Raw genomic sequence first — 54,945 nt, forward strand, 5'->3', positions numbered from 1 at the left:
CCCCTATCACACGGCCACATATAGCAAAAACCGCTCGTAACCGCTTATTAACATGCCAAACGGCCCCGTGATTGCCCCCTAACGCCCCCCGCCGCGGCGGGGGGGGGCCTTTTTATGACTGGAAAGTTGGCAGGCCTGCGACGTGGCCAGCAACGCCATCGTCGGTCAGTTCGGCAAGCGCCAGCGACTGATCGAGATGTTCGGCCCGCCAGGCAAGCAGCCTTTCGGCAAGCTCCAGCCGGACCGGCAGATAGGCCGGATCGGCGGCGACATTGGTTAGTTCGTCTCGATCCTGCTCCAGGTCGAACAGCAGCGGCGGCAGGCCGCCGCCGAAATGTACATATTTGAATTGTTTCGTGCGGATGACGGCCAAATTGCACTGGCGCGGACCGATGCCGAAATGGCGCTCGGCATCACCTTCGGCAATCGAGCGGAAATCGAATTCCCAATGCGCGGCCTCGCGCCAGTCCCCCGGCTCCCCGGCGTCCAGGAAGGGCTTCAGCGATCGTCCGTCGAGATGCGGCGGGGTTTCCTCGCCAAGCAGGGCAAGCAATGTCGGCGCTATGTCCACCGCCTCAGTGAAGTGATCGACGCTGGCGCCGGCCGCTTTGCGGCGACGCGGGTCGCGGATGATCAGCGGAATATGATAACTGCCGTCGAAGAAGCCGCCCTTGCCCAGCATGTAATGGTCGCCCATCATCTCGGCATGATCGGAGGTCAGCACGACGATGGTGTCATCCCATGCACCCGCCGCCTTGACCGCCTGCCAGATGCGGCCAAGCTGTGCGTCAACCTCCGAGATCATGCCGTAATAGAGCGCGCGGATGCGGCCAAAATTGTCGTCGCCCCAGTCGCGCACCTTGCCCTCGGCGCCGGGGCGGAAATTCGAACGCTCCTGCAGGTCAAGGTTATAGACAAGGTAGGGGTGGCTCCGCGCCTCGGCCTGCCAGCTCGCGGCGCGGCGGAAGGCCGGACCCTCGGCGGGATCGTACATCCTGTTGTAAGGCTCCGGCACGATGAAGGGCGGATGCGGGCTGAGGAAGGAAAGATGCGCGAACCACGGTGTATCGCGCTCCTGTTCGTCAAGCCAGCGGGCGAACTCGCCGGTCAGGAAAGCGGTTGGGGTTTCGTCCTTCGAGTAGGCGGGCGGTGCGCTTGTCACCACGCCGTCGGTCCTGGCTCCAATCTCGTCCGCTGGGCGATGGATGTCGGGAAAGCCGGCGCCGCTATCGACGCCGCGCGCCTTGAGCCAAGACAGCCACGGTTTCTGATGCTCCGGCAGGAGTTGGCGCACGGTGAAGCCGGGCAGCACGCCTTCATAGCTTTTCAGCCGCGGGTCGCCCGGCGCCAGCGTGCGCGGATCGGGCGATACGTCGGTATAGCCGAACAGCGTCGGATCATAGCCGAGGCTGCGCGCCGAGAGCGCGATGTTGCCGTGGCGGGCGTCGAGCGGGGTGCCGTTGCGGCAAACGCGGTTGTTCATCTGGTATAGGCCGGTGTAGAGGCAGGCGCGTGCCGGCGAGCAGGGCGCCGCCCCGCCATAATGCTGTCGAAACAGCACACTCTCGGCGGCGAGCGCGTCGGCATTCGGCGTCCGCACCACCTTGTGGCCTGCCGCCGACAGGCAGTCGCCGCGCCACTGATCGCAGGTGATCAGGAGAACATTCGGGCGTCTGTCTTTTCTGACCAATGCTGTATCCTTCATTGAAACCGTGCCGCTCATGGAGCCGAATTTCTGTGGCGACGCAAGCCTGAGGTGTTCGCCAAATGGTGAACAAAAGTCGTTCTATTGTTCATTCATGGAGCACAGTCCATTCTGTGTTTGCGGCCTTGGCCGCCAGCTGGCGGGTCCTCATATTGGCGTGGACCGCGGAATGGGCCGCACAGGACAAGGGAAGGAGCAGGAAAATGCTCGACCAGATCAAGGGCCTGCATCACGTCACCTCGATGGCCAGGGATGCGCGCCAGAACAATGAGTTCTTCACAAAAAAGCTCGGCCTGCGCCGGGTCAAGAAAACCGTCAATTTCGACGCGCCGGATGTCTACCATCTCTACTATGCCGACGAGCTCGGCACGCCCGGTTCGGTGATGACCTATTTTCCGTTTCCCAATATCGGCAAGGGCCGCCACGGCGTTGGCGAGGTCGGCACCACGATCTATTCGGTGCCCGAAGGCACGCTTGCCTATTGGGAAAAGCGTTTTGCCGATGAGGGCGTCGCCAGGCTGTCGCACAAAGAGAGCTTCGGCGAGAAGCGCCTTGGCTTCGCCGGTCCCGATGATGACGGGTTTGCGCTGGTCGAGAATAAGGCCGACACCCGTACGCCGTGGGCGAAGGGCGATGTTTCCTCCGACGAGGCGATCCGCGGCTTTCACTCGGTGTCGCTCAGGCTGAAGGATGGCGGCGCCACAGAAGAGCTGCTGAAATTCATGGGCTATGAAGAAGTCGACACGTCCGGCACTGTAAAAAGGCTGGCGGTGAAGAACGGCAACGGCGCCAATATCGTCGATATCGAGTCGCTGCCGGGCGCCGCTTTTGCCGATCTCGGCGCCGGCTCCGTCCACCACGTCGCCTTCGCTGTCGAAAACCGCACCAAGCAGCTCGAAGTGCGCAAGGCGCTGATGGACACCGGCTATCAGGTGACGCCGGTGATCGATCGTGACTATTTCTGGGCGATCTATTTTCGCACGCCGGGCGGCGTGCTGTTCGAAGTCGCCACCAGCGAGCCGGGCTTCGACCGCGACGAGGACACCGCCCATCTCGGCGAGGCGCTGAAGCTGCCGTCGCAGCATCAGCATCTGCGGCCCTATCTCGAGCAACATCTGCAGAAGCTGGAAGACTGAGGACAGGCCATGAGCAAGGACGCTTACATCTCCAAGACACTGCCCGGTTCGCCGGGCAGCTCGCTGCTCTTCGTCTTCCACGGCACCGGGGCCGACGAGAGCCAGCTTCTGTCGCTCGGGCGCGATCTCGCGCCGCAGGCGACCATCGTCTCGCCGCGCGGCGATGTCTCGGAACACGGTGCCGCGCGATTTTTCCGCCGCACCGGCGAGGGCGTCTACGACATGGACGATCTGGCGCGGGCGACGGACAAGATGGTTGGCTTCGTCAAGGCGCATGTCGAGGCGGCAAAGCCGTCGTCGGTGCTTGGCCTCGGCTATTCCAACGGCGCCAACATCCTGGCCTCGGTGGTGTTCGCGGCGCCCTCTCTGTTCGATGCGGCGGTGCTGATGCATCCCCTGATCCCGTTCGAGCCGGAGGTGAAGGGCAGCCTTGCCGGCCGCCGCATCCTGGTCACCGCAGGCAGGCGCGATCCGATCTGTCCGCCCAACCTGACGTCGCGGCTGGAGGCCTATTTGCGCGCCGATGGCGCCGATGTCACAGTGGAGTGGCACGACGGCGGCCATGAGGTGCAGTCGAACGAGATCGAGGCGGCGCGGCGGTTCCTGTCCGCTACGCCGGCAGAAGGAGCGTAAGCAATGCTTGACCAATTGCCGCAGATCGAACTGGAGGATCGCGGTTCCAAGGGCCGTTATCTCTTGCGCGGGCCTGATGGCGCCGAGGCGGAGGTGACCTTCACCAAGATCGGCGAGCACCAGATCATCATCGACCACACCGAGGTGCCGGATGCGTTTCGCGGCCAGGGCGCCGGGCTTCGCCTCGTTACCCGAGCCGTCGAGGACGCGCGCGCGGCGGGCAAGAAAATCATCCCGCTTTGTCCGTTCGCCAACGCCCAGTTCCATCGTCACAAGGAATGGGCCGACGTTCTGAAGCAATAGCGCTGGTCCTACCCACAGGCTTTGGCGCGCGATGACGGTCATGGGCGGGCAGCCACAAGAGCATGCATCGCTGTGGCATTTGCGCAGATCGCCTGTCCTACCCAGTGGGTTGTCTTGCCTAGTGGGTATAGCCTTGCCTAAGTAGGTATATTGCCCAATCGAACCGAATGATCCGTTGATGACCGAAACCGACCTCGTTCCCGTCTTCGATGGCCACAACGATACGCTGCTCAGGCTCTATCAGTCGAAGGACGCGGATGTTGAGAAACTGTTCATCGCGGGGACGCCGGGCGGCCACATCGACCTGCCGCGCGCGAAAAAGGGCGGCTTTGCCGGCGGCATGTTCGCGATCTTTCCGCCGCCGGTCGAGAAATCCAAGCGCAGTGCGGTTCCACCTGCGCCGAGCGATACCGAGCCCTTGCCGCCCGAAATTCCGCATGCCGACGCGCTCGCTTCCACCATCGCCATGGCCTCGATCCTGTTCAGGCTGGAACGAGCGTCGGCGCTCACAGTCTGCCGCAGCGCCGGTGACGTGCGCGACGCGATGGCGAAAGGGTCGATCGCGGCGGTGTTCCACATCGAAGGCGTCGAGGCGATCGACCCCGAACTGACGATGCTCGACGTGCTGCATGCGGCCGGCTTGCGCTCGCTCGGCATCGTCTGGAGCCGCCCGAACGCTTTCGGCCACGGCGTGCCGTTCCGTTTCCCGTCGACGCCGGACACCGGACCTGGCCTGACCGATGCCGGCAAAGCGCTGGTCAAGGCCTGCAACCAGCTCAAGATCATGATCGATCTGTCGCACCTCAACGAAAAGGGGTTTCGCGATGTCGTCGAGATCAGCGACGCACCGCTGGTGGCGACGCACTCGAATGTCCATGCGATCTGCGGCCATTCCCGCAACCTCACCGACTGGCAGCTCGGCGCGATCCGCGAGTCGGGTGGCATGGTCGGGCTGAATTTCGCGACCGGGTTTTTGCGCGAAGACGGCCGGATGAATGCCGATACCAGTGTCGACATCATGGTGCGCCATGTCGATTCGCTGCTGCAGGCGCTGGGTGAAGACGGCGTCGGCCTCGGGTCCGATTTCGACGGCGCCATGATCCCGGCTGTTATCGGCGACGTTACCGGCCTGCCGAAGCTACTCGATGCGTTCGCGGCGCGCGGCTTCGGTCGCGCGCTGATCGAGAAGATCGCCTGTCGCAACTGGATCAACATGCTGGAAAAGACCATCGGGTAGGGTATGTTGATATTCAGGTGGTGCCGGCCTGCGAACGGCGGTTTCCTGCGCTTCCGGTACTCACGGACCCAATGTCCGCTCCGTTCCGGTTCTCGGAACCCACCATTCTCGACTCGCCCTGACCCGAATCTCAACACACCCTAGCTCCAGCTATTTGAAACCCATGCGCTTCAGCCAATCCTGGCCGACGCCACGGTTGCGGATGATCGGCAGCGGATCCGTCGAATCCAGCCTTGCGCAGGTGCGGTAGACTTCCAGCGTCTCGGCATTCATCTCGCCGCGCCTGTAGAAGAACATGGCGGCTGCGTAGCGGGTGCGGCCTGACCATTTTTCGCCGAGCGGCGTGTTGACCAGTTCCCACTGCTCGCTGGCTTCTGCATCGACGTCGTGCTTGTCTGCCTCATCCGTCATGGTCAGAAATCCGCCGGCGGATTGGCGGTGCGGCGGTCGAGCTTGATGAAGGGTCGCTGCACCACCTTGGCCCGCTTCATCAGCTTCTGGTACTGCAATTCGCGCATGGCGTAGATCTCGACCCAGAGGTCGTCGACGATGGTATCGCCGAACGGCCGCGCCAGCGAGGCGATGGCGATGTTGCGCTTGGCCATCGGCGACCACATCGCGGCGCTGACCAGCCCGACCTCCTGATTTTTCCTGTAGTAGACGATGGCATGCTCGGCCGGAATGTTGCCCTCGATCTCCAGCCCGACCAGCACATGGCGAAGACGCTTCCTCGCCCGTGCGTCGACGATGGCGCGGCGGCCATTGAAGTGACCCTTTTCCAAGTCGATCATGAAGCCGAGACCGATCTCGTCCGGCATGCGTAAGCGGTCGGCGCGGATGGCGTGCTCGGATGTTGTGAAATCCGCATTGGCGACGATCAGCCCGGCTTCGAGGCGGGCGCGGTTGAGCGCCGTATAGCCGATGGCGCGGATGCCGCGCAGTTCGCCGGCCTGCATCAGCCGATCCCAGAGGCTGAGCGCCTTATCGGCCGACGCGAACAGTTCGTAGCCGAGATCGCCGGTGAAACCGGTGCGCGAAATAGTGACCGTGTCACCATCATGCGGGAACTCGGCAAGGTCGAAGACCCTGAGTCTTTCGACGCCTGCGAAACCGGCATCGCGCAGCACGGCGAAGGCGGTCGGTCCTTGCAGCGCCAGACCGGCGACGGCTTCGGTCTCTTCATCGACGGCCACGTCGAAACCAATCGCGCTGTCGAGCAGCCAAGGCAGATGCCGCTCTTGCGAGCACAGCCGGAACCGTGCCGGCGACAGGCGGAACAGCGTGCCGTCGTCAAGGACGAAGCCTTCGTCGTCGCACCAGGCGGTGTAGTGGACGCGGCCAGGTTTCAGCTTGCTCACGTCCCGCAAGGTGACTCGATTGAGGAAGGCCTCGGCGTCCGGGCCGGCGATGCGGTACTTCGTCATCGGCGAGATGTCGAACAGCGCAGCCTGGCTGCGGATGGCGAAATATTCGAGCTCCTCGTCCCACAGCGAATGTGGAGCGCGGTAGCCAGCCCAATTGTACCAGTCGTTGGTCCTGGCCAGCGCATCGATGCGCGGCTGAAACGGCGTTCCGAGCCGCAAGGTGCGAAAATGGGATTGTGCAAGGGTCCGAGCCGAGACGATGGAGCTCGTCTTTGCCGCACTGGGCTTCTCTTTGGCCGCCTGTATCATGGGCCTACCCTTTCATCGCGATGATGCGTTTCGCGGCATTCAAGCCGGGCGCGCCGGACACGCCGCCGCCCGGATGCGAGCCGGCGCCGGCGAGGAACAGCCCGTCGATCGGCGTGTCGTAGCCCGACCAGCCGGAGACGGGGCGCGACATCAGCATCTGGTCGGCCTGCAGTTCACCGTGATGCCAGTGACCGCCCGGCATCCGGTAGCGCGCCTCGATGTCGGCCGGTGTCAGCAGCTCTGCATGAAGCACAGTCTTGCTGATTCCCGGCGCATAGACCTCCAATTGAGCCATGACCGCCTTGAGGAATTTCGCCCTACCGGCGCTCCAGCCCTCTTTCAGCGCATAGGGTGCATATTGCACCACCGCAGACAGCACGCAGGCGCCATCCGGCGCCAGCGACGGGTCGGTAAGGCTGGGCAGCGTGATCTCCATCACCGGCTCGGGCGAGAACTCGCCGTACTTCGATGGGTTGAAGGCGCGCTCGACATGGTCGGGCGAGGGCGCGATCACCAGACGGCCCTTGTGGCCGGCGGCATCGACGCCGGCGAATTCAGGCTGCCGGTCGAGCGCCAGATGCAGCTTCGCCGCATCGCCCTTCATGCGGATATTCCTGACCTTGCGGACAAAGCCGGTGTCGATCTGGCGCGGCCCGACAAGATCGAGGACCGTGGTCGCCGGGTTGATGGCGCAGACGGTCGTTTTCGCTCGGATATGCTCGCCGCTGGTCAGCACAACGCCAACGGCGCAGCCTTTCTCAACGATTATCTTCACCACTGGTGCTGCCGTACGAGTGGTCACCCCGGCCTTTTCCGCCGCTGCGCGGATGGCTGCAATGACAGCACCCATGCCGCCCTTTGGCACCACCTGCGCGCCGACAGTGCCGCCTGCCTCGCCCGCCAGCCGATAGTAGAGACCAAGCAGCGAGGTCGGCGAGCGTGGACCGAGATGGCTGCCGAGCGTGGCATCGAAGGCGAGCAGGCCCTTCAGCCGATCGTCGACAAGCTGCTCGTCGAGCAGGTCAGCAACGTTCATCAACAGCACGCGCAGGAAGTCGCGCATGTCCTCCTTGCCGAGCTTCCTCAACGCCAGCCCGGTCTGGCCAAGCGATACCGTCTCAAGCAACGACATGCCGCTGAGATCGGGCGGACGGCGCGCAAGGAACGGCTTCAGGATGCCGGCATAGCGCAGCAGTTGCGCGCGCAGTTGCTTCCAGGAGGTCTGCTCGGTGGAGCCGGCGCCGGTCAGCACCTCGCCATAGGCGCCATGCAGGACAAGCGGCAGGCCGTCTTGCGACAGCGCCACGGATGGCGCGAAGTCGCCGCGCGCAATGTCCAGCCCATGCCTTTCCAGCTCCAGCGTCTTCACCACATCGGGATGCAGACGGTTCAGCAGATGGGCAACCGACGAGACGCGAAAGGCCGGTGCGAACTCCTCGGTTCGCGCCGCACCGCCGACATCCGTGGCAGCTTCCAGGACCAGCACCTTGCGGCCGCTCTTGGCCAGGACGGCGGCCGAGATAAGGCCGTTGTGGCCACCGCCAATAACGATTGCGTCAAATGACGTCATGGGCCGGGCTCATATGCTTAGTCGGCTTGGCAAGATCGCGCAGGATTTCGGCCGCCGCATTGCGGCCAGGCGCGCCCATGACGCCGCCGCCGGGATGGGTCGAAGAGCCGCACATATAGAGCCCAGCGACCGGCGAGCGGTATTGCGCGTAGCCCGGCACGGGGCGGTTGAACAGAAGTTGATCGAAGGTCAGTTCGCCCTGGAAGATATTGCCTTCGGTCAGGCCAACCTCAGCCTCGATCTCGCGCGGCGTGCGCACCTCCATATGGACGATGCGGTCGCGAAAACCCGGCGAATAGTCTGAAATCTGGGCGATCACGCTTTCGGCGAAACCATCGCGGTCGGCGTCGGTCCAATCGCGGCCGTTCACCTTCGGTGGCGCGTACTGCACGAAGCAGCTCATGAAGTGCTTGCCAGGCGGCGCCATGGTCGGGTCGAGCGTCGTCGGGATCACCATGTCGAGGAAAGGGTCGGCCGACCAGCGTCCGGCCTTCCAGTCGTCATAGGCGCGCTCCATGCGCTCCATCGAGTCGGTGAAGTGCATATCGCCGCGATGGACCGGCGAATCCTTTGGCAGCGCCGGGAATTCGGGCAGCGAATCCAGCGCGATATTGACCTTGCCCGACGAGCCGCGGATCTTGAAATTCCTGACCCGGCGCAGGAAGATGTCGGGCAGTTCCTTCTCCTCGACCAGCTTGAGAAAAGTGCGTTTCACATCGGCATTGGAGACGACGAGCTTGCCGTGGATTTCTGCGCCGCCGGCCAGCACCACGCCCCTGGCCTTGCCGCGCCGGACCAAAACATGATCGACTTCGGCGCCGGTGCGGATGGTGCCGCCGGAGGACTGGAAGGAGGCGGCGAGTGCCTTGGTGACCGCGCCCATGCCGCCGCGCGCATAGCCCCAAGCCCCGACCGAGCCGTCGACCTCGCCCATATAGTGGTGCAGCAGCACGTAGGCGGTGCCCGGCGACATCGGGCCGAGCGCAGTGCCGATAATGCCGGACAGCGCGAAATTCGCCTTGATGACGTCGGTCTCGAAATACTCGTCGAGGAAGTCCGAGATCGACATGGTCCAGAAGCGCAGCGTCAGCGCCATTTCCCCGCGCGTAAGTCCGGCGAACTTTTTTCCCAGATACAGAAGTTCGCCAAGATCGCGCGGCCGGAAACTGGCCGGGTCCGGTGCTGTGCGCATCAGCAGCGGCTGGATGAAGCGGCATTGCCGCGTCACGTCGCGGGCGTAGCGGTTATAGGTTTCGGCGTCGCGCTTGGAAAAGCGGGCGAATTCGCGCCGGTGAGCATCGTGGTCGCGGTAGTTTGCGAGATAGTCGCCATCCCTGGTGAACACCGCGCCGCCCTCGTAGGAGATCACCTGCAGGCCGAAGCGCGGCAGGTCAAGGTCGCGCATGATCTCGGGACGGAACAGGGAGCAGACATAGGAGCAATTGGAATAGAGGAAGCCGGGCGTCAATTCCCTGCTGGTGGCGGCGCCGCCGACCCAGCCGTTCTTCTCGACGACCAACACGTCGAGCCCGGCGCGCTGCAGGTAGCACGCATTGACCAGCCCATTGTGCCCACCGCCGATGACGATCGCATCCCAGGATTTCATTTTGGCCCAGTCTTCATTTCTGCTCGACACGCCTCGTGTGATCGGCCCCGAATACGCGAAATCTGGCATGGCTGTTGCCGTATTGTCCAGCCATTTTGAATGAATGTTCAACAAATGATGTTGCGTTTTCGCGCTAATCCGCTAGGCTTTGCCAACATTCGATATGGGCTTTGGACTGAGGTCTGATGATCGAAACGGTAGATGCCGAGCCGGAATATGACGACACCGCCATCCGCTTCCTCGAGGCGCTGTGGGGCGACGGCTATCTGTCGCCTGGCGGGCCGGAGATGGAGGCCTATGTCGCCGCGGAAGGCCTGTCCTTCGCCATGGCATCGCCTGTGCGCTATACGCAAGCGATGCGCCGGGCAGGCTTGGCCGATGTCACTGTGCGCGACCGCAATGCCTGGTATCGCGAGGTCGCACGGGAGGAACTGAAACGCCTCAAAGGTCCGCTCTATCCGGCGGTTGCGGCTGCGGCCGGGGCCGCCTATGTCGACAAGAACATACGAACCTGGGAAGCCATGCAGAAGGTTCTTGACAGCGGCGAGCACCGTCTCACTCATCTTCGCGGTCGAAAGCCGGTTGGATAGCCGGCGGTGCTGGAGACCATCACGCCCATGAAGACAGCAGAGGCCAGGGAGGCCCTCCTTGAATCAGCGCGGAAAACCGAATCTGAAAAGCGCGGTCGCAAGGCGTCGAAGGAAGTCAGGCAGCTGCAGCTGATCGAGGCGACAATCGATTCGCTGGCCAAGCGCGGCTATTCAGAGACGACGATGGCCGATGTCGCCGATGGCGCCGGCCTGTCGCGCGGGATCGTCAACTTCCACTTCGAGAGCAAGGAGAAGCTGCTCGTCGCCACGCTGCAATACATGGCCGACGAATATGCCGCGCATTGGCGCGCTGCCCTAACCAAGGCCGGCGACGATCCTGCCCGCCAGTTGCGGGGTCTGGTTGCCGCCGATTTCGATCGCTCGATCTGCAACAAGCGCAAGCTGGCCGCCTGGTGCGCCTTCTGGGGCGAGGCAAAATCGCGTCCGACCTATCAGGCGTTGTGCGGCGCGCGCGACGCGGCCTACCAGAAGATATTCATCGATCTTTGCGCGACGCTGAAGGAGAGCGGCGGCTATGCCTTCGAGCCGCAGGTCATGGCGCTGGCGCTCAGTGCAATGCTGGAGGGGCTGTGGCTGCGGCTGATGATGGGCACCGAGGACGTCACCCGCGAAACCGCGCTGCAGGCGGCGAACGAATTCCTGTCGGCTGCATTTCCAAAGCATTATCCGTGGCCAGCAGCCGGCGGCGACAAGACGGCATGAAACAATCAAAAAAAGAGGATGGAACAGCAATGAAGCACATGACCCGACGCCTGACACTGACATTGGCACTGACCGGGACGCTGGCGGCCTCGGTCGCGACGCTTGCAGTGGCCGCGGACAAGGACCTGATCGTGTTCGACTGGTCCGGCTACGAGGATCCCGGGTTCCACCAGAAATATGTCGAGAAGAATGGCGATTCGCCGACCTTCACCTTCTTCGGCGACGAGGACGAGGCGTTCGAAAAAGCCCGTTCCGGCTTCAAGGCCGATCTCGGCCATCCCTGTTCGCAGAGCGTGGTGAAATGGCGCGAGGCGGGGCTGCTGCAGCCGCTCGACACCTCGAAAATATCAGGCTGGAAAGACCTCAATCCCGGCATCATGGCGATGAAGGATCTCGCCACCACCGCCGACGGCAAGGCCTGGTTCATGCCCTGGGACTGGGGCAACACGCAGCTCACCTACAATTCCGACAAAGTCGACGAGAAGGATGTCCAATCGCTGAAGGCCCTGGCCGACCCCAAGTTCAAGGGCAGGGTTTCCATCGGCGACAATGTCGACGATGCCTATGCGCTGGCCTCGCTGGCGATCGGGCTCAAAGACTGGACGAAGATGACCGACGACCAGTTTAAGCAGGCGTCGGACTTCTTGCGCGAGGTACATAAGAATGTTCGCTCCTACTGGACCGATTCCACCGATATCGTTCAGCTGTTGAGCGGCGGCGAGGTTGACCTTGCCTGGGCGTGGAACGACGCGACGGTGCAGTCGGTTGCCGCCGGCGTGCCGATCAAGGCTAAGAAGGACACCGACGAGGGGATCTCGACCTGGGTCTGCGGCTATGTGCTGTTCAAGGATGCGCCGGGGAATACCGACAAGGCCTATGACTATCTGAACGCGGTCAACGATCCGGCAGTTGCCAACATCCTGGTCAAGGACTGGGGCTATGGCCAAGCCAATGCCAAGGGCATGGCCGGTGTCGATCAGGCCGTACTGAAGGAAAAGGGCTACGACGACGTGCAGAAATTCGTCGACAAGACGCTGTTCCAGGCGCCGGTTCCCTCGGATCTCAAGCTCAAGATGATCGCCGAGTTCGAGAAGATCAAAGCCGGCTATTGAAGAGCGGGATCGAAACAACCGGCGTCGTCATCGTCGGCGCCGGCTTCACCGGCCTGTCGGCCGCGCATGAGCTGAAGAAAGCCGGCATCGATTTCCTATTGCTCGAAGCGGGCGATCGTGCCGGCGGGCGCGTGGAGTCCAAACGCAACGGGCTCCGCGAGCGGATCGACAGCGGCGGCCAATTCCTGTGCGAGGACATGCCGGAACTGATGGCGCTATTGCAGGCGCACGGCAAGACGCTGGTCGAGACTTATGCAAAGGGGGAATTCATCACGCAGCCGCGGATGAGCGCGCAGCAAGCCGACCGAGCTTACTTGAGTTCGATGGCGATACGCGATCGCATGAACGCGATCGCGCCGGACGAGCCTGATATTGCCGGATTGACCGTCGCGATATGGCTCGATCGCCAGCCTGATGCCGACCAGGCCAAGGCGGCCTTCCGTTCGATGGTCGAGGGCTTGTGGTGCCAGGCGCTCGAAAAGCTGCCGCTGTGGCACCTGATCGACAACGACCGCCGCATCACCAACGAGGTTTCGGAGCTGCAATATTTCGTGCGCGAAACCATGCAGTCGCTGGCGGACGATCTGGCCGGCGATCTCGGTGATCGTGTGCGGCTGAACACGCCGGTCGGGACCATTGAGCACCGGCCGGAAGGGGTTCATCTGGCCTCGGCGAGGGGTGCGGTCGAAGCACGGGCGGCCCTTGTCGCCGTGCCGCCGATGATGGCCTCGAAGCTGGATTTTGCACCGCCGCTGCCGTCTGACCTGAGAAGGGCGCTGGGCGTCTGGCAAAGCGGAGCGGTGATCAAAGTGCTGGTGCGCTATCCCCGCGCCTTCTGGCGTACAAGGGGCTTGAGCGGCATGGTGATGTGGCGCGACCTGCCAGGGCTGTTTGCCTGCGACGCCAGCAAGGACAACGACCATGCCGCGCTGGTCGTCTTCGTCGGCGGGCCGCTGGCCCTGCGCTGGCGTGAGCTCGGCGACGCGGCATTGCGCGCCGAGGTAACGACGAGGCTGGAGGCCGCACTCGGCACGGAGGCCACCGACATGCTCGCTTTCAGCTATCGCGACTGGACGCATGATCGCTGGAGCGGCGGCGGCTACAGCGACCTCATTGTCGACGCGATGGCGACCGACGCCGAACGCATCATCCTGGCCGGCGCGCCGCCACTGCATTTCGCCGCGTCCGAACTGTCGCCGTCATTCCCGGGCTATATCGAAGGCGCTGTTGTGGCGGGGCGCATTGCTGCACGAAAGATCATCTCGGGACTTCAATTCGCCATCGCCACCAGCGCTTCGGGGTCGTAGGCGAGGCGGATCGAGGTGCCGACCGGTATGTCGTCGGCGCCGAAATCGTTGGTTTCGATGACCGAAAGCGGTTTTTCCAATCCTGGTATCTCGACGATCAGATGCGTGATCTCGCCAAAATAATGGCGCTCCACCACCTTGCCGGCGACCTCGAATTTCGCAGTGGCGTTGTCCCACAACACGCGCAGACGCTCCGGACGGATGCCGAGCGTGGCAGCGCCGCCATTGCGGACGAAAGCCTTCGGCTTGTCGGTCTTGACGCGGCCGAAGCCCAGCGTGTCGACGACCAGCGAGGCGCCGTTCTCCTCGACGATCTCGGCCTTGACGAAATTCATGCCGCCGAGGAAGTCGGCAACCTGACGGTTGACCGGCCGCTGGTAGATCTCCTTGGGTGAAGCGACCTGCGCGATCCTGCCGCCGAACATCACGGCGATGCGGTCCGACATCGCCAGCGCCTCATACTGGTCGTGCGTAACCAGGACGAAGGTGATGCCGACCGCTTGCTGCAGGCGACGCAGTTCGACCTGCATCTGCTCGCGCAGCTTCTTGTCCAGCGCCGACAGCGGCTCGTCGAGCAGCAGCACCTTGGGCCGCATCACCAGCGCGCGGGCCAGCGCTACGCGCTGGCGCTGGCCGCCGGACAGCTCGGTGGCGAGGCGCTTGCCGAGGCCGGTCAGCGACACCTGGGCCAGCGCCTCTTCGACGCGGCGCTTTTCTTCCGACCGTTCGAGCCTCAACCGCTTCAGCCCATAGGCGACGTTCTGCTCGACATTGAGATGCGGGAAAATCGCATAGCTCTGAAACACCATGTTGGTTGGCCGGCGATTGGCCGGGATGCCCTCCATCGACTGGCCGTCGACCGAGATCAAACCGCTGGTCGGGTTGTCGAAGCCGGCGATCATGCGCAACAACGTGGTCTTGCCGCAGCCTGACGGGCCGAGCAGCGAAAAGAATTCGCCCTCCTTGATGGTCAGCGAGGCGTCGTCCAGCGCCTTGAACGAGCCATAGCTGCGGGTGACGTTGCGGATCTCGATCATTGGTCGTTCGGTTTGGTGGGGTCGTTCGGCTTGAGGCGGCTTAGACATGGAGGCCTCCCTCGTTCTGAGTGCGTCTTGCCGCGCGGCGACGCAGGATTTCAGCGATGGTCATCAACAGGAAGGAAGCAGCCAGCAAGAGCGTGCCCAGCGCCAGCACGCCGGGCAGCTTCGCGGCGAAGCGCAACTGGCCCCAGATATAGATCGGCAGCGTCGCCTCGGTGCCGGTCAGGAAGAAGGCGATGATGAACTCGTCGAGCGAGATGGTGAAGCAGACGAGCAGGCTGGAAATGATGGCCGGTGCCACCATCGGCAGCGTCACCCGTCTAAAGGTGCCAAAGGCGCTCTCGCCGAGATCGGCGGAGGCTTCCTCCAGGCTGCGGTCGAAGCCTTCAAAGCCAGCGGTCAGCACGGTCATCGAATAGGGAATGCAGATCAGGACATGGCCGAGCACGATGGTGAACAGCGACAGGTTCAAACCCAATTGCAGTATCACCAGGAGCATGGAGATGGCGACGATGATTTCGGGCAGCACCAGCGGCGCCATGATCAGGCCGTTGATGGCGCGGCGGCCGGGATAGCGGTAGCGGGTGATCGAGCGGGCGGCGAGAATGCCAAGAATGGTCGCCAGCATGGAGGCCGACACGCCGACGACCAGACTGTTCCAGGCCGCGTCAAGCAGCGCCGGGGTGCGCGGCAGATCCTGGTACCATTTGAGGGTGAAGCCGGAGAGCGGGAATTTCGGCGTTGCGGCCGGGTTGATTGAAAAGATCGGCAGGAAGATGACCGGCAGATAGAGGAAAACGACATAGAGGAAGGCATAGGCCGACAGCCAACCGCTGGCCAGGAAGCGTCGCATCGCCATCATCGCGCCAGCCTCATCGTGCCAGCCTCTGGGCGGCGCGGATGATCAGCACGGTGGCGCATGCCATCAGTGTCACGATCAGCATCGTGGTGACCGAAAGCGCGGCGCCCAGCGGCCAGTTGGAGGCCTTGCCGAATTGCGCCTGGATGGCGTTGGCGATCATGACGCCGTCCTTGCCGCCGACAAGCTTCGGCGTGACATAATCGCCGACCGTCGGGATCATGACGATCAGCGCCGCCGAGATGATGCCAGGCGCCGACAGCGGCAGCGTCACGCGCAGAAAGGACCGAATAGGCCCATCACCGAGATCTTTGGCCGCCTCGACCAGCGTGCGGTCGATTTTTTCCAGCGAGACGAAGATCGGCAGGATGGCGAAGGCGGCCCAAGCATGGGTGAGCGTGATGATGACGGCGCTCGAATTGTAAAGCAGCGCGGTCGATGGCTCGTCGATGATGCCAAGGCCCAGCAAGCCGGAATTGAGCACGCCGTTGTAGCCGAGGATGACCTTCCACGACATCACCCGCAGCAGATAGCTGGTCCAGAACGGGATGGTGATGAGGAACAGCCACAGGCTTTTATGGCGGCCGCCGTGGAACGAAATGAAATAGGCGATCGGGTAGGCGAGGACGACCGTGAAGAAGCTCACCATCAGCGAGATATAGAGTGAGCGCCAGAGCAGGTCGCGATAGATCGGCTCGGTCAGCGCGACCCGGTAGTTTTCCAGTGTGAAGGTGCGATCGATGGTCAGGTAGTTCTGCGTCCAGAACGAGTGTGCGACGACCACCAGGATCGGCAGGACCAGAAGTACGAGCGCGTAGAGAAAAGTCGGGCTGATCAGGGCAAAGCCCTGGACGGGTTCGGACTGCAGAAGGGCATTTCGCCTGGCCCGCGTCATGCCAAATGCAGGCGATCCTTCCGCAGCCGCCGTCATTGTAGGCCCTCGGGCAGGGCCCCGGGCGTGGTCTCGGTTGCTGGCGCGGATTGTCCTGCCATGCGGCGTCCCATTGCTAGCGCACCGGCCGTTTGTTCCCATTTTATGCCCAGGGCACAATCCCTGATCGCGCTCCGAGCTTTCTTTCATCATGCGCGCATCCGTGGATTGAAATCAAGCGCTATTTCTGTAATATTGATTGAACGGACATTCAAAATATTGCGAAGAAAGCCGATTTTTCTTGTGGTTGGCGCCGAGCTTCGTGTCCGATGAAATTTGCGACGAAACGATGCGAGGCAACGATGGCGGCTGCAAGAGATTTGAGAGCGACTGAAACGGCTGGGCTCGGCGATGCCGTCGAGCTGGCCAAGCGCCATCTCGTCCAGCCCTGGCCGTTCGCCGGCTCGGTCGGCGCGGAGGCGCGAGCCCTGATCGGTGAGGGCGACGGCATCTACATCACCGACGGCACCGGCAAAAAGCTGATAGACGGGCCGGCTGGCATGTGGTGCATCAATATCGGCCACCGCCGCGAGGAATTGGCGCGGGTGATGTACGATCAGGCGATGGCGCTGTCCTACAACACGCCGTGGTACACGATGAACGCGCCGTCCGCGGAACTCGCCATGCGCATCGCCGGCCATGCGCCGGGTGACCTCAGCCATGTCTTCTTCACCACTGGCGGCTCCTCAGCCGTCGAGACGGCGCTGCGCTTCATGCAGTTCTACAACAATGTCCGCGGCCGCCCGGAAAAGAAGCTGATCCTGAGCAGGGGCGGCGCCTATCACGGCTCGACCTATCTGTCGGCCTCGCTCAATGGCCGCCCGCGCGATCGCGACTGGATGGACGGCGCCGACGATCTGGTTGTCAAGCTGTCGTCGCCCGATCCGTTCCGCCGCCCGCGCGGCATGAGCATTTCAGCCTTCACTGATGTCTTGGTCGACGAATTCCGCGACACCGTCGCCGACGTCGGCGCTGATAGGATCGGAGTGTTCGTCGGCGAGCCGGTGCAGGCGTCGGGTGGCGTCGTCGTGCCTCCGAACGGCTACCTCAGGCGCATCCGCGAGATCTGCCGCGACAACGACATCCTCTATGTTTCCGACGAGGTGGTGACCGCCTTCGGCCGGCTTGGCCATGTCTTTGCTTCCGGCGACATGTTCGGCATCGATCCCGATATGATCACCTTTGCCAAGGGCGTGACGTCAGGCTATTTCCCGCTTGGCGGGGTCATCATCTCGGAACGGCTGCTCGAGGAACTGCGCCGCTCAAGCCATCCGGACGCCATGTTTGGCCATGGATTGACCTACACCAGCCATCCGGTCGGCTGCGCGGTGGCGCTGAAGAACCTTGATATTCTGGAAGAAAGCGTGCTGGCCCACACGCGCGAAGTTGCGCCCTATTTCCAGGCGCAACTGAAGACGCTTGAGGAACTGCCGCTGGTCGGCGAGGTGCGCGGCCTGGGGCTGATGGGCTGCATCGAATGCGTCGCCGATCGCGAAAGCAAGGATCCGCTGCAGCTCGACAAGGATGTCGGCAAGCGGATCGATGCGCATTGCCATGAACTTGGCCTGCTGGTCCGGCCGCTGATCAACATGTGCGTGATGTCGCCGCCGCTGATCATCACTCGCGAGCAAATCGACGATACGGTGTCGATCCTGCGCGAAGGCATTTCGCGCACGATGGATGATTTGCGGCGGGAAGGCGTTTGGCAGGGTTGACGGCCAATCTCCCCCCAAGTGGGCCCACGAGGGGGAGATCGGCAGCTTCGGGGTCCTGACCCTACAACTGCGACCGCAGCGCGTCGTTGAGCGCCCACATATCCTTTTCCTCCGGCGCCGTTTCCAGCCCCAGCACGGGGATTTGCTTGCGCAGATGGTCGTGGTGGGTGCGCACGCCATATTCGAGGTCGGAGAGATAGAAGCCGCCGAAGGCTTCCGACAGCATGGATTCGTTCGACCACACGGAAAGCTGCACGTCCTCGTTCATGGTGTCGCGATCGATGCGGTAGGCGAGATAGCGTGCCGCTGCCTGCTCCCTGGTCTCGTCGGGGTAGCGGTAGATGGCGCCGCGAAGCAGCGTCTCGCCGGTCGACAGCGGAAACTCCTGATAGAACTGCACGGATTCCGGCATGATCGACAGCGCGTTGTTAGGGAAGATGCCGTAATAGATCCAGGCCTTCCGCAGGTGTTCCGGCAGACGCGTCGCCTCGGGCGCGATCTTGATGTATTGCCCGACGCTCCAGCGCCGTCCGGCATGCGGATTGTAGGTGGCGAAGGAACGCGACACGCCATTGATGAACGGCTCGTCGAAATAGGTCGCGCCGTAAAGGTCCTGCAATGCGGGATGCGCCATGGCAACGTGGTAGCCTTCATTGTCGACATCGCGCACCGACTTCCAGTTGACCGGGCTCTTCTGGGTCCAGATACCCCAGGACGGCACCATCTCGGCGACACCATAGTGGGCGATCTCGGCCTCGATCGGCTTCAGGAGCTCGGCCACCGACGGTTGCGGGCCACCCTTGCGGAAACGGATGAAGATGAGACCCATCCAGATCTCGAGGTCGAGCGGCATCAGGCCGAATTCGGTCTTGTCGAGATCGGGAAAGGAGCGCGGACGGGCAGCGCCCCGCAGCGTGCCGTCGAGATTATAGACCCAGCCGTGGAAAGGGCAGACCAGGGCGTTCTTGCAGGTGCCCTGGCTGTCGGCGACGACGCGGCTGCCGCGATGGCGGCACATGTTGTTGAAGGCGCGCACGACGCCGTCCTTGCCGCGCACGATCAGCGCGCGCTCGCCGACCACGTCCATAGTCAGATAGTCGCCGGCGTTCGGCAGGTCGGAGACGAGACCGGCGATCTGCCAGTGGTTGCGGAAGACGTATTCTTTCTCAAGTTCGAGCAGGGCGTCGGAATGGTAACTCCAACCCGGCAGACCCCGCCGGTCCCAATTGTTGGGGATCGCCACGTCACGGAGGTGCGGGTTCATGAAAGGCTCTTCTCTTGTTGAATGATCATTCAATAAAATCATATTTTTCATTTAAATGCAACAGCTTGTAGAAATATGACGAATTTCTGACGCAAAATCCTCCGGCGTTTTGGTCGAAATTCAAACGCTCGAAGCTTGAGAAATCCCGAAAATTCCGGGTCTTAGCCAGGGTTCCCCATCGACACCGCATTCTCGGCTTGAGCCAAGAAAGGCTGTCTGGAAAACAGGACTCCCCAAGGTGGAAAATTGCCACCCAGGCTCACCTGTTTCGGAGGCCTGCCGGTGTCCGCTGATGCGCGTTGCGGTTCTCTTTCCCTCGCCGGAGGCAGCAAGGCTGAAGGCTTCTTGCCGCTTTGGGGCCGGTTCTCCCCGAAAATGCCGAAACATCCGTTTCTTGCCCGTTACATTGCCGCATACGCATCATCGTTGGCTCGTTACAAAGTGCGGCTAGGTTCGTTTCAACAGAAAAAGAAAATCAATGAAGGGAATGGCGATGCATACGAAAATCCAGACTGCCTGCAATGACCGCCTGCTCGCGCCGGAGCGCAACGATCGGTGGCCGAAGCTGGCGCTGCGCCGGCGCGCCAACGACCATCCGATGGCGCTGTTCGTGGTGCTGGGCGCCGCCGCGTTCGTCGGCATGGCCTTCGCGCCGACGGTTGGTCCAGCCTTTGCTTCACTGAACCCGCCGGCAAACATCGTCGACGGCGCGCCAACCACGACAAAGACCGCGCGCCTGCCGATGCCGGAGATCGATTTTGTCTGCAAGGGGCAGGCCTGGGGCGCCGAAAGTGCGGACTGCCTGCGCGTCATCGCCGAGCAGTCCGGCATTCACAAGGCTCGCGCGGTCCGCGTGATCGCCAATGCCGCGCCGCTGACCGATACCCCGAACGTTTTTTGATGCCCCCGAGCGACCCTCCAGAGCTCCAGGCAGGCTCCCGCCGCATCGGGGCCGGGAGTCTTTTTTCTCAGGACTCTAGCCTTGTTTGAGCATCGGATTGTTTCAGAAGCCGATTTCCACCAGTCCGAAGTTCTAGCTGCCCAATGCGGCCTGCTCGGCAATGGCCGACAGCACGCCGCGCACGTCCAGCGTACTGAACGGCTTTTCCAGGATCTGCGGGCGCTGAGGCGCGGGCAGCGCCTCAATTTCGGCTTTCGCTCCGATCAGGTCGCCGGTGACCAGAACGAAGCGCCGCGCCAGATCAGGCTTTTCGGCGAGCAGTTCGCGATAGATTGATATGCCGCTGGTGCCGGGCATGCGCAGATCGGAAAAGACGATGTCCGGCGGCATGTGGCCGGTTAAGGTCGCGGCGGCCGATGCCCAGGCCGGCACGATCCGCGACTTGATGCCCATCAATTCCAGAATGTCGGACAGTGAGGCGGCGACATCCGGCTCGTCGTCGATGATCAGAGCATGGCGCAATCCGCTCGAGCGCGACGGGGTTTCGCCGGCGGCGGCCGCGCCGGCGGAGATCGCCGGCAACTGGACGACGAAACGGGCGCCCCTCGGCAGAACTTCCTCGAACCAGACATTGCCATTGTGCCGTTCGATGATCGATTTCGAGATCGACAGGCCGATGCCGGTGCCGACGCCGACCGGCTTGGTGGTGAAGTAGGATTCGAAGATGCGAGAGCGAATCGCTTCCGGCACGCCCAGCCCGTTGTCCTCGACCGAGAAACAGGGATTGCCGCGATCACTGCGAAACGTGCGAACCTTGATCAATCGGTCGCCGCCGATGCCGGCCAAAGCGTGCTGGCTGTTGATGAGGAAGTTGGCGGCCACTTGCGTCACATGGTCGGCGTCGGCCATGGCCAGCAACGGGCCGCTGGCGAAATCGGTATCGATAATGATGCCGGTCGACCTGGCGCCGTAGGCAGTCACTTCGAGTGCCGCGCGGACCACCTGGTTGAGGTCCGTCTCGGCCTGCGCCGCCGGATGCAGGCGCACCATCGAGAGGAAGCTCTTGACGATGCGGCCGCAACGCTCTGCGGCGGCGCGCACCTTTTCGGCGCGCACCTTGGTTTGCGGGTCTGACGCGAACTCGTGCAGCAGCGTCGATTGGGCGACGACCACAGCAAGCGGGTTGTTGAGCTCATGTGACACGCCGGCAAGCAGCGAACCCATCGCCGCCATCTTTTCGTTCTGGTGCAGCTTTTCGCGCTGGCGGCCGATCTCCTCTTCGGCGCGGAGCTTGTCGCGCAGGTCGCGGATTGAGCCGAAGATCAGGCGGCGGTCGGCGACCCGCATCTCGGTCGCCGTCAGTTCGATCGGAAAGACCTCGCCGGCCGCATTCTGGGTGACGGTCTCGATCCGCTGGCCGACCATCGGCGCGCCGCGGCCCGACATGTATTCGGCGCCCGACACATAACCCTTGCGATAATATTCCGGAACGACGGTGTCGAGCAGGTCCTTGCCGAGGATGTCGCTGCGCTGATAGCCGAACATCTTTTCGGCGGCGGGATTGAACTCGATGATCGAACCGGTCTCGTCGATGACGATGATGGCGTCGAGCGAAGCCTGCAGCATGGTACGGCGGATGACTTCGCTGGCATGGGCATCGGAAAGCGATCGTTCGATGGCGCCGCCGATGGCCAGTGCCACGATGTGCAGCGTCGCCTCTTCCTCGTCGGTCCATTCACGCTCATTGACGCAGTCGTTGACCGCCAGCGTGCCCCACAGATGGCCATGCGCAAAGACCGACACCGACAGGAACGACTTGATGTGCTGCTTTTCGAAGTCGGTTCTCAGAAAGCCTTCGAGATCGCGCGTGTGTCCGGCGAAGATCTTGCCTTGCCGCTCGTCCTCCGCCAACCGTTCCAGCAGCGGGTCCGAATTGACGACCGACTGCATGATCACCGTCGGCGACGCCAGCTCGCCGCCAAATCGGGGGTCGATCCAGTAGGCCGCGACCGACTGGGCAAAGCCCTGGCCGGGCAGCTCGCGCAGCCGAAACAGGATGCCGCGCTGGCAATCCATGGCCCCGCAGAGCGTTTCAAGGATGCTGTCCATCTCGCGCTGCCAGTCGCCGGCTTCGCGAAGCCGGCGAACGACATGGACAGCCGCCATCGCCGCGCCGTGCCTGACGCCGTGCATATCGCTGCGTGCTGCTTCAGCCGTCATGATCAGCCGTCATTTCACAGTCGTGCCACCGAGAGTGGTTACCAGTGGTCGCGCCGCTCAGTTGCCTTCGCCGGTCGGCAGCGAAAAGATATAGCCTTCGCCGCGGACTGTGCGCAGGAATTTCGGGTTGGCCGGGTCCGCCTCGATCTTCTTTCTCAGTCGCATGATGCGGATGTCGACCGCACGCGACGATTCAGGATCTTCGACGAAGCCGATCGCCTCGGAGATCGCCGCACGCGTCAGCAAACGGTTGGCCCGCGTCAGGAAGACCGCCAGCACGTCGAACTCGCTCTTGGCCATGTCGATGACCGTCCCGTTGGCGCCGGTGACGAACCTGCCGTCGAGATCGGCATGGAAAGGGCCGAAGCTCATGAAACGGCGATTGGCAGTTGCTTCGGCCTTGGCGCCCTGCGGCTCGGCCAGCTGCGGCACGCGGCGCAGCACGCTGCGGACCCTCGCCAGTACCTCGCGCAATTCGTAAGGCTTGACGATGTAGTCATCGGCGCCGAGTTCCAACCCGACGATGCGGTCGAGCGCGGTGCCGGCAGCAGTGGCATAGATGATGCCGATAGGCATTTTCGAGCGCAGCCAGCGGCCGAGCGACAGGCCGTCCTCGCCTGGCATGGCGATGTCGAGGATGGCCAGATGAAACGACTGCGTTTCCAGCAAGATTCGCGCGGCGCTGGCACTCTCAGCCGTAGCGACATCGTAGCCGCTGGCGCCGAGATACTCGGCGACCGCGTCCCTCAGATCCGGCTCGTCCTCGACGATGACAATTCGTGCCCGCACTATGCTCTCGCTCCCGCTTTCAGCGGAAAGTAGATTGGGTATAAACATCATGTCCAGCACTCATCTTGGGTTGCCGGTTGCAGGGTGGAAAAAAATGGCTGCACGATCCGTCATCGCGCTTGTTTCCGTCGCCGAAGTGGTCGCGACCGATCTCGCCGACCATCTCGAAAGACGTGGTCATGACGTGCGCGCGGTGCGGCAGCCCTGGGAGGCCGAATCCTTGCTTTCCGAAAAGGGCATCGATGTCGTCGTCGTCGGCGACAGCCTCAGCCAGGCGGAAGGGCGTGATCTGCTCAGGCGCCATGGCGGCGAGGGCGGGCCGGATTTCATCCTGATCTGCCGGCCGGCCGATCTCGTCGACAAGGTGCTGGCGCTTGAACTCGGCGCCGCCGACGTCGTCGAGAGCCCGCTTAATGTCAGGGAACTCGCCGCCCGTATCGGCGGTTTGCTGGCACGGCGCGGCAGGAACGCCGGGCAATTGGTCGTGCTGGAGAACGCGACGGTCGACCTCCGGTCGGCCATGGTCATGCATCGCTCCGGCACGGAAGAACAATTGTCGCCGGGTCAGGTGGCGCTGCTCAGATTGTTCCTGGCCAGCCCGCGCAAGGTCTTGACGCGCGACGACATCATTGCCGCTGCACCCGCCGAAAATGCCGATGCCTTCGATCGTTCGATCGATTCGCGCATCGTGCGGCTGCGCCGCAAGCTCGACACCGAAACCATCACCACCATAAGGGGTTCGGGCTACCGGTTCGATCCGCCGACGCAGTTCGCCGACTGAGGCCGGGGCCCTCACTGTACTGTCCACAGCCCCAGGCGCTCAGCGCACCACGAGAAGCGACGGACCTGACGGCATTTCGCTGGCCGCGACGAATTCGCTCGCATGGGCACGATCCCTAAGAAGCACGGTGGCGAGGCCGGCAAAGCCGAGCAGGCCCTGTGCGTAGAGCAGTGCGGAAAGCACCGAAGCTGCAAATTTCGTGTTCATCGTTTCGTCCCCCAAATTTGGTTTAGGTTCGCTTCAGGGAAACCCCCGAAGTGCCCGCGCCGCCAGCGGAGCCCCCCGTCGCGGCGCGGGCCTTCGGTCCTCTCGGCTGCAAGTTGCCGGAGGGGCCGCGCATCTTCTTCAGCCCAAAACCGACCCGCCAGAGGGCCTTGAGCCGGTTAATGCGCAGGCTGGATACAATCCAGACAGTGGCGAAAAACAGTGCGGCATGCAGCGTCGAAACTTCGCCTGAAGTCATCTCCGCAAGCTTTGGCATCGCGTTGCCGGCGAAGGTGCCGACACCGCCAATGATCGCTGCAGCTATGCTTATCCTGAAAAGCCAGGAGATCGCGTTCGATTGCATGTTCATCTTCATTTGTGCCGGCTGTTTTCGTTGGGTCAACTCTGCGGGTGGCCTGTATCCAGATCATGCCGCTAAATGCCGCGCTTTGTTGCAGATTGGTTTCGACGCAAGTCAAATTTCTTTCACATCAGGCAAGATCGCACTTTCGTTTGGAGATGGCGGTAGCTTTCCGCAGGTCTAGGTTCGGCAACCCGTGGGCGTTATGCCAACGGTTGGCCATGGTCCGTCCTTGGGATTCCGCGGAGGGACTTCCGGCCGTTAATCAGAGGAAGCAGATTCGAAACAGAAACGTCTGCCACGCGAAATCAATTCGAAACGTGACCCGACGATAAGCCGGTCATCGAATTGGAGCCGGCCATGTCCGGCAGACGGGGGCTATCATGTACACTGCCATTTCTGCCAAGCTCATCAACATCGCTGCCGCCGCCCTCACGAGTGCGGTTCTTCTGTTCGGCGCCGGTAATGGCGTCGCCCATGCCGCCAATCGGGCCGCCAATCAGATCGTGGCGCGCATTTCGCTTTCGCAGCAGACGATGCATGTCCTGGTCGACGGGCGGCCGACCTTCGCGTGGAAGGTCTCGACCGGCGCCAGGGGGCATGTCACCCCGACCGGCTCGTTCAAGCCGACCCGTATGCATCAAATGTGGTATTCGAGGAAATACGACAACGCGCCGATGCCGCATTCGGTGTTCTTCAAGGGTGGCTACGCCGTTCATGCGACCAATTTCGTCAAGCGCCTCGGCCAGCCGGCCTCGCATGGCTGCGTGCGGCTGCATCCGGACAACGCCGCCGATTTCTACCAGCTTGTCGAGATTTTCGGTCCGGCCAACACCCGGATCGTCATCCTCAAATAGATAACCAAAGATGATCCGCCTGCGGGTATAAATACATTCCGGGTCGGATATCACTGCCCAAGAGAAAGGCCGGAAATTTCCGGCCTTTTCTGTCAATCAATCAACCGGCACCGGCATCAGCTTCGGGTCCGGCTTCTCGGCGTGATGCGGCAGGTCCTTGCTGGCTATGAAGGTGTAGAACATCGGCACCACGAACAGGGTGAACATGGTCCCCACCAGGATGCCGGTGAAGATCACCAGGCCCATCGAATAGCGCGCCGCCGCACCCGCGCCGCTGGAGATGATCAGCGGCACCACGCCGAGCGCCATTGCAGCCGTCGTCATCAGGATCGGCCTTAGCCGCACCCTGGCCGAGGCGACGATCGCATCGCGCCGCCGCATCCCATGGATTTCACGCTGCTGGTTGGCGAATTCGACCAGAAGAATGCCGTGCTTGGTGATCAGACCGATCAGCGTGATCAGGCCGACTTGCGTGTAGATATTGAGCGTTCCCAGCCCCAGATTGAGCGGCACGATCGCGCCGAAGATCGACAGCGGCACCGACATCATGATGATCAACGGATCGCGAAAACTTTCGAATTGCGCCGCCAGCACCAGATAGATGACCAGAACGGCTGCCGCGAAGGCGATGATGATCGTGTAGCCCTGTTCCTTCTCCTGCCGCGACTGGCCGGTATAGTCGATGAAGAACGTATCGGGCAGGCTTTCCCTGGCGATATCCTCAATGGTCTTCAGCCCGTCGCCGGTGGTGACGGTGGGCAATGGCAGAGCGGAAATCGTGGCGGAGTTCAATTGGTTGAACTGCTCGATCACGGCCGGCGAGGCATTGGTCGAGATCTTTACCACCGCCGAGAGCGGCACCATCTCGCCCGACGCGCTGCGCACGAAATACTCGGCCAGCTTTTCAGGGTTGTCGCGGAAGTTCTGCGGCACCTGCGGGATGATGTCGTAGCTGTTGGATTCGCGGTCGAATTGCGCCACTTCAGCGCCACCGACCAAGAGGGTGAGCGTCCGGCCGATGTCGGCGATCGGCAGGTTGAGTGCTGCGGCGCGGTCGCGGTCGATCGTCACCGTCACCTGCGGCGCGTCGAAGGACATCGAATTCTGCACGGCGAGGAAACGACCGGAGGCCTGCGCCTTGTTCTTGATGTCCTCGGCCGCCTCATACACCTGGGAGGCCTCTCCGGTCGAGCGCACCACCATCGTGATCGGCAGGCCGCCGCCGGAGCCGGGCAGCGTCGGCGGTGCGAAGACGAAAGCTTCGACGCCCGCAACCTTGCTGAGGCGACCCGTGATGTCTTCCTGGAGTTCCTTCGAGCTGCGCGTGCGGTCGGCCCAGTCCTTGAATGCGAAGCCGACGAAGGCGTTGTTCGTCGGGCCTTGGAACGCGACGGCGGAGAATCGCGCCCTGGTTTCGGGGATATTATTCACCAGCCCGAGAATCTGGTTCACATAGGTCTCGGTGTAGTCCGACGTCGCATAGCGCGGCGCGTTCACAATAGACAGCAAGAAGCCCTGGTCTTCTTCCGGCGCCAGTTCGCTGGCGGTCTTGGTGAACATGAAGCCGGTCGTGGCCACCAGTGCGATGACGATCATCAGCGTCACCGGGCGATATTTCAACGAGCCGCTGACCAGCCGCTCATAAATGTTTTCGACGCGCCCGAACGTGCTGTCGACAATACGCTGGAAGCGGCTGTGCGAGCCGGCCCTCAGGATGCGTGCCGACATCATCGGCGTGACGGTGAGGGCAACGACACCCGAAAGCACCACCGAGCCGGCAAGCGTCACCGCGAATTCGCGAAACAGTGCGCCGGTCAGGCCGCCGGTGAAGGCCAATGGCGCGAACACGGCGGCCAGCGTTATTGTCATGGCGATGACGGCGGACGAGATCTCCCGCATGCCGTTGAAGGCCGCCTGCATCGGCGACAAACCGTCTTCCTCCATATGGCGGTGAATGTTCTCCACCACCACGATGGCATCGTCAACGACGAGGCCGATCGCCAGCACCATGGCCAGCAACGACAAAAGGTTGATCGAATAGCCCAGCGAAAACAGCAGGAAACAGACGCCAATCAGCGACAGCGGAATGGTCACGATCGGCATCAGCACCGAGCGGAAGGAGCCGAGGAAGAGCAGGATGACGACGATGACGATGACGACCGCCTCGCCGATGGTCTTGAACACTTCCTCGATCGACGCGCTGATCTGCTCGGTCGAATCGTAGACGATCTCGATCGTCATGCCTTGCGGCAGAGTCTCCTGGATCGTCGGCACGATTTCGTGGATCGCCTCCGCCGTCGTCAGCGGATTGGCGGCCGGCGTCGGGAAAATGGCGAGAAAGATGCCGGGCTTGCCGTTGAAAGTGACCCTGGTGTCGGTGTTCGCCGCGGCAAGCTCGACGCGCGCCACGTCGCGCAATCTCACCACATTGCCATCTGTCGAACGAAGCGGAAGAGCGGCGAAAGCCTCCGGCGTCTGCAGCGTCGAGCGGACGGTGATCGAGGAGGCGACGTATTCGTTTTCGGTGTTGCCGGGTGCTGACAGGAAATTCGATGCGTTGATGGCGGTCAGCACTTCCGACGCCGTCACGCCGCGCGCCGCCAGTTTGATCGGGTCGATCCAGACGCGCATCGAATATTCGGCGGCGCCGAAGATCTGCACGTCGGCGACACCCTCGACCGTCGACATGCGAGGCCGCACGACGCGCTCGATATATTCGGTGAGCTGTTCCGGCGTCATGTTCGGATTCTGCATCGAGATATACATCATCGCGAACTGCTCGCCGGTGCCCTTGACGATCACCGGGTCTTCGGACTCGTCCGGCAGGTCGCCGCGCACGCTTTGTACCTTCGACAAGACTTCGTTCAGCGCGACGTCGGGGTTGGAGCCGAGTTTCATCTGCACCGTCACGGTGCTTGAGGACGGCCGGCTCGCCGACGTGACGTAATCGATGTTTTCGGTCGAAGCGACGGCACGGGCGATCGGCGCGGAAATGAACCCCTGAATCAGGTCGGCGCTGGCGCCGGGATAGGCCGTGGTGATCGTGATGGCCGTTTCTTCGACCTCCGGATACTGCCGGATCGAGAGGCTGAAGATGCCCTGGAAACCCAGTAGCAGGATCATCAAGGCGAGCACGGTCGTAAGGACCGGACGGCGGATGAAGATGTCGGAGAAGCTCATTTCTGGGCTGCCTGCTGGTTTGCCGGCTTGGTCGGATCGATCGTGTTGTCGACGGCAACGGACATGCCGTTGGAGAGGCGGTTCTGGCCGGCGGTAACGACTTCGTCGCCGGGAGCGATGCCTTCCAGGATCTCAGCCAGGCCGGCGTTGCGGCGGCCTGGCTTGACGAACACCTGGGCGAGCACGAGCTGCGGCTTCTGCTCTTCCGCCGTCGGTGCGGCCGGCGCAGCAGCCGGTTCTTCCTCGGGTTTTGCCGCGGGCGCTTCGGCCGCGGGGTCCGTGGCCGGCTTTTCTTGCGGCTCCGCCGCAGCAGCAGGGGCGGCGCCGTCGGCCGCAGCTGGCTTTGCCGGACGCACCACGAAGACGAAGTCGCCGTAGAGGCTGGAGGTCAGCGCGGTCTGCGGCACCGTCAGCACGTTGTTTTCCTCGGGCAGTTCGACGCGCACCTGCACGAACTGGCCGGGGGTCAGCTTGGCTTCGGGGTTGGCGACCTCGGCCCTGACCGTCACCAGCCGGCTGGCCGGGTCGATCTTCGGGTCGATACCGCGAATGGTGCCGGTGAACGGCAACTCGCCGTCACCGACGCCCAGCCGCACCTTCTGGCCGATCTTGAGCAGCGGAAGCTGCTGTTCGGGAACCGAGAAATCGGCCCGCATCGTCTCCAGATCCTGCAGTGTCGCTACGGAAGTGCCGGGTGTGAGATACTGGCCGAGGTCAATCCTGGGGATACCCACCGTGCCGCTGAAGGGCGCGGTCAGCAGCTTCTGCTCGAGCACCGCCTGCAGCCTGTTGACCTGCGAAGCGGAAGCCGATGCGGCTGCCCGCGCCGAGTCGAGCGTCGATTCCGAGCCGACACCGCGTTTCTGCAGTTCAAGGGCGCGTGTCAACGCCGTCTGGTCGAGCGCTGCTTGCGCCTTCGTCGCTTCGAGATCGGCGCGCTCGGCGGCATCGTCAAGCTGAAGGAGACCCGCGTTGGCTTCAACCTTCTGATTTGCGTGAAACAGGATATCCTTGACGATGCCGGCGGCTTCGACGGCCAGGTCGACGCCGCGGACCGCACTCACAGTGCCGATCGCCTCGACGCCCGGCGTCCAACTCGTCGGCTTGACGATTGTCGTCGACACGGTCGCGGCCGGCGGCTTCATCGTGGCGAAGAATTGCTGCATTGCATTGTCGCGGAACAAATTGAAGCCGACGATGCCGCCGCACACCAGCACGAGCAGAATGAAGGCAATGATGAAACGCTTGATCACGAACAGTCCCCTTGGCCATGGCCCGGCATAACGGTCGGATGACCGAAACACATACCTGTGACTGGTCCCGATTTCAAATGACGGCGATCTTACTGTACCGTCTGGACGGTCTTGTCAATTCCGCGTAAGCTAATGTATGGGGAACGATTGATGAAGGCCCGCAGAGCAAATTCGCGTGAGAAGATTCTCGCCGCCGCCGCCGATGTGGCGCGCGAGACGGGTCCCGGCAGCCTGTCGCTGGATGCAGTTGCCAATCGCGCCGGCGTGTCGAAAGGCGGCTTGCTGTACAATTTCCCGACCAAGGCGAAACTGATGCAGGCGCTGGTGGAGGATTACCTGCGCGAGTTCGGACACGCGCTGGAGGCCGCCCGCACGGCCGGCGCCAGCGGCGAAAGCCCGCTTGCGACTTACATCAAGCTTTCAGCCGAACATGCGGAGGAATCGAAACCGTCGGCTTCCTGGATATTTTCGGCGATCGCCGAGGATCCCGATTTCCTGACCCCAATAAAATCGTTCAGGCGGCAGGTTTTCGAGCGGCTCAAGGGAGAGACCCCGGACCTCAAGGCGCTGCTGGTCTGCTACCTCGCCATCGAAGGACTTCGCAGCATGAACCTGTTCGATTCGGATGTTCTTTCGGTCGACGAACGCCAGTTGCTGGTATCGTCCTTGCTGGAGATCGCGGGATAGATTGCCGCGCAGGGCGGGCGAAGCCACCTTGGTGAGATCCTCCCCGCTCGCCGGCACGAGGGGCGCCTTGCTGTTGTAGACGATGCCGGTGGTGACCAGCTTGGTCGAGAAACAGGTTGAGCTGGTTGGCCAGAGTGCAGTTCAGGGAACTTTTGCTCGGCTGGCGATTTTGGATGTATGGTGGGAACCCGAACGGCCAGAGGGTGTTGCCGATGACGACAAAACGCTTTGCGATCCGCGCTATCGCGTTCACAATGGGCTGCAGCATATCCGCCGCGGCCTTCGCTGGAAGTCGCGACCAACGGGCTGACCCTGAACGCTACGTTCCCGCCGAAGGCGACATCATCGACATCCTGTTCGGCGGCCCGCGCTACTATGACCAGCAGTTGTTCACGACAGCCGCCGGAGCCTGCTCCTACCACAGGGTCGGACCCGACGCGAATGCGTTGAACAAGATCAATGATCACCATTGCGGGAAGTAGGCAGGCTGCGGCGATCGCCAGCTCAGTCGGGCGATGCAGCGGCGCAGAATGAAGACTGTAGCGATCCTTCGCGCCCCCCTCTGTCCTGCCGGACATCTCCCCCTCAAGGGGGGAGATTGCGGCTTCGGCGCTGCGCTCACTCCTGCGATGTTGGAGATTGGCGAAAGTCGAGATGAGAGCTGATCTCCCCCCTTGAGGGGGAGATGTCCGGCAGGACAGAGGGGGCGCTGTCTCGCCGGCATCTCAAGGCTTTGCACCGAAGCGCATTCGGCCGCTGGTCAGTTAGATACGCCCGGTTCGCCTTCCCACAGGATCAGGCTGGCCGCGCCGATCAGTCCGGCGCGGTCGCCAAGCTGCGCCGGCACGATCGGCACGTCCCGGTAGGCCGGCATGGCCCGCTGCTCGACGGTCGCCCTGATGGTTGGAGCCAACAGGTCGAAACCGTTGGCAAGGCCGCCGCCCATGACGATCACGTCCGGCGAATAGAGGTGAAGCAGGTTGGTGAAGCCGATGCCGAGCCACCTGGCTTCCGCCTCGATCAGCTCGAGCGCACTGATATCGCCGGTACGTGCGGCCTCGACGACGTGCCTGGCCGAAACGTCGCCGTCGGCCGAAAGGCGCCTGAGCAGGGAGCCGTCGCCTGGCGCTGTCAGCGCCGTGGCACGCCGCCCGAGCGCGGTTCCGGAGGCGACCGCCTCGAAACAGCCGACAGCGCCGCAGAAGCAGCGGTCGCCCTCGCCGGTGATGGTGATGTGACCGATCTCGGCGGCAAGCCCGCGCCGGCCATGATAGATGTGGCCGTTGGCGACGACGCCGCCGCCGATGCCGGTCGATACGGTGACGAACACCAGGGATCCGGTGCCTTGGCCGGCGCCGAAGCGCCATTCGCCAAGGGCGGCCGCATTGGCGTCGTTTTCCAGCCGCACCGGCAGGCCGAAATGCTTGCCGAGAATGTCGATCAACGGCACATCGTGCCAGCCGGCCAGCGTCGGCGGTGCGATCACGATCCCGGCTTTGGGATCGAGCGGACCCGGCGCGCCGATCCCGATGCCGACGACATCCGCCGGTGGGCGCTGTGTCAGAAGAGCCCCGGCCAGTGCGATGATCTGGCCGATCACCGCATCCGATCCCGCGGTCGCCATCGTCGGTGCCGAAACCTGCGCGACGACGCGGCCGCCGCTCTCGACCAGCGCACCGCGCAGCTCCGTTCCGCCGAGATCGAAGGCGAGGGCCAGTCTTGTCATCAGGCGGCGACCTTCAGCCCATGCAGCCAGGCCATTCGCTGCGCGAGGTCGGGGTCGCCGAATGCCAGCGATCCGAGCACCACCGTTTCGGCCCCGGCGGCGCGCAGGCGCGGCACCGTCTCGTGGCGGATGCCGCCGTCGGCAGCCAGGACGATGTCGGCCTCCCGCCCGGCCTGCCGCATCAGTGTGCGCGCCTCGATCAGGCGTGGGCAGGCCTGCTCGGAAAGGCTCTGGCCCTTGACGCCGATGGATGTGCCGAGAAGTGTCACGAACGCCACTTCGGGCAGGAACGGCATGACCGCAGCCACCGGCGTCTCCAGCCTGAGCACCACGCCGGCCTCGGCGCCGAGCTCATGCGCCAGCCGCACGGCGCGCAGGCCGGCTTCGCCGTTTTCGGCATGGACGCTGACCAGGTCGGCGCCGGCTTGGATGAACTGGCGCGTCTGCTCCTCCACGATCTCGGCTTCGACCATCAGGTGCACATGGATCGGCCTTGCCGTCAGCCCGGCGATCCGCGCCACCAGATCCGGGAAAAACAGGAAGCCGGGGGTGAAGCGGGCGTCCGCGACGTCGATGTGGTGGAGGTCGACAAAGGGATCTATGCGCTGCAGGTCGCGCTCCATATTGGCCAGGTCGGCCGACCACAAGGAAAATTCGCCGAGCAGCCGGTTGCGCGGCAGGGCGGCGATGGCGTCGGGACCGGACAAGGAATTGGTCGTCATGACGGAATGAGGCTCCGGAAGTTGAAGTGGGCGTGAAGGAAGGTCGTGACCTCAGCCTGCAGCTCGGCGAAATGCCTGACGCTGTCGAGCGCCTTGGGATGGATTTCGGCAAAGGCCGCGCCGGGAATGGTTGCGGCGAGCGCATGGGCCGCCGAGAGCGGATGCACCGCATCCACGGCGTTGCCGATGACCAGCGTGGGGATGCCAAGCGCTGCGGCGTCAGTCGCCGAAACGCCCGGGCCGTCCGCGGCAATGTCGGCGAGGACCTGCGCGAATGACGGGGCGTCCGGCCGGTCGAAATAGCCGAACAGCGAGGCGAGATTGTCGGGTGCTTCACGCTGCAGGCGTGCGGCGGTTTCCGATTGCGCGAAAATCGTCCTGGCCTTGTCGGGTCCGTGGTCAAGGATCAGGCCGGCTACCTCGGCGATCGGCTGCAGATTGCCCGGCGCGCTGTCGAAAATCCAGGCTGGCCGCACCAGCAGCAGGCCAGCGACGCGGTCTGGATGACGGCAGGCCAGGCGCATTGCGATCGCCGCGCCCATGGAAATGCCGCCGGCGATGAAACGGTCGAGGCCGGCCTGATCGGCGGCGGCAACAACATCGTCCGCGAACATGCTCAGGGAAAACGGACGGCGGCTGCCCAGTCCGGAGGCGCCGTGTCCGCGGCATTCCAGCGTGATCCGCCGCAACCCCGTCCCGGAAGGAAAGGCCTGGGCGACCTGCGCCTCGCCACCGCCCAGCCCGTGCTGAAAGACGACCGCAAGCCCGTCGCCTTGGTCGGAGACCTGGAGCGCGGCGTCATCGCGAAGCAGCGTAGTCAGGCGCGCCATCACACCAGCCCTTTGAGGAAGCGGGCAACGCTGGGTGCCTCTTCGGCCGAGAGGCCATGCGTGACCAGCGGCCCGTCAAAGCCCGATGCTTTCACCCTGGCGACGAAATCCGCAAAGTCGACGACACCCCGGCCGGCCGTAGCGAAGCGGCCGTCAGCGAAACGGTCCTTGGCGTGGGCCATGGCGACATGGCCGGCCGTGGTCTCGACCGCAGCGGCGACGATGGCGCGTGCTTCCTCGGGGCTCGCCTGCTCGAACAGGTTCGCCGGATCGAGCACGATGCGCAGCCGTTTCGAGCCCATCTCTGCAATGAGGCGCATCGCATCCGACGCCGAGGTGACGATGTTGGCGTGTTCGGGCTCGATGCCGAGGTCGATACCGTGACGTTCGGCGAGATCAAGCGCCTTTTCCATCTCGCTTGCCACGTCGGCCCATGCCGAGGGATCGGTATTGTCGGGGTGGTGTGTCCATTGGTCGTCGCGGTTGCGTGTACCCGTGCAGAGCGTGACGAGCGGAACGGAAAGGTCTGCCGCGGTCTCGATGACCACGCCAAGCCGGCGCAGGCCGTCGTCGCGCACAGTCCTGTCCGGATGGGCCATGTTGTAGGTGCCCGAGAGCGCTGCCAGGGCGACACCGGAAGCGTTCGACGCGGCCGCGATGGCATGAATGGCGTCTTCCGGCACCGCATCGGGCATCGACGGCAGGCCGGCGCAGGCCAGGTTGAACTGGGTGACGGCAAATCCCGCGTCGCGGACCGCTGCCAGTACGCCGGCCGGTTCGCTGCCCGGGAAGGTCTTGGCGAACACCCCGATCTGCATCAGACCGCTCCCGTGACGCTGGCGATCTCGACGCGATCACCGCTTTCGACCGAACGGGCGATCGCCACCATTGTCCGGATCGAGGCAAGGCCGTCCTCGACGTTGGCGCCGCGCATTGGCTTGCCATCAAGGATTATCTCGGCGAGGCCTTCGAGCTGCCGCCTGAAGAAATGACCGTCCGCGCCGAGCGGCTTGCGCGACGTCGCATCCTTCTCGTGAAAGATGTCGACCTCACTGGCGCGGAAGTACCAGGGATTGAAGGTCTTGGCGATTACCGAGCCGTTTTCGCCATAGAGCTGGAAGCCCTCGTGCCAGTCCATGCGGATAGCCACGGTGAGGTCGAGATGGCCAAGGGCACCGTTGGCGAACTCGGTTTCGACGAACCAGCAATAGGCGCCGAAACGCTCGTTGAGGCGGGCGCGTACCGCGACGATCTCGCCGCACAGGAAGCGCGCGGTGTCGACGAGGTGCGAGCCGTGCGCGAGCATGAAATACTGCCTGAGGTCGGCCTTCGGATTGCCGCCCGGTTTGCGCGCCAGCTTGCTGGTGACGGGCAACGGCTGGACCGCGTCGGTGTTGGTATAGCGGTGGGTAGAATCGCAATACCAGGCTTTTAGCGCCAGGATCTCGCCGATCTCGTCGCGGACGAAATCGCGCGCCGCTTCCAGCGCCGGGTCGAAGCGCTTCATGTGGCCAACCTGCAGCACCTTGCCGGAGCGCTTGACTGCATCGGCGAGCATCTCGCCCTCTTCGACCGAGACGCCGATCGGCTTCTCGCACAGCACGTGCTTGCCGGCCTCGAGCGCCTTGATCGACATCGGAACGTGGTAGGCGTCGGAGGTCGCGACGATCACCGCCTCCAGTTGCGGGTCGGCGAGCATCTCATCGTAGTCGCCATACATCTTTTCGGGTTCATAAGTCGCGCCCATGCGCGCCAGCAGGTCGGGGGCGGCATCGCAGATCGCATAGAGGTCGGCATTCCCGGCCTTTACGCAGGATTCGAGATGGGCGAATTGCGCGATCGGCCCGCAGCCGAGCACGCCGACACGAAGGCGACGGTCTTGCTTTCGAATCATGGTCTCTTCCTCACACGCCGTAGCCGCGCATGGTCTGGCGGTTGGTCTTGACCGCGGCCGCCGGATCGGTGGCGGCGGTCTCGGATTCCTCTTCCAGCACCAGCCAGCCGTTGAAATGTGGCGCCGCACGGGCGATGTCGATCACAGCTTGGGTATCGCAAACGCCTTTGCCGAGCATGGCCCAGGTGCCGCTGGCATCGACGTCCTTCAGGTGGATATAGCGGATGCGGTCCCGATATGTGGTGAGCGTGTCGATCATGTCTTTATGGCCGCGCAAGATGTGGCCGGTGTCGGGCACCCAGCCGACGAGCGACGGATCGATCAGTGCGAAAATCCGGTCGTAGTCGGCACGGTCGAACAGCAGCGTGTTGTGGTGGGAACTGGGATGGACGGCGATGTCGACGCCGGCCTTGCGCCCGAGTTCGCCGGCCCTGTTGTAGACCTCGGCCGCGATGGCGAATTTGTCGTCGCGCGGGCCTTCCGACACGACGGTGGCCGAGCCCATCGAGACCAGCGCGCCTGGAAAGGCGGCGGCGAAATCGATCCAGCGCCTGGCGGTCTCAAGGTCGGCGCCGATCTGATCCTTGAGCGTAAAACCGCTCTTCGAGCCGAAGGCGAAGGCGACGAGGGTCAGCCCGGCCGATTTCAGCGCGGCGGCGAAATCCGCCGGCCTGCCGACATAGCGGCCGATCATCGTGTCGGTGATCTCGATGCCGGCATAACCGCCGTCGGCGATCGCTTTCAAGAGATCGTCGGGACCACCTGTAAAACGGTCTCCGAGCATTTCCCAGGTAAAGGTCTGGCACCCGACTTCCAGGTCTTTCACGATCGTCCTTTCATTCCTTGATACCGCTCATTCTTTGATGCCACCTTGGGTCAGCCCTTCGATGATGTGCCGCTGGAAGAACAGCACCAGCATGATCAAGGGGACCCGGCTCCTTCTCGATGTCAGTCATTTTCTCTTCCTAGCGCTGGCAGCCCCCCAGCCAGCATTTCCGCATGTTCCATAAAAATTTTACGCGCGTCAATATTTAAAATACTGTAAGGCGGCTTTCGAATGTGATCCGTTGCTGGTGCAATAACTCAGCCAGGATATGCGGCGTTGGGAGGTAGACTAAGATATGCTAGGAAAATCAGGAGCTACGCTTGGTATCGGCGTCGTCGGATGCGGCAACATCTCGATGACCTATTTGCGAAATGCGGCTCTGTTCGGCGAGGTGGAGCTGCGCGCCTGCGCCGATATATCGCCTGCCATCGCGGCCCAGCGCGCCCGCGAATACGGTATCCGGGCTCTCAGTGTCGATGCGCTTCTGACCGATTCCGAGATCGACCTCATCCTCAACCTGACCATCCCGGCGGCGCATTTTCGATGTTCGTTTTCAGCGCTTACGGCGGGAAAGCACGTCTTCACCGAAAAGCCGCTGGCGACTTCGGCCAAGGACGGCCGGCGCCTTGTCGCCGAGGCGGCGGAGCGCGGGCTGCTGCTGGGCTCGGCCCCGGACACTTTCCTCGGCGTTGCCGGGCGGCGGGCGCGCCGCCTCATGGACGAGGGCGCGATCGGCCGCGCGGTGACCGGCACGGCCTTCATGATGGGGCGCGGCATGGAGCATTGGCATCCCAATCCGCAATTCTATTATCAGCCCGGCGGCGGACCGGTCTTCGACATGGGTCCCTACTACCTGACGATGCTGGTCAATTTGCTCGGGCCGGTGGCCCGCGTGATGGCGATGACGACGCGGGGCCAGGAAGAGCGGCTGATCACCGCCGAAGGCCCCAATAGGAACACCAGCTTCAAGGTCGGCACGCCGACCAACATCCTGTCGCTGCTGGAGTTCCGCTCGGGCGCCACCGTCACCTTCGGTGCCTCGTGGGATGTCTTCAGGCACTCCAACCACCCGATCGAGCTGCATGGGACCGAAGGCTCGCTCAGGCTGCCCGATCCGGACACGTTCGGTGGCACCGTCTCGCTGTCGGAGCGGGGCGCCGACTGGGCCGACTTCCACAGTGAGAGCGAACTCTATGGTGCGCGCAATTGGCCCTATGCCGCGCCGGATCGCGCCAACTACCGCATGCTTGGCGTCGCCGATCTTTCGCGCGCGCTGACAACCGGAAGAAAGCCGCGTGCGTCCGGTGACCTTGCGCTGCATGTGCTGGAGATCATGGAGGCGATTCTCGCTTCGGGAGAGAGCCGCGAGTCTGTCGCCGTCCACGCAACCGTCGATCAGCCGCCGCTCCTCCAAGAGGACGAAGCGGCCAGCCTGCTTGCCTGACATCGGAGGGTTTACGATGATGACGTCGCTTTCGCCCTTGCTCGATCCGGAGGCCCGGCATGTGCTCGACCTCGACCGGCAGGCGGCTGCCCCGCTATTCGAAACCGGCACGCCCGAAGAAGCGCGCCGCGCCTATGAGCAGGACTTTCCGGCACTCCAGGGCGAGCGCGAGCCGGTCGGCTCACTGACGGAGTGCACCATCGCCGGGCCTGGCGGCCCGTTAACGCTCAGGATCTATCGCGGACAAGAGGCGGCCGCAGCCGGTGCTCCGGCGCTGCTCTATCTCCATGGCGGCGGCTGGGTGATCGGCAATCTCGACTCCCATGACGAGATCTGCCGGTGGTTTGCCAATCTGGCGGCCTGCGTCGTCGTCTCGCCCGATTACCGGCTGGCGCCGGAGCACAAATTTCCGGCGGCGATCGAGGATTGCCGCGCTGCACTTTCCTTCATGCAGGACGGCGCGGGCGATCTCGGCATCGATGCAGAACGGATCGCTGTCGCCGGCGACAGCGCCGGCGGCAATCTCGCTACCGTGCTGTGCCTGCTTGCGCGCGGCGACAAGAACCGTCCGACCGCGCAACTCCTATTCTATCCGAACACGGACGCCGCGCAGGCGGCGGACAGCTATCGCCGCTTTGCCGATGGCTATGGTCTGACGTCGGCGACCATGGCCTGGTTCCGCGACCACTACATTAACCATGCCGGCGATATCGATGACTGGCGCGTGTCGCCGCTCAAGGCCGCAAGCCTTGCCGGCGTGGCGCCGGCTTTTGTCGCAATCGCCGGTCATGACATCCTCGCCGACGAAGGCGAGGCCTACGCGAAACGTCTGGAAGATGACGAGGTGCAGGTCGTCCTGCGGCGCTGGCCCGGCCAGATCCACGGCTTCGTCTCGATGGGCCGCCATGGGCCGGCGGCGCGGCAGGCGGTCGGCGCGGCGGTTGCCGCATGGCGCGGCTTCGATCCTGTCTTTGGAAACGCTCAGGCCGACTGACGCATGACCAGTGCTGCGTCGAGACTGACCTTGGGGGCAACTGCCGCGCCGTCCTCGTCCAGCAAGGCCAGCAGCGTCTCGACGCTGCGTCCCGCCATGGAAGCGAAATCCTGCGCCATGGTGGTGAGGGCAGGACAGGTATAGCGGCTCAGCGGATGATCGTCATGAGCCGCGACCCGCAGGTCGCAATCGGCTCTGCGACCGACTTTGCGGCCTTGTGAATAGGCGGCAGCCATCACGCCAAAGGCGAGACGGTCGTTGGCGCACAGGATGGTCTTTCCCGGCAGGCCACCATTGCCGAGCATCTTTTCCATCTGCTCGTAGCCGATTCGCTCGAAATCCCACGTATAATCTTCGGTGTTGCCGACGATGACAGGCTCATGGCCGAGTCGCTGCATGGTGGCGACGTAGCTGTTCACTCGCTCTGGCGAGTTGTGGTTGACATGCGCGATGTCGAAATAGACCGGGGCATCGCCGGAACGACAGAGATAATCGACGATGGTCGAGACGCTCTGGCTGTTATTGTTGCCGACGAATGGGGTGTCGCCCTCCAGATAAGTGTCGAAATAGACGATCGGTATCGCCTGCGTCAGCTTCTCCAGCGTGCCGTGGTCCGAACGCAACCCAAGCGGCGCAATCAACGCGCCGGAAACTTTAAGCGAAAGAATGGTTCGCGTCGCTTCCACTTCGAGCTCGCGCGAGCCATGCGAGGAGATCACGATCGGCCAGTAGCCCTCGTCGCGCAGCCTGAGTTCGATGCGGCTGACCATCTCGGAATAGAAGGGATCGGCGACCGTCGGCACCACGATGCCGATGCTGCGAGTTCGCTTTCGGTTCAGGTTGCGCGCAAAGAGATTGGGCTGGTAGTCGGACGCGCGCAGCGCCACCTCGATCCGCTGCCGTGTCGCCGGCTTGACACTGGTCGGATCATCAAAATATTTCGATAGCGTCGGCCTGGAGACGCCGCAAGAGCGAGCAAAATCCTCCATCGTCTTGTGCGTCATCGGCATTATTTCCTCGCGCCGTTCCTCAGCGTCGCCCGGTTCCCTACATTCGGTGCGTCGGCCTGCAACCGCAAGTCGAAACTTTACAGACAAACCCAGCAGTTTCCATGCGTAAATTTATTAATTGACGCGAAAAAGCACAAGCCGTATTCACCTCCATCGGCGAATTCGAAATTCCTATCTCCGGAAAATGCTCGCGAGGTTCATCCGCAGCGAGGCCGGGCGAAACGCACGGGAGGGATTCCGCGAGATGAAGAAGCTGGTCAGTGCCGGCGAGATACTCGTCGAGATCATGGCCGAGCGGATTGGCCAGAGCTTTCTCGAGCCTGGTCCGCTGCTTGGACCCTACCCGTCCGGCGCGCCCGCCATCTTCATCGGCCAGGCGGCGGCGCTCGGCCAGCCGGCCGGCCTCGTCGGCGCCGTCGGCGACGACGATTTCGGCAGGCTCAACATCGAGCGGCTGCGGGCGCTGGGCGCCGACGTGTCGGCGATCGCGGTTCACAAGGGCCATGCAACCGGCACGGCCTTTGTGACCTACCGGACCGACGCCAGCCGGCATTTCGTCTTCAACATCCGCAACAGCGCCGCCGCCCTGATTGAGACCGACACCGCGGCGACAAAGCTGCTCGCCGGTGCCGATCACGTCCATATCATGGGCTCGTCGCTGTTTTCCGACCGCGCCATCGCGGTGGCGCTATGGGCGATCGAGACTGTCAAGGCCAAAGGTGGAACCGTGTCCTTCGATCCGAACATCCGCCGCGAGATCATGCATGCGTCCGGCATGCGCGCAGCACTTGACCAAGTGCTGGCGCGAGCCGACATCTTCCTGCCGAGTGGCGAGGAGCTCTTCCTGTTTTCGTCGGCGAAGGACGAGAAGGGCGCGGTCGAGGAATTGCTGGCCCGTGGCGTGTCTTGCATCGTCCTGAAGAAAGGCGCCGCCGGCGCCACCTATCATGATCGCCACGGTGCGGTCGCGTCGTCAGGCTTTGGCGTCGACGAGATCGATCCGACCGGCGCGGGTGACTGTTTCGGTGCTGCCTTCGTCTCGTTCTGGTTGCGCGGGGCGGCTCCTGCAGACGCGCTGCAGATCGCCAATGCCTGCGGTGCGCTTGCCGTTACCCGCAAGGGCCCTATGGAGGGCATTTTCCCGCTTGAAGCGGTCGAGGCATTCATCGCCACGGAGAACACGCAGTGAGTGACGCGACGCACAGGTTTGCGAACATTGCGGCCAGGCGCGCCGCAGGCGAGAGAAGTGGCATCGCCTCGGTCTGCTCGGCGCATCCGCTGGTTATCGAGGCCGCCCTGCGTCACGGCGTGGCGCGGCGCGCGGATGTGCTGATCGAGGCCACCTGCAACCAGGTCAACCACGAGGGCGGCTATACCGGGATGACGCCCGCCGGCTTCCGCAGCTTCGTCGAGGCGCATGCGCAGAAAGCGGGTTTCCCAATTGATCGCCTGATCCTCGGCGGCGATCATCTCGGGCCGAATCCCTGGAAGCACCTGGCAGCAGCTACCGCGATGAAGAAAGCGGGGGCGATGATCGATGCCTATGCGAGCGCCGGCTTCACCAAGATGCATCTGGATACGAGCATGGCCTGCGCCGACGATCCAGCCGTGCTTGCCGACGAGATCATCGCCGCACGCGCGGCTGAACTTGCGGCTATCGCTGAGGCGGCAGTCGAGTGCGCCGGCAGCGAAAGGCCCGTCTACGTCATCGGCACCGAAGTTCCGGTGCCGGGCGGTGCGCTGGAGGCGCTCGACCACCTGCATGTGACGGCGCCCGAAGATGCCTTGCGCACCGTAGATATCCACGCGCGAGCGTTTTCCCGTGCCGGCCTCGAAGCCGCTTCTGCCCGTGCGGTCGGCGTCGTCGTCCAGCCCGGCGTCGAATTCGGCAACGCCGAGATCGTGCCCTATGCGCCGGCCAAGGCGACCGAACTGGGGGCTGTGCTCGACCGCATGCCGCAATTTGTTTTTGAGGCGCATTCGACCGACTACCAGCCGGCCGAATCGCTTAACGCTCTCGTTCGCGACGGCTTCGCCATCCTCAAGGTCGGACCCTGGCTTACTTTCGCGCTTCGCGAAGCGCTTTATGGGCTCAGCCATATCGCCGATATGCTCGCGCCGGACCCTTCGCGCGAAAGCCTGCCTGCCGCGATGGAACGCATCATGCTGGCGTCTCCGGACAATTGGCAGAAATACTATCCGGGCACGTCGGAAGAGCAGCGCGTGCAGCGGCATTTCTCGCTCAGCGACCGCATCCGGTATTACTGGCCGACGCCGGACGCGCAACGCGCGACGCAGACGCTGCTGGACGTGCTGAGCGAGCAGCACGTTCCCCGGCCTCTGATCAGCCAGTATCTGGGACAGCTCGACGCCGAGGTTGCGGCAGGCCGGGTCAAGCCCCTCGCGCACGACCTACTGATCGGCAGCATCACCCGTGTCCTCGATATCTACGCGGACGCGACGGGACAGTAGGGATCGCGCTGCCGGAAAGACGGCATCCGCCTAAATTCGCCTCTTATCCATCCGACGTCGACGTCGTTTCGAAAACGGCGCCGCCGCAATTTACAACTAACATGTTAGTGTGCTAATGCTGCGTGCACATTGATATCTGGAGAGAATAGCAGTGGCCTCGCGCTTTGGTCTTTCGGTTGCCCTCACCACGCCTTTCGAGCCGTCCGGGCAAATCGCCATCTCTCCCATGATCACGCAGGCCCGGGCTTGCCTTGGCGCCGGCTGCAGCAGCGCAACGCTCTTCGGCACCACCGGGGAAGGCGCCTCGGTGGGCACGGGAGAGCGGCGGATCGTTACCGAGGCCATGCTGGCCGCCGGCATTCCGGCACATCAGCTCGTCGCCAGCGTGCTGGTCGATGCGGCCGAAGACGCTGCCGAACAGGCGCGGCATGCCTTGCAATGCGGCGTCCGCAACATCCTGCTGGCTCCACCGAGCTACTTCAAGAATGTCGGCGAGGACGGGCTGTTCGGATGGTTTTCCGCCGTTTTCGCTGCGCTCGGCCCGCTGGCCCGCGGCGTCCTCCTCTACAACATCCCTTCTGTCACCATGGTGCCGCTTCCGCTTGCCCTGATCGGTCGGCTGCGTGCGGCTTTCCCCGGCGTGGTCGCCGGCGTCAAGGATTCGGGTGGCGACTGGAGCTACAGCGAGGCGCTGCTAAGAGCCCATGGCGACCTGGTGATCCTAATCGGCGACGAGCGGCACCTGGCCAGAAGTGTGCGCCAGGGCGGGCAGGGCGCCATTTCCGGCATGGCCAATTTCGTCATCGGCGAAATCCTCGCCATGGCCGAGGATGGCCGCGACGATGCCCGCGTCGAGAGCTTCGTGCTCGAATTGCTCAAATATCCGGTCACCCCGGCGGTGAAGGTCATGGTGGCGCTCAAGACCGGCGACGAGCGCTGGCTGGCGGTCCGTCCGCCACTGGAGCCGATCACTTCGCAGGGGCGGCAACAGCTTGCTGCCGCCTATGACAGTCTGTTTGCGACAGAGCCGGCCTGACCGGCAAGGGAAGCGCGCTGAAATGGACGACAGCAGCGAACCGGCAACCCTCAGGGAAAGAGCTTATGCCAGCTTTACGCGGCATTTGCTGGCCCGCGATCTGCGGCCGGGACAATTCGTGTCGCAGCGCGAGCTGGTTGCCTTTACCGGGCTGCCGCTTGGCGCCATCCGCGAGATCGTGCCGCGTCTCGAGGCCGAGGGGCTTTTGACGACCATCCCGCAGCGCGGCATGCAGATCGCCCATATCAACATCAACCTGATCCGCGAAGCCTTCCAGTTTCGCCTGTTCATGGAGCGCGAAGCGGTGGCGCTATTCACCGTCAACGCCTCTGACGCCGAGCTCGCCCGCCTGCGGCACGAGCATGAGGACATGCTGGCTCAAGCGCTGTCGCAGGCGCCGACGCCGGAAATGGAAGCCAGGGCCCAGAACATTGATTGGGCCATGCACGATACCTTCATCGATGCGCTGGGCAACGAGATCATCGCCAAGGCGTATCTGGTCAACTCGGTAAAGATCAGGCTAATCCACCAGGAGCGTTTCCGTATCGACGGGCGCGTCGTGCCGGTGATGCAGGAGCACCTGACGGTGATCGAAGCGCTCGAGAGCCGCGACCCGCAAAAGGCGGTCGAGGCGATCAGCCGGCATATCGACAATGCGCGCCGGTTGGCGCTCCAGATCTGAGGAACGTATGGTTCGCGGCTGCCGCGAAGCTATCCACAACGACAGCAACCCAAGGGAGGAAGAAATGTCGTCCAATCCGTTCAAGCCAACGAGAAGGCAAGTTCTTGCAGGAACCACGGCGCTCGCTGCCGCGGGCCTGGCGGGCATTCGCCCGAGCTTTTCCGCCAGTGTCGACTGGAAGCGCTTTGCCGGCACCACGCTCGACGTCAATCTGGTTAAAAGCCCGCGCAGCGACACCATCCTGAAATATATCGCCGAATTCGAGGAGCTGACCGGCATCAAGGTCAATGCCGAGGCGACGCCGGAACAACAACAGCGGCAGAAGACGGTGATCGAACTGAGCTCCGGCAAACCGAGCTTCGACGTCGTGCATCTCAGCTACCACGTGCAGAAGCGCCAGTTCGAAAAGGGTGGCTGGCTGGCCGACATCGCCGGCTATCTGGCCGATCCGACACTGACCGATCCTGGGCTTGTCGAAAGCGATTTCGCCGAGGCCGGCATGCTTTTCGCCAAGGACAACCAGGGCGTGCTGCGTTCGCTGCCCTTCTCGGTGGACTACTGGATCGTCTACTGGAACAAGGAGCTGTTCGAGGCCAAGGGCCTCAAATACCCTGAATCGTTCGACCAGCTGGTGGCCGCCGCCGAAGCGCTGACCGATCCATCGACCAACACGTTCGGTTTCGTCGCCCGCGGCCTCAAGAATGCCAACACACCGGTGTGGACGTCGCTGATGCTCGGCTACGACATGACGCCGCTCGACGACAAGGGAAAGCTGCGCACCGAAACGCCCGAGGCGATCGAGGCCGCTGCCCTCTACCAGAGGCTGATGACCAAGTCCGCCCCTCCGGGTGTCACCGGCTTCAATTGGGCTGAAGCGCAGTCCGCCTTCCTGCAAGGCAAGATCGGCATGTGGTTCGATGGCGTGGGTTTTGCTCCGCCGATGGAAAATCCCGAAAAGTCGCGCGTGGTCGGCAAGGTCGGCTATGGGGTCATGCCCAAGGGCCCCAAGGCGCATGCCTCCGGGACGTTTGGCGACGGCCTCGGCGTGACCGCCTCCAGCGAAAAGAAGGAGGCCGCCTATCTCTTCTGTCAGTGGGCAGTTTCCCCGGCCATGGGCGCGCGCCTGCTCCAGGCCGGCGCCGGCGTGCCTTTCCGCAAGTCGGTGCTGGAAGACCCCAAGGTGCGGGAAGGCGTCACCATGCCGGCAAGCTGGCTCGATGCCGTGGTTCAGTCCGGCAACATCAGCAGGCTGGCGCTGCCGGTGATCATCCCGGTCACCGAGTTCCGCGACATCTACGGCGTGGCGCTGACAAACATGATTGCCGGCGCTGATCCTGCCGAAGAGCTGAAGAAGGCCACCGCGCAGTTCCAGCCGGTTCTCGACAGGAGCGAGCAGGGCTGATGTCCGCCATCGCCCCTGAACGCACCGGGGTAGCGACGCAAGCCATCGAAGGGAGCCAGACGATCCGGCTGGCTCCCAACTACTGGCCTTTCGTCGTTCCGGCTCTCGTCGTCGTTGGCGCCGTGATCGTCTTTCCCTGGGCCTTCACGCTCTGGATGAGCGTCAACCGCTGGACGCTCGGCCAGTCGCGGAGCTTTGCCGGGATGGAAAACTATCTCCGTCTGGCCAGCGACCCGCGATTCTGGGAATCCCTTGTTCATACGTTGACCTACACCTCCCTCTCGGTGGCAGCGCCGATGTTCTTGGGCACTGTCGCCGCCCTGATCTTCGATGCCAGGTTTCCGCTGCGCGGCCTGCTGCGCGGCGTCTTCGTCATGCCGATGATGGCAACGCCAGTTGCCGTGGCGCTGGTCTGGACCATGATGTTCCATCCCCAACTCGGCGTGCTCAACTACCTTCTATCGCTGGTCGGCATCCCGGCGCAGGAATGGATATTCAACGCCAACACGGTCATCCCTTCGCTGGTCGCGGTCGAGACCTGGCAGTGGACGCCGCTGGTGATGCTGATCGTGCTGGGCGGGCTGGCCTCGGTACCGCGCGAGCCGTTCGAGAGCGCCGAGATCGACGGTGCCAATGCCTGGCAGCAATTCCGCTACCTCACCCTGCCGATGATCGCGCCGTTCCTGATGATTGCGTTGATCATCCGCACCATCGACGCGCTGAAGAGCTTCGACATCATCTATGCGATGACCCAGGGCGGACCGGGCACGGCGTCCGAAACCATCAATATCTATCTCTACAACACCGCCTTCTCCTACTACGACATCGGCTATGGCTCGGCCATGGCCCTGGTGTTCTTCATCGTCATCGTGGCGCTGTCATTCATTCTCCTGATGCTGCGCCAGCGCTCGCAGTGGAACGATGCGGAGGGCAAATAGATGAGCTCACGTCTGCTCAACCAGATCGGCCTGTTTTTCGCGGCTCTGGTCATCGTCTCGCCGGCGATCCTGTTCTTCCTCTGGATGATCTCGCTGTCGCTGAAATTCGAGATCGACAACGGCGCCTATCCGCCGATCCTGATCCCCGAACGTTTCGCCTGGTCGAACTATGTGAAGGTGTTCGAGGAGAACAATTTCCTGCTCTATCTCTGGAATTCGGTTCTGGTGACCGGCACGGCGACACTGCTGGCGCTGCTGATCGGCGTACCGGCCGGCTATGGCATAGCGCGGCTCAAGGCCGAAAAATCGGCGGTCGTCATCATGATCGCCCGTATGACGCCGGGGCTGTCCTATCTCATCCCGCTGTTTCTGCTGTTCCAATGGATCGGCATCCTCGGCACGCTCTGGCCGCAGATCATCATCCACCTGGTGGTGACGGTGCCGATCGTGGTCTGGGTGATGATCGGCTATTTCGAGACCACGCCGATGGAACTGGAAGAGGCGGCCAACATCGACGGCGCCAGCTCCTGGCAGGTGTTCCGGCTGGTCGCCCTGCCCATCGCCAAGCCGGGCATCGTTGTCGCCTTCATCCTGTCCGTTATCTTTTCGTGGAACAATTTCGTCTTCGGCGTGGTGCTCGCCAGCCGTGAGACGCGCACGCTGCCGGTCGCCGTCTACAACATGCTTTCCTACGAGCAGGTGAGCTGGGGGCCGCTCGCCGCGGCGGCGCTGGTGGTGACACTGCCGGTGCTGGTGCTGACCATGTTCGCGCAAAAGCAGATCGTCGCGGGGCTGACCGCCGGAGCGGTCAAGGGCGGCTGAAGCCGCAATCTAGCTGGACATCACTCTTTTCTCCCGGAGAAATCCAATGGCATCGGTAACAATCAACAACGTGCAGAAGGCTTTCGGAGCCACCAAGATCATCCACGACGTCAGCGTCGATATCGCCGACGGCGAGTTCGTCATCCTGGTCGGCCCGTCGGGATGCGGAAAGTCGACGCTGCTGCGTATGATCGCCGGACTTGAAACGATCTCGGGCGGGAAGATCGCCATCGGCGAGCGTATGGTCAACAATCTGCGGGCGCGGGACCGGAACATCGCCATGGTGTTCCAGAACTACGCGCTCTATCCGCATATGACGGTTGCCGGCAATATGGGCTTTGCCCTGAAGATCAAGAAAGCCGATCCGGCCGATACCGCCGGCCGCGTCAGGAATGCCGCCAGCATCCTCGGCCTGGAAAAGCTGCTTGAGCGCTATCCGCGTCAGCTCTCCGGCGGCCAGCGCCAGCGCGTCGCCATGGGCCGCGCCATCGTGCGCGACCCGCAGGTCTTCCTGTTCGACGAGCCGCTCTCCAATCTCGATGCCAAGCTGCGCGTCCAGATGCGCGGCGAGATCAAGGCGCTGCACCAGCGGCTGGGCACCACCACCATCTACGTCACGCATGACCAGATCGAAGCGATGACCATGGCCGACAAGATCGTCGTGCTGCATGACGGCCTGGTCGAGCAGATCGGCGCGCCGCTCGACTTCTACGACCAGCCGGCCAATCTCTTCGTTGCCGGCTTTATCGGCTCGCCTGCCATGAACTTCATTGCCGGCCGCATCGAGGAAGGCGCGTTCCGCGGCGCCGGCGGGCTGATCCTGCCGCTGCCGGAAGGCGCCCGCCCGGCTGATGCTGCAGGACGCGAACTTGTCTACGGCATCCGCCCCGAACATATCCGCGCAACCGCCCAGGGCATGCCAGGAACGGTGACGCTTCTGGAAGCCACGGGTTCGGAAATCTTCGCCAAGGTCGACTGCGCCGGCGAGGAAATTTCCTGCCTGTTCCGCGAGCGGCTGCCGCTCAAGCAAGGCGCGCAGGTGCGGATCGAGATCGATCGCGCATGCGCCCACCTGTTCGACGCGAAAACCGGCCGGCGCCTGTGATTGGCGTGGCCTGCGTGGCGGGTTCGCTCACGGCTGAGGTTCACCAAGACTTTGAAACTATGGTGATCCCGACAACGTCGTTGAGGAACTGGGGCGGTAGAGCCTCAAGACAGCTACCGCTCTTACAGAATGCCAGCGGGGCATCACAGTTCAATGACCTGCAAGTCCGAAGCCGCTAACCCCTCGTCTACCTCCTGCACGCAACGGCGCTGCGGCACTTTGAGCTGCCGCATGACCCGGCCTCATGGCCCCTGGCAAAATACTCCGATTTTCGGTGACGCCAACCTTCGGATCGTGGGTCATGCGCTAGAGCGAGATACCATCTCTGCGGTCGATCGGGCCAACGCTCTCGAGTCCCGGATCAGCTTCTGCGGCTTCTGCGCCGTAGACCCTCCAGAGCATGTAGACAAAATACCCGACTTGCAAAACTACCGGGCTAATGATCGCCCAGCCGATTGAACCCGTTGCCCAATACGTCGAGATCGACACAAGGCACGACGTAGTGAGTATCCCCACCAGGACCTGCAGAACGTTCATCTGTTTTTTCAAAGCGTCCCGGAACTGACAACAGCCGAGAGGCTCCCCCAACCCAATACTCGATACTCAATACCCCGAACCAACATCCCATCATTTTAGGGATGGCGCAAGTACCATGTCGGGTAGCGGCTGCGACATGCAACCGTCCGTTTAAAGTTGTTTATTCCGGCGGTCTGTCGGCTGCCAACGAAGATGTAAAAGCTGGTGGCGACTCTCGCGGATGGCTCCGCCGGGGGCGATCGGTGTATCCTCATCGTCGTTCGCCTTGCCCTGTCCTGCAGGCGGTTCACACCAACCTCGCAGGCAGAGCGAGTTGCTGCCCTGCAAGCGGGGACGCCGATTGGCCAAGCCAGGACGGCAGATATCTGGTTAGAGGGAGATCCATAGACCAAAAATTCCGATTGGCGTCCTAGCGTCGGTGATCGTCAACTGGGCAGACGAGACAGTTCGAAGTCGGTTCCATTTCTGGATAGCAGCTGCTCGGCGGACCGGAACATGTCGTCAAACGCGAGTTCATTTTCGAAGACGACCCCTCCGACGCTTATGCTCAGGACATCCTCCGCCCCTTTTGGCGCGAAATAGACTTGCGCAACGCGCGCCCGTATACGCTCACCGACCTCCTTGGCGTCTTCTTCAGTGGCACCAGGTAGAAATACCCCAAAGATGGATGTCCCTATGCGGCCGATCAGATCCTTATCGCGTACTGATGACCTTATGGTCGAGGCTATGAGCCGCAAGGCCTCGTCGCCCCATTCAATACCAAATCGTAGGTTGATGGATCGAAGGTGTTCGGGATGGATGACCAGGAAGGCGCCCGAACGAGAGCCATGCTCAAATGGCTTCTTTACTCTCCGTTCGATGATCGAAGTAAAAACCGTTCCGTTCAAGCAGCCCGTCAGGCCGTCGTAGGTCGCTGACTTGTTTAGCTCTTGCCGATAGCGGCGGATCTCAACCCGGCCCCAGCCGATCAACAGGAAAAGCGGGAGCCCAATGGCGAGGGGGACGAGCGTTGCCGTGATGACGCCGCGTCCGAACGGCGTGAGCCCATCGGCGAACAGGAGCAGATAGTTGAGGGCTAGCGAAAAGCCCAAACTCCCGGCGGTCCCCAGAAGCGTCAGCCACGCGGTACTCTTCCACGCCTGGGCAGAGCTGTTCGCCATCGATTTTGTCACTACCCGATCTCCTGTCAGATAGGCTGGCATAAGGCCGGCAAGTTACAAATTCGGTCTCAAAAGCCAATACAATTTGATAGATCGGATTGACGAGCTCTGGCTGACCCACAGATGAAGCTGGAGTTGCCCGCGAGAAAGATGGAAGACAACAGTTAACGAACTAAGTGTCGGCGCAGGCTGAACAACCAGCAGCGCAGGCAGCCGCCTGTATCAGCATGCTGCTCTAGAGCCTGTTCCGTCCCGATAAAATCGGGATGGGCTCTGTCTTTATGTTTGAGCATGATCTTTTCCGAAAACCGGATTCCACTTTTCGGGATCATGCTCCAGCTTCGGCAAGTAGGGTTCCCTTAGGGCTCAAACGGCGAGCTGCCTATCGAGGCGGACCGAATATACCCATCTCCGTGTCCATCGCTGTCACCTCCGCCTTGCGGTAGATACCGCTCGGCAATGAAAGGGCCCAGCCATTGGAGACCAGCCAGGCCGCCGACATCCTGCCTGCCGAGCCTGCATGGGGCGGCGATAGCGAAACGATCCCCTTCCGGTGGCACGAAACAATTCAGTGCGCGTCCGCGCAACCAGGAGTTGAAGGCTCCGCGCGCGCGTTGGCCGCAAGGCCAGACGACGTCATGAAAGGAACAGGTCTTCTCCATGTCAATGCTCTGGACCCCGCTGATGACCACCGTCCGTCCCATCGATTCGAAGATCGCGGACGAATTCGCAATCGGAGCGTAGAGCAGGACCTCCCGCCAGTCTTGCGGCATCGGCGTTTTCCGGGGCACGGCGAGACCGAGTTCGCTGAGTGGCGGACGGGGCTCAATCCGTTCGATTTCCGAAGAATCAAGTTGTGGCGGAGCGATGAGGTCCTGAGCAATCTTGCGTGCCGGCTCTCGCCGTTGAGCGTCGAGAACGGTTGCGCCCGGTCGGGTCAGCTGCTTGCCGCGGATATCATGAGACGGCGCAGGAACAGGCCGGTCGACCGAAAGCAATGCCCCGCCCTGAATGATCAGGAGCAGCCCGGCCAGAAGCTCCAGGCTTGCGAGCGCGACAGCCAAGCGGATGCGGCTCGGCCTGCCCATCAGGTCGAAAAAGTCCTACGGGTCCGCGCCGGGTCAAAAACCCGACGTGGATCTGGCAACCAATTTGAGCGCACTCTTTTCAATTCGATAGAACGGCATCGATCGCTGGCTGGATCCGTCGGCGCGAAACCGGAATAGACCTGTGGATCCGCGAAACCCGCTCGGATTTTCGAGTACCTGTTTGCTGAAGCCATCGGGTCCAACCGCGCTGGCGATCCCAGCAGTCAGCGCAACCATATCATAGGCGTAGGCGACATTGACGTCGGGCTGATAGTTATAGGCAGTCTTGAAGCGGTCGGCGATTGGTCCGGTTTCGCGCGGATCGAGCGTGGCGATATAGGCCCCTTCAAACAGCGGTTCGATGGGGCGTTCCAGCCACCGGTTTGTTCCCACCACTGCGACTGTTCTTCCCGGGATACCCTTCGATTTCAGGGCGGCAAGAATTTGCAGCGGGCTGTCGTCTCCGCTGGCGACAATGACGGCGTCCGGAGCATCCACGAGTGAGCTCATGTCGGTGACCGCTTTGGTGCCGCCGTCGCCTGCCGTGTACGGGATAGTGACCGCCAGCGTTGCGCCATAGATGCTTAGGCTGTTCGCGACCCGCTTTTCAACGGCACTGCCGTTCGAGCCAGCTGCGACAAGCAACACGAACTTCTTGCTGCCTTTCGCCGCGATGCCTGCGGCGCCCGCGGCCGCGCTGTCTGCCTCGCTGAGGCGCACGGCATAAACGCCTGGACCGCCTGCGAAATTGTTGGCAAGTGCAAACACTGGCGGCCGTTTCGGTCCCGATAATTTGGCAATATGCTGTGCCGCCGGTAGTTCGGTCGGACCGATGACGACTTTCGCCCCCGTCGTGATCGCCTTTATCGACAATTCGCTGGCGTGTGCACTGTCGCCCCGCGTGTCCTCGACCGTCAGTGTGAGCAATCCATTGCCAAGATCCGCCATTGCGAGTTTTGCGGCATCGAGCATCTTCCTGCCGGTTTCCCCCGTGGCTCCAGGGCCGGACAAGGGCAGCAGCATCGTGATCTTCGTCGAACCACTGCCGATCGATTGGGTCGCCTGGGCTCGGCCCGCAACTGCGGCGTCTTTCTGCACTCCGGGTGCGGCCATTGCAGCCGGATCGAGCGCTTCGGAAACGCTGCCTTTCGACTGGCAACCTGACAATGCCACGGCGAGCGCAAAGGCGATTGCCCTCGTCCGCAGGCAGAAGACCTGTCGGCCAGCTTCCATGATTTCCCACCCTATGTGCCGCCGGGTCCCTTCCCGGTCTGATCTTCAAGTCATGTCACGGCTGAGTTACGCCGTCTTGTAGTTCTTTAGCCTGCAAAAGCCGGGCTCTGAGCGTCCTGATCACGGCGTGTGCGAGCTGCGGCTCCAGGTCTTAGATCGACGACTGGCAGGTCGCAAATGCCTTCAGCTTTTCTCTCGTCCATTCCTGGGTGGCATCGCGGCGGGTCGGCCGTAACCGCTCGGGCAAAGCATTTTGTACTCTAGTGGATTGTTCCGACGCACCCGCGCCGGCTTGCATGGCAAGCAGGTCAAAACCGATCAAGGCAATCGTTCCGGCGATCGCCCGCAGTGTTCGGGCGGCCATCATTGTCAGCCAGCCGGCGCGTCGCCGCCATTTTGGTTAGTTCATGTACTCGACCATGCGGTCGTGGAAACACTCGCATTTATTTAGGTAGTCTTCGTCGCGATAATTTGTCTTCAAATAGCCGTAAGCCTTGCCGCAGGCGACCTTGGCCTCGGAGGCCCAGACGAAGACAGGCCGTGACGAATGGATCCATTCCGAGCTGTTGGCGACGGCGACAGACTCGTCCATCAGTTGCACTACCTGGTTCTTGAGATCGACGATGTTGTCGGTCTGGACCAAGTTGGACGTGCCGACGACGCGACAATAATCGACCGACGGAGCTTCGATGATGTCGGCGGCATACCCCGTCGATCCAACAGCCAGGAACAGTGTTGCACCGGCAACCAGAAGTCTAGCAGGCTTTTTCATGATGAATTCCCCTCTACCATTCGAATGTATAGCATAGCACGTAGCCCGTGCGCTATTCCACTAAACCGCATTGGCCGTGGTCGTATGCTGGGTTATCCCGTCGTCATAAAGCAGCGTGATCGTGCTGGACACCGGCACGTTCGTTAGCGTGGCCACGTCCACGAAATTGGTGCCGTTGGCAGTACCGTCAGCATCGACGCTTAGCGTGCCGGTCCCCGCATCGTAGTTCACGAACTCGCCGATATTGGCTCCCCCCGGGGCTGTGTCGAACAACGACGTCAGGTCGATCACGTCGCCCTGGCCGCCGGCGCCGCTGTAGTCGGAGATGAGATCCTTGATGTCCAGCTGGTCGAGGTTGAACGTATCAGCGCCGTTTCCTCCAGTCATTGTATCTTGGCCGAAACCTCCAACGAGGAGATCGTTGCCGTCGCCACCGCTGATAAGATCGCTGCCACCCCCGCCGCTGAGGAAATCATCGCCTCCCCTGCCTATGATGACGTCATTGCCGCCATTGCCATTGAGGTGGTCGATACCGGATGTGCCATAGATCTGGTCGGCCAAGGTGGCATCGCCATTCACTGTTATTCCGGGATCGCCTGGATCATGGGAGAAGAATTCGAATCTGACTGCGCGGGCCTGGTAGTTGCCGCCATCATTGTCGAAATAGGAAAGTGTCCATGTGTCGCCGGCGGCCGGTGGATTTGCGATCAGATAGTCCGCGAGCGTCGTCGTCGTTGCGACCCCGGCGCCGTCGAGAAGGAAGATATGGTCATAGTCGACGGTCGCCTTCATCAGGCCGGTGGCCGGGTCGTAGGTCCAACTCTGCTCGAATGTTCCGGCAGTCAAATCGTCTTCAACAACTGCAAAACGGTTCGCTCCAATCCTGATCTCGACTTGAACTTCCTGCTCGCGATGCGACCCCGCACTGCCATCTCCGAAGACGCCTGGATTGCGTTCCCCCAGCGGGATCGGAGTTACGAAGGGCGATTCCTGGAAGTCGGTGTAGACTACTACTGTCGAGCCATGGGGATCGGCCGTTATGGCGCTTACCGTGGCTTGGGACAGGCTCAGGTTCTGGGTCTGGTCATTTCCGGACGTGAGCGGGCTGTTGCCATTACCCACCTGTGCGGTATCGCTGGGCAAGCTGGTCGGCGGGACTTCGTGGATGCCGACAGTCTGAGTGACGTGGGCGGTGCCGTCGAAGACGTCCAGCGATAGATTGACGTTGACGGTGTCGGTTACCGTTGCGGTCGGCCTGTAGACCAGGTCGTCCAGCAGGTTGATGCCGCCGGCCGGATCGTAGAGCACAGTGCCGGCCGTCAGGGCGACGTAGGTGACGCCATCGAAATAGAACGTGCCTGAGGGGATCGTCCCCGTCGCGGTGACGATGAGGTTATCGCCATCCGCATCGGTCGGGATAGTTACCAGCAAGGGATATCCGTTGGGATAGCTCGGCGTGCTCAAAGTTTGCTGTGCCGGATCGCTCGACATCCAGTTCTGGGTGTTTGCGGCAACCGGCGCATTGTTGACGTCCGACAGGGTGATGGTCAGCGTTGTCGTCGACAGGTCGCCGTCGCCGTCCATGATGGTGTAGACGAAGGTGTCGGTGGCGCCG

The 54,945-nt window shown here is 62.7% G+C and carries 53 protein-coding genes; 26 read left to right on the forward strand and 27 right to left on the reverse strand.

The window, feature by feature from the left end; translation table 11 throughout:
• Positions 1 to 112: 112 nt before the first annotated feature.
• On the reverse strand, positions 113 to 1,690 hold the full coding sequence (locus NKH36_RS30600) for an alkaline phosphatase family protein (RefSeq protein WP_352962804.1): 1,578 nt from the start codon (positions 1,688 to 1,690) through the stop codon (positions 113 to 115).
• 218 nt (positions 1,691 to 1,908) lie between these two features.
• Between NKH36_RS30600 and NKH36_RS30605 the strand changes: the two genes are divergently transcribed.
• The 4 genes from NKH36_RS30605 to NKH36_RS30620 all read left to right on the forward strand — a co-directional run bounded on the left by NKH36_RS30605 (position 1,909) and on the right by NKH36_RS30620 (position 5,014).
• The gene (locus NKH36_RS30605; RefSeq protein ID WP_352962807.1) at positions 1,909 to 2,841 is read left to right on the forward strand and encodes a VOC family protein; all 933 of its coding nucleotides are present in this window, start codon (positions 1,909 to 1,911) and stop codon (positions 2,839 to 2,841) included.
• A 9-nt stretch (positions 2,842 to 2,850) separates the two neighbouring features.
• The gene (locus NKH36_RS30610; protein ID WP_352962810.1) at positions 2,851 to 3,474 is read left to right on the forward strand and encodes an alpha/beta hydrolase; all 624 of its coding nucleotides are present in this window, start codon (positions 2,851 to 2,853) and stop codon (positions 3,472 to 3,474) included.
• 3 nt (positions 3,475 to 3,477) lie between these two features.
• The gene (locus NKH36_RS30615; protein WP_352962813.1) at positions 3,478 to 3,777 is read left to right on the forward strand and encodes a GNAT family N-acetyltransferase; all 300 of its coding nucleotides are present in this window, start codon (positions 3,478 to 3,480) and stop codon (positions 3,775 to 3,777) included.
• 178 nt (positions 3,778 to 3,955) lie between these two features.
• On the forward strand, positions 3,956 to 5,014 hold the full coding sequence (locus NKH36_RS30620) for a dipeptidase (protein WP_352965733.1): 1,059 nt from the start codon (positions 3,956 to 3,958) through the stop codon (positions 5,012 to 5,014).
• 150 nt (positions 5,015 to 5,164) lie between these two features.
• Here the strand turns inward: NKH36_RS30620 and NKH36_RS30625 are convergent, their stop codons facing one another.
• From NKH36_RS30625 to NKH36_RS30640, 4 genes are read right to left on the reverse strand one after another with little or no spacing between them, the layout of a single operon-like run.
• Entirely contained in the window at positions 5,165 to 5,425 is a 261-nt protein-coding gene (locus NKH36_RS30625) for a hypothetical protein (RefSeq protein ID WP_352965736.1), read from the reverse strand.
• A gap of 2 nt (positions 5,426 to 5,427) precedes the next feature.
• Complete coding sequence (locus NKH36_RS30630) at positions 5,428 to 6,687, reverse strand: aminomethyl transferase family protein (protein ID WP_352965738.1); 1,260 nt, start codon at positions 6,685 to 6,687, stop codon at positions 5,428 to 5,430.
• 4 nt (positions 6,688 to 6,691) lie between these two features.
• Entirely contained in the window at positions 6,692 to 8,257 is a 1,566-nt protein-coding gene (locus NKH36_RS30635; RefSeq protein ID WP_352965741.1) for a phytoene desaturase family protein, read from the reverse strand.
• A complete protein-coding gene (locus tag NKH36_RS30640) occupies positions 8,244 to 9,863 on the reverse strand; it encodes a phytoene desaturase family protein (RefSeq protein ID WP_352965744.1) in 1,620 nt (539 codons plus the stop codon). Before NKH36_RS30640 ends, NKH36_RS30635 begins: the two co-directional genes overlap by 14 nt.
• 185 nt (positions 9,864 to 10,048) lie before the next feature.
• Here NKH36_RS30640 and NKH36_RS30645 point away from each other — a divergent pair, with 185 nt between their 5' ends.
• Genes NKH36_RS30645 through NKH36_RS30660 form a run of 4 tightly spaced genes read left to right on the forward strand, consistent with a single transcriptional unit; the run spans position 10,049 to position 13,595 of the window.
• Positions 10,049 to 10,453, forward strand: a complete 405-nt coding sequence (locus NKH36_RS30645) for a hypothetical protein (RefSeq protein ID WP_352965747.1) — start codon at positions 10,049 to 10,051, stop codon at positions 10,451 to 10,453.
• A 27-nt stretch (positions 10,454 to 10,480) separates the two neighbouring features.
• Positions 10,481 to 11,176: a transcriptional regulator BetI gene (gene betI / locus NKH36_RS30650; RefSeq protein ID WP_352965749.1), complete on the forward strand. Its 696-nt coding sequence runs from the start codon at positions 10,481 to 10,483 to the stop codon at positions 11,174 to 11,176.
• Positions 11,177 to 11,205: 29 nt separating this feature from the next.
• Positions 11,206 to 12,288, forward strand: a complete 1,083-nt coding sequence (locus NKH36_RS30655) for an ABC transporter substrate-binding protein (RefSeq protein WP_352965752.1) — start codon at positions 11,206 to 11,208, stop codon at positions 12,286 to 12,288.
• Positions 12,285 to 13,595: a flavin monoamine oxidase family protein gene (locus tag NKH36_RS30660; RefSeq protein WP_352965753.1), complete on the forward strand. Its 1,311-nt coding sequence runs from the start codon at positions 12,285 to 12,287 to the stop codon at positions 13,593 to 13,595. Before NKH36_RS30655 ends, NKH36_RS30660 begins: the two co-directional genes overlap by 4 nt.
• On the opposite strand, the gene NKH36_RS30665 is transcribed toward NKH36_RS30660, so the two are convergent.
• The 3 genes from NKH36_RS30665 to NKH36_RS30675 are packed head-to-tail and all read right to left on the reverse strand — an operon-like array spanning position 13,559 to position 16,425.
• Positions 13,559 to 14,632 (reverse strand): ABC transporter ATP-binding protein, encoded by a 1,074-nt coding sequence (locus NKH36_RS30665; protein WP_352965755.1) that lies wholly within the window; start codon positions 14,630 to 14,632, stop codon positions 13,559 to 13,561. The genes NKH36_RS30660 and NKH36_RS30665 overlap by 37 nt on opposite strands.
• Positions 14,633 to 14,672: 40 nt before the next feature.
• On the reverse strand, positions 14,673 to 15,497 hold the full coding sequence (locus NKH36_RS30670; protein WP_352965757.1) for an ABC transporter permease: 825 nt from the start codon (positions 15,495 to 15,497) through the stop codon (positions 14,673 to 14,675).
• Between the two features lie 10 nt (positions 15,498 to 15,507).
• Entirely contained in the window at positions 15,508 to 16,425 is a 918-nt protein-coding gene (locus NKH36_RS30675) for an ABC transporter permease (RefSeq protein ID WP_352965760.1), read from the reverse strand.
• A 302-nt stretch (positions 16,426 to 16,727) separates the two neighbouring features.
• On the opposite strand from NKH36_RS30675, the gene NKH36_RS30680 reads away from it, so the two are divergent.
• A complete protein-coding gene (locus tag NKH36_RS30680; protein WP_352965762.1) occupies positions 16,728 to 18,140 on the forward strand; it encodes an aminotransferase in 1,413 nt (470 codons plus the stop codon).
• Between the two features lie 61 nt (positions 18,141 to 18,201).
• Here the strand turns inward: NKH36_RS30680 and NKH36_RS30685 are convergent, their stop codons facing one another.
• A complete protein-coding gene (locus NKH36_RS30685) occupies positions 18,202 to 19,404 on the reverse strand; it encodes an aromatic ring-hydroxylating oxygenase subunit alpha (protein ID WP_352965765.1) in 1,203 nt (400 codons plus the stop codon).
• A 282-nt stretch (positions 19,405 to 19,686) separates the two neighbouring features.
• On the opposite strand from NKH36_RS30685, the gene NKH36_RS30690 reads away from it, so the two are divergent.
• Entirely contained in the window at positions 19,687 to 19,929 is a 243-nt protein-coding gene (locus tag NKH36_RS30690) for a hypothetical protein (protein WP_352965766.1), read from the forward strand.
• A complete protein-coding gene (locus NKH36_RS30695; protein WP_352965769.1) occupies positions 19,898 to 20,305 on the forward strand; it encodes a hypothetical protein in 408 nt (135 codons plus the stop codon). The genes NKH36_RS30690 and NKH36_RS30695 overlap by 32 nt, the downstream gene beginning before the upstream one ends.
• A 132-nt stretch (positions 20,306 to 20,437) precedes the next feature.
• Here the strand turns inward: NKH36_RS30695 and NKH36_RS30700 are convergent, their stop codons facing one another.
• Together NKH36_RS30700 and NKH36_RS30705 are read right to left on the reverse strand one after the other, a co-directional pair.
• Positions 20,438 to 22,525: a PAS domain S-box protein gene (locus tag NKH36_RS30700; RefSeq protein WP_352965771.1), complete on the reverse strand. Its 2,088-nt coding sequence runs from the start codon at positions 22,523 to 22,525 to the stop codon at positions 20,438 to 20,440.
• A gap of 57 nt (positions 22,526 to 22,582) precedes the next feature.
• Positions 22,583 to 23,362, reverse strand: a complete 780-nt coding sequence (locus NKH36_RS30705; RefSeq protein ID WP_352964705.1) for a response regulator — start codon at positions 23,360 to 23,362, stop codon at positions 22,583 to 22,585.
• A 46-nt stretch (positions 23,363 to 23,408) separates the two neighbouring features.
• On the opposite strand from NKH36_RS30705, the gene NKH36_RS30710 reads away from it, so the two are divergent.
• The gene (locus NKH36_RS30710) at positions 23,409 to 24,095 is read left to right on the forward strand and encodes a winged helix-turn-helix domain-containing protein (RefSeq protein ID WP_352964692.1); all 687 of its coding nucleotides are present in this window, start codon (positions 23,409 to 23,411) and stop codon (positions 24,093 to 24,095) included.
• Between the two features lie 39 nt (positions 24,096 to 24,134).
• On the opposite strand, the gene NKH36_RS30715 is transcribed toward NKH36_RS30710, so the two are convergent.
• Positions 24,135 to 24,302 carry a hypothetical protein gene (locus NKH36_RS30715; protein ID WP_023797130.1) on the reverse strand — a complete coding sequence of 56 codons (168 nt, stop codon included), beginning with the start codon at positions 24,300 to 24,302 and terminating at the stop codon, positions 24,135 to 24,137.
• 179 nt (positions 24,303 to 24,481) lie between these two features.
• Here NKH36_RS30715 and NKH36_RS30720 point away from each other — a divergent pair, with 179 nt between their 5' ends.
• Positions 24,482 to 24,844, forward strand: coding sequence for a hypothetical protein (locus NKH36_RS30720; protein WP_352964690.1), 363 nt, complete (start codon positions 24,482 to 24,484; stop codon positions 24,842 to 24,844).
• A gap of 199 nt (positions 24,845 to 25,043) precedes the next feature.
• Positions 25,044 to 25,517, forward strand: a complete 474-nt coding sequence (locus NKH36_RS30725) for a L,D-transpeptidase (RefSeq protein WP_352964687.1) — start codon at positions 25,044 to 25,046, stop codon at positions 25,515 to 25,517.
• A 96-nt stretch (positions 25,518 to 25,613) separates the two neighbouring features.
• Here NKH36_RS30725 and NKH36_RS30730 read toward each other — a convergent pair whose 3' ends face one another.
• The gene (locus NKH36_RS30730) at positions 25,614 to 28,697 is read right to left on the reverse strand and encodes an efflux RND transporter permease subunit (protein WP_352964685.1); all 3,084 of its coding nucleotides are present in this window, start codon (positions 28,695 to 28,697) and stop codon (positions 25,614 to 25,616) included.
• Entirely contained in the window at positions 28,694 to 29,950 is a 1,257-nt protein-coding gene (locus tag NKH36_RS30735) for an efflux RND transporter periplasmic adaptor subunit (protein ID WP_502912148.1), read from the reverse strand. The genes NKH36_RS30730 and NKH36_RS30735 overlap by 4 nt, the downstream gene beginning before the upstream one ends.
• A gap of 150 nt (positions 29,951 to 30,100) precedes the next feature.
• Here NKH36_RS30735 and NKH36_RS30740 point away from each other — a divergent pair, with 150 nt between their 5' ends.
• Together NKH36_RS30740 and NKH36_RS30745 are read left to right on the forward strand one after the other, a co-directional pair.
• Entirely contained in the window at positions 30,101 to 30,637 is a 537-nt protein-coding gene (locus NKH36_RS30740; protein ID WP_352964682.1) for a TetR/AcrR family transcriptional regulator, read from the forward strand.
• A 212-nt stretch (positions 30,638 to 30,849) separates the two neighbouring features.
• Positions 30,850 to 31,119 carry a hypothetical protein gene (locus NKH36_RS30745; protein ID WP_352964679.1) on the forward strand — a complete coding sequence of 90 codons (270 nt, stop codon included), beginning with the start codon at positions 30,850 to 30,852 and terminating at the stop codon, positions 31,117 to 31,119.
• 278 nt (positions 31,120 to 31,397) lie between these two features.
• On the opposite strand, the gene NKH36_RS30750 is transcribed toward NKH36_RS30745, so the two are convergent.
• Genes NKH36_RS30750 through NKH36_RS30775 form a run of 6 tightly spaced genes read right to left on the reverse strand, consistent with a single transcriptional unit; the run spans position 31,398 to position 36,593 of the window.
• Positions 31,398 to 32,363 (reverse strand): ROK family protein, encoded by a 966-nt coding sequence (locus NKH36_RS30750; protein ID WP_352965775.1) that lies wholly within the window; start codon positions 32,361 to 32,363, stop codon positions 31,398 to 31,400.
• Positions 32,363 to 33,085, reverse strand: a complete 723-nt coding sequence (locus tag NKH36_RS30755; protein WP_352964674.1) for a ribulose-phosphate 3-epimerase — start codon at positions 33,083 to 33,085, stop codon at positions 32,363 to 32,365. The genes NKH36_RS30750 and NKH36_RS30755 overlap by 1 nt, the downstream gene beginning before the upstream one ends.
• Positions 33,082 to 33,915, reverse strand: a complete 834-nt coding sequence (locus NKH36_RS30760) for an alpha/beta fold hydrolase (RefSeq protein ID WP_352964671.1) — start codon at positions 33,913 to 33,915, stop codon at positions 33,082 to 33,084. The genes NKH36_RS30755 and NKH36_RS30760 overlap by 4 nt, the downstream gene beginning before the upstream one ends.
• A complete protein-coding gene (locus NKH36_RS30765; protein WP_352964668.1) occupies positions 33,915 to 34,733 on the reverse strand; it encodes a sugar phosphate isomerase/epimerase family protein in 819 nt (272 codons plus the stop codon). Before NKH36_RS30765 ends, NKH36_RS30760 begins: the two co-directional genes overlap by 1 nt.
• The gene (locus NKH36_RS30770; protein WP_352964666.1) at positions 34,733 to 35,809 is read right to left on the reverse strand and encodes a Gfo/Idh/MocA family protein; all 1,077 of its coding nucleotides are present in this window, start codon (positions 35,807 to 35,809) and stop codon (positions 34,733 to 34,735) included. The genes NKH36_RS30765 and NKH36_RS30770 overlap by 1 nt, the downstream gene beginning before the upstream one ends.
• A gap of 10 nt (positions 35,810 to 35,819) precedes the next feature.
• A complete protein-coding gene (locus NKH36_RS30775; protein ID WP_352964701.1) occupies positions 35,820 to 36,593 on the reverse strand; it encodes a sugar phosphate isomerase/epimerase family protein in 774 nt (257 codons plus the stop codon).
• A 337-nt stretch (positions 36,594 to 36,930) separates the two neighbouring features.
• On the opposite strand from NKH36_RS30775, the gene NKH36_RS30780 reads away from it, so the two are divergent.
• Together NKH36_RS30780 and NKH36_RS30785 are read left to right on the forward strand one after the other, a co-directional pair.
• Positions 36,931 to 38,079, forward strand: a complete 1,149-nt coding sequence (locus tag NKH36_RS30780) for a Gfo/Idh/MocA family protein (protein WP_352964665.1) — start codon at positions 36,931 to 36,933, stop codon at positions 38,077 to 38,079.
• A 19-nt stretch (positions 38,080 to 38,098) separates the two neighbouring features.
• Positions 38,099 to 39,073: an alpha/beta hydrolase gene (locus NKH36_RS30785; protein ID WP_352964699.1), complete on the forward strand. Its 975-nt coding sequence runs from the start codon at positions 38,099 to 38,101 to the stop codon at positions 39,071 to 39,073.
• On the opposite strand, the gene NKH36_RS30790 is transcribed toward NKH36_RS30785, so the two are convergent.
• Entirely contained in the window at positions 39,061 to 40,083 is a 1,023-nt protein-coding gene (locus tag NKH36_RS30790) for a LacI family DNA-binding transcriptional regulator (RefSeq protein ID WP_502912149.1), read from the reverse strand. The two genes, NKH36_RS30785 and NKH36_RS30790, sit on opposite strands and share 13 nt — an antisense overlap.
• Before the next feature lie 244 nt (positions 40,084 to 40,327).
• On the opposite strand from NKH36_RS30790, the gene NKH36_RS30795 reads away from it, so the two are divergent.
• The 8 genes from NKH36_RS30795 (at position 40,328) to NKH36_RS30830 (ending at position 48,540) form a co-directional block, all read left to right on the forward strand.
• Positions 40,328 to 41,272, forward strand: coding sequence for a sugar kinase (locus NKH36_RS30795; RefSeq protein WP_352964662.1), 945 nt, complete (start codon positions 40,328 to 40,330; stop codon positions 41,270 to 41,272).
• Complete coding sequence (locus tag NKH36_RS30800; protein WP_352964659.1) at positions 41,269 to 42,555, forward strand: D-tagatose-bisphosphate aldolase, class II, non-catalytic subunit; 1,287 nt, start codon at positions 41,269 to 41,271, stop codon at positions 42,553 to 42,555. The genes NKH36_RS30795 and NKH36_RS30800 overlap by 4 nt, the downstream gene beginning before the upstream one ends.
• Before the next feature lie 151 nt (positions 42,556 to 42,706).
• Entirely contained in the window at positions 42,707 to 43,591 is an 885-nt protein-coding gene (locus tag NKH36_RS30805) for a dihydrodipicolinate synthase family protein (protein WP_352964657.1), read from the forward strand.
• Positions 43,592 to 43,613: 22 nt separating this feature from the next.
• Complete coding sequence (locus NKH36_RS30810; RefSeq protein WP_352964655.1) at positions 43,614 to 44,273, forward strand: GntR family transcriptional regulator; 660 nt, start codon at positions 43,614 to 43,616, stop codon at positions 44,271 to 44,273.
• A gap of 64 nt (positions 44,274 to 44,337) precedes the next feature.
• On the forward strand, positions 44,338 to 45,675 hold the full coding sequence (locus NKH36_RS30815; RefSeq protein ID WP_352964653.1) for an ABC transporter substrate-binding protein: 1,338 nt from the start codon (positions 44,338 to 44,340) through the stop codon (positions 45,673 to 45,675).
• The gene (locus NKH36_RS30820; protein ID WP_352964650.1) at positions 45,675 to 46,613 is read left to right on the forward strand and encodes a carbohydrate ABC transporter permease; all 939 of its coding nucleotides are present in this window, start codon (positions 45,675 to 45,677) and stop codon (positions 46,611 to 46,613) included. The genes NKH36_RS30815 and NKH36_RS30820 overlap by 1 nt, the downstream gene beginning before the upstream one ends.
• Complete coding sequence (locus NKH36_RS30825) at positions 46,614 to 47,435, forward strand: carbohydrate ABC transporter permease (protein WP_023797160.1); 822 nt, start codon at positions 46,614 to 46,616, stop codon at positions 47,433 to 47,435.
• Positions 47,436 to 47,481: 46 nt separating this feature from the next.
• Positions 47,482 to 48,540 (forward strand): ABC transporter ATP-binding protein, encoded by a 1,059-nt coding sequence (locus NKH36_RS30830; RefSeq protein WP_352964647.1) that lies wholly within the window; start codon positions 47,482 to 47,484, stop codon positions 48,538 to 48,540.
• Positions 48,541 to 49,502: 962 nt separating this feature from the next.
• Here NKH36_RS30830 and NKH36_RS30835 read toward each other — a convergent pair.
• The 6 genes from NKH36_RS30835 to NKH36_RS30860 all read right to left on the reverse strand — a co-directional run.
• Positions 49,503 to 50,249, reverse strand: a complete 747-nt coding sequence (locus tag NKH36_RS30835) for a GGDEF domain-containing protein (RefSeq protein ID WP_352964645.1) — start codon at positions 50,247 to 50,249, stop codon at positions 49,503 to 49,505.
• Positions 50,250 to 50,596: 347 nt separating this feature from the next.
• Entirely contained in the window at positions 50,597 to 51,325 is a 729-nt protein-coding gene (locus NKH36_RS30840; protein WP_352964644.1) for a thermonuclease family protein, read from the reverse strand.
• A gap of 33 nt (positions 51,326 to 51,358) precedes the next feature.
• On the reverse strand, positions 51,359 to 52,558 hold the full coding sequence (locus NKH36_RS30845; RefSeq protein WP_352964642.1) for an ABC transporter substrate-binding protein: 1,200 nt from the start codon (positions 52,556 to 52,558) through the stop codon (positions 51,359 to 51,361).
• A gap of 151 nt (positions 52,559 to 52,709) precedes the next feature.
• Positions 52,710 to 52,925 (reverse strand): hypothetical protein, encoded by a 216-nt coding sequence (locus NKH36_RS30850; RefSeq protein WP_352964640.1) that lies wholly within the window; start codon positions 52,923 to 52,925, stop codon positions 52,710 to 52,712.
• Positions 52,926 to 52,958: 33 nt separating this feature from the next.
• Complete coding sequence (locus tag NKH36_RS30855; RefSeq protein WP_352964638.1) at positions 52,959 to 53,330, reverse strand: hypothetical protein; 372 nt, start codon at positions 53,328 to 53,330, stop codon at positions 52,959 to 52,961.
• A 60-nt stretch (positions 53,331 to 53,390) separates the two neighbouring features.
• A partial coding sequence (locus tag NKH36_RS30860; protein WP_352964636.1) for a calcium-binding protein occupies positions 53,391 to 54,945 on the reverse strand: 1,555 nt, incomplete at its 5' end.

The sequence above is a fragment of the Mesorhizobium sp. M1312 genome, assembly GCF_040318115.1.
In the GTDB taxonomy this organism is placed as follows: Bacteria; Pseudomonadota; Alphaproteobacteria; order Rhizobiales; family Rhizobiaceae; genus Mesorhizobium.

Coding starts and splice junctions, on each gene's coding strand:
- NKH36_RS30695 (WP_352965769.1), top strand. CDS start 19,898: ATGCATACGAAAATCCAGACTGCCTGCAATGACCGCCTGCTCGCGCCG.
- NKH36_RS30770 (WP_352964666.1), bottom strand. CDS start 35,809: ATGATTCGAAAGCAAGACCGTCGCCTTCGTGTCGGCGTGCTCGGCTGC.
- NKH36_RS30680 (WP_352965762.1), top strand. CDS start 16,728: ATGGCGGCTGCAAGAGATTTGAGAGCGACTGAAACGGCTGGGCTCGGC.
- NKH36_RS30605 (WP_352962807.1), top strand. CDS start 1,909: ATGCTCGACCAGATCAAGGGCCTGCATCACGTCACCTCGATGGCCAGG.
- NKH36_RS30785 (WP_352964699.1), top strand. CDS start 38,099: ATGACGTCGCTTTCGCCCTTGCTCGATCCGGAGGCCCGGCATGTGCTC.
- NKH36_RS30780 (WP_352964665.1), top strand. CDS start 36,931: ATGCTAGGAAAATCAGGAGCTACGCTTGGTATCGGCGTCGTCGGATGC.
- NKH36_RS30640 (WP_352965744.1), bottom strand. CDS start 9,863: ATGAAATCCTGGGATGCGATCGTCATCGGCGGTGGGCACAATGGGCTG.
- NKH36_RS30705 (WP_352964705.1), bottom strand. CDS start 23,362: ATGTTTATACCCAATCTACTTTCCGCTGAAAGCGGGAGCGAGAGCATA.
- NKH36_RS30855 (WP_352964638.1), bottom strand. CDS start 53,330: ATGAAAAAGCCTGCTAGACTTCTGGTTGCCGGTGCAACACTGTTCCTG.
- NKH36_RS30625 (WP_352965736.1), bottom strand. CDS start 5,425: ATGACGGATGAGGCAGACAAGCACGACGTCGATGCAGAAGCCAGCGAG.
- NKH36_RS30755 (WP_352964674.1), bottom strand. CDS start 33,085: ATGACGACCAATTCCTTGTCCGGTCCCGACGCCATCGCCGCCCTGCCG.
- NKH36_RS30760 (WP_352964671.1), bottom strand. CDS start 33,915: ATGGCGCGCCTGACTACGCTGCTTCGCGATGACGCCGCGCTCCAGGTC.
- NKH36_RS30745 (WP_352964679.1), top strand. CDS start 30,850: ATGACGACAAAACGCTTTGCGATCCGCGCTATCGCGTTCACAATGGGC.
- NKH36_RS30825 (WP_023797160.1), top strand. CDS start 46,614: ATGAGCTCACGTCTGCTCAACCAGATCGGCCTGTTTTTCGCGGCTCTG.
- NKH36_RS30615 (WP_352962813.1), top strand. CDS start 3,478: ATGCTTGACCAATTGCCGCAGATCGAACTGGAGGATCGCGGTTCCAAG.
- NKH36_RS30675 (WP_352965760.1), bottom strand. CDS start 16,425: ATGACGGCGGCTGCGGAAGGATCGCCTGCATTTGGCATGACGCGGGCC.
- NKH36_RS30630 (WP_352965738.1), bottom strand. CDS start 6,687: ATGATACAGGCGGCCAAAGAGAAGCCCAGTGCGGCAAAGACGAGCTCC.
- NKH36_RS30610 (WP_352962810.1), top strand. CDS start 2,851: ATGAGCAAGGACGCTTACATCTCCAAGACACTGCCCGGTTCGCCGGGC.
- NKH36_RS30740 (WP_352964682.1), top strand. CDS start 30,101: ATGAAGGCCCGCAGAGCAAATTCGCGTGAGAAGATTCTCGCCGCCGCC.
- NKH36_RS30750 (WP_352965775.1), bottom strand. CDS start 32,363: ATGACAAGACTGGCCCTCGCCTTCGATCTCGGCGGAACGGAGCTGCGC.
- NKH36_RS30790 (WP_502912149.1), bottom strand. CDS start 40,083: ATGCCGATGACGCACAAGACGATGGAGGATTTTGCTCGCTCTTGCGGC.
- NKH36_RS30620 (WP_352965733.1), top strand. CDS start 3,956: ATGACCGAAACCGACCTCGTTCCCGTCTTCGATGGCCACAACGATACG.
- NKH36_RS30710 (WP_352964692.1), top strand. CDS start 23,409: ATGGCTGCACGATCCGTCATCGCGCTTGTTTCCGTCGCCGAAGTGGTC.
- NKH36_RS30845 (WP_352964642.1), bottom strand. CDS start 52,558: ATGGAAGCTGGCCGACAGGTCTTCTGCCTGCGGACGAGGGCAATCGCC.
- NKH36_RS30850 (WP_352964640.1), bottom strand. CDS start 52,925: ATGATGGCCGCCCGAACACTGCGGGCGATCGCCGGAACGATTGCCTTG.
- NKH36_RS30685 (WP_352965765.1), bottom strand. CDS start 19,404: ATGAACCCGCACCTCCGTGACGTGGCGATCCCCAACAATTGGGACCGG.
- NKH36_RS30670 (WP_352965757.1), bottom strand. CDS start 15,497: ATGATGGCGATGCGACGCTTCCTGGCCAGCGGTTGGCTGTCGGCCTAT.
- NKH36_RS30715 (WP_023797130.1), bottom strand. CDS start 24,302: ATGAACACGAAATTTGCAGCTTCGGTGCTTTCCGCACTGCTCTACGCA.
- NKH36_RS30820 (WP_352964650.1), top strand. CDS start 45,675: ATGTCCGCCATCGCCCCTGAACGCACCGGGGTAGCGACGCAAGCCATC.
- NKH36_RS30830 (WP_352964647.1), top strand. CDS start 47,482: ATGGCATCGGTAACAATCAACAACGTGCAGAAGGCTTTCGGAGCCACC.
- NKH36_RS30645 (WP_352965747.1), top strand. CDS start 10,049: ATGATCGAAACGGTAGATGCCGAGCCGGAATATGACGACACCGCCATC.
- NKH36_RS30635 (WP_352965741.1), bottom strand. CDS start 8,257: ATGACGTCATTTGACGCAATCGTTATTGGCGGTGGCCACAACGGCCTT.
- NKH36_RS30725 (WP_352964687.1), top strand. CDS start 25,044: ATGTACACTGCCATTTCTGCCAAGCTCATCAACATCGCTGCCGCCGCC.
- betI (WP_352965749.1), top strand. CDS start 10,481: ATGAAGACAGCAGAGGCCAGGGAGGCCCTCCTTGAATCAGCGCGGAAA.
- NKH36_RS30730 (WP_352964685.1), bottom strand. CDS start 28,697: ATGAGCTTCTCCGACATCTTCATCCGCCGTCCGGTCCTTACGACCGTG.
- NKH36_RS30720 (WP_352964690.1), top strand. CDS start 24,482: ATGCGCAGGCTGGATACAATCCAGACAGTGGCGAAAAACAGTGCGGCA.
- NKH36_RS30815 (WP_352964653.1), top strand. CDS start 44,338: ATGTCGTCCAATCCGTTCAAGCCAACGAGAAGGCAAGTTCTTGCAGGA.
- NKH36_RS30655 (WP_352965752.1), top strand. CDS start 11,206: ATGAAGCACATGACCCGACGCCTGACACTGACATTGGCACTGACCGGG.
- NKH36_RS30765 (WP_352964668.1), bottom strand. CDS start 34,733: ATGCAGATCGGGGTGTTCGCCAAGACCTTCCCGGGCAGCGAACCGGCC.
- NKH36_RS30775 (WP_352964701.1), bottom strand. CDS start 36,593: ATGCTCGGAGACCGTTTTACAGGTGGTCCCGACGATCTCTTGAAAGCG.
- NKH36_RS30840 (WP_352964644.1), bottom strand. CDS start 51,325: ATGGGCAGGCCGAGCCGCATCCGCTTGGCTGTCGCGCTCGCAAGCCTG.
- NKH36_RS30665 (WP_352965755.1), bottom strand. CDS start 14,632: ATGATCGAGATCCGCAACGTCACCCGCAGCTATGGCTCGTTCAAGGCG.
- NKH36_RS30795 (WP_352964662.1), top strand. CDS start 40,328: ATGAAGAAGCTGGTCAGTGCCGGCGAGATACTCGTCGAGATCATGGCC.
- NKH36_RS30700 (WP_352965771.1), bottom strand. CDS start 22,525: ATGACGGCTGAAGCAGCACGCAGCGATATGCACGGCGTCAGGCACGGC.
- NKH36_RS30810 (WP_352964655.1), top strand. CDS start 43,614: ATGGACGACAGCAGCGAACCGGCAACCCTCAGGGAAAGAGCTTATGCC.